At 37.7% G+C, this 57,671-nt stretch carries 53 protein-coding genes and 4 tRNA genes (1 of these 57 running past the window's edge); 45 read left to right on the plus strand and 12 right to left on the minus strand.

The annotated features are described in order from the left end of the window. Positions 1-301: 301 nt before the first annotated feature. The 8 genes from ACFOU2_RS23245 to dnaA all read right to left on the minus strand — a co-directional run bounded on the left by ACFOU2_RS23245 (position 302) and on the right by dnaA (position 10,433). Positions 302-1,372: an HD-GYP domain-containing protein gene (locus tag ACFOU2_RS23245; protein ID WP_377918713.1), complete on the minus strand. Its 1,071-nt coding sequence runs from the start codon at positions 1,370-1,372 to the stop codon at positions 302-304. A gap of 134 nt (positions 1,373-1,506) precedes the next feature. Beyond that, a complete protein-coding gene (gyrA, locus tag ACFOU2_RS23250) occupies positions 1,507-3,993 on the minus strand; it encodes a DNA gyrase subunit A (RefSeq protein ID WP_377918714.1) in 2,487 nt (828 codons plus the stop codon). A 99-nt stretch (positions 3,994-4,092) separates the two neighbouring features. Next, positions 4,093-6,015 carry a DNA topoisomerase (ATP-hydrolyzing) subunit B gene (gene gyrB / locus ACFOU2_RS23255; protein ID WP_377918715.1) on the minus strand — a complete coding sequence of 641 codons (1,923 nt, stop codon included), beginning with the start codon at positions 6,013-6,015 and terminating at the stop codon, positions 4,093-4,095. A gap of 51 nt (positions 6,016-6,066) precedes the next feature. Further along, complete coding sequence (gene remB, locus ACFOU2_RS23260; RefSeq protein WP_377918716.1) at positions 6,067-6,294, minus strand: extracellular matrix regulator RemB; 228 nt, start codon at positions 6,292-6,294, stop codon at positions 6,067-6,069. A gap of 9 nt (positions 6,295-6,303) precedes the next feature. Continuing rightward, complete coding sequence (gene recF, locus ACFOU2_RS23265; protein WP_377918717.1) at positions 6,304-7,422, minus strand: DNA replication/repair protein RecF; 1,119 nt, start codon at positions 7,420-7,422, stop codon at positions 6,304-6,306. A 13-nt stretch (positions 7,423-7,435) separates the two neighbouring features. Then, complete coding sequence (yaaA, locus tag ACFOU2_RS23270; protein ID WP_377918718.1) at positions 7,436-7,651, minus strand: S4 domain-containing protein YaaA; 216 nt, start codon at positions 7,649-7,651, stop codon at positions 7,436-7,438. A 107-nt stretch (positions 7,652-7,758) separates the two neighbouring features. Beyond that, positions 7,759-8,895: a DNA polymerase III subunit beta gene (gene dnaN, locus ACFOU2_RS23275; RefSeq protein ID WP_377918719.1), complete on the minus strand. Its 1,137-nt coding sequence runs from the start codon at positions 8,893-8,895 to the stop codon at positions 7,759-7,761. A gap of 197 nt (positions 8,896-9,092) precedes the next feature. Continuing rightward, a complete protein-coding gene (gene dnaA / locus ACFOU2_RS23280; protein WP_377918720.1) occupies positions 9,093-10,433 on the minus strand; it encodes a chromosomal replication initiator protein DnaA in 1,341 nt (446 codons plus the stop codon). Positions 10,434-11,108: 675 nt separating this feature from the next. Between dnaA and rpmH the strand changes: the two genes are divergently transcribed. The 10 genes from rpmH to ACFOU2_RS23330 all read left to right on the plus strand — a co-directional run bounded on the left by rpmH (position 11,109) and on the right by ACFOU2_RS23330 (position 20,388). After that, complete coding sequence (gene rpmH, locus ACFOU2_RS23285) at positions 11,109-11,243, plus strand: 50S ribosomal protein L34 (RefSeq protein WP_028395838.1); 135 nt, start codon at positions 11,109-11,111, stop codon at positions 11,241-11,243. Positions 11,244-11,352: 109 nt separating this feature from the next. After that, positions 11,353-11,703 (plus strand): ribonuclease P protein component, encoded by a 351-nt coding sequence (gene rnpA, locus ACFOU2_RS23290; RefSeq protein WP_377918721.1) that lies wholly within the window; start codon positions 11,353-11,355, stop codon positions 11,701-11,703. Positions 11,704-11,809: 106 nt separating this feature from the next. Beyond that, complete coding sequence (gene spoIIIJ, locus ACFOU2_RS23295) at positions 11,810-12,583, plus strand: YidC family membrane integrase SpoIIIJ (protein ID WP_377918722.1); 774 nt, start codon at positions 11,810-11,812, stop codon at positions 12,581-12,583. Then, complete coding sequence (gene jag / locus ACFOU2_RS23300) at positions 12,580-13,203, plus strand: RNA-binding cell elongation regulator Jag/EloR (RefSeq protein ID WP_377918723.1); 624 nt, start codon at positions 12,580-12,582, stop codon at positions 13,201-13,203. Before spoIIIJ ends, jag begins: the two co-directional genes overlap by 4 nt. A gap of 349 nt (positions 13,204-13,552) precedes the next feature. After that, positions 13,553-14,941 (plus strand): tRNA uridine-5-carboxymethylaminomethyl(34) synthesis GTPase MnmE, encoded by a 1,389-nt coding sequence (gene mnmE, locus ACFOU2_RS23305; RefSeq protein ID WP_377918724.1) that lies wholly within the window; start codon positions 13,553-13,555, stop codon positions 14,939-14,941. A 14-nt stretch (positions 14,942-14,955) separates the two neighbouring features. Further along, positions 14,956-16,848: a tRNA uridine-5-carboxymethylaminomethyl(34) synthesis enzyme MnmG gene (gene mnmG / locus ACFOU2_RS23310; protein WP_377918725.1), complete on the plus strand. Its 1,893-nt coding sequence runs from the start codon at positions 14,956-14,958 to the stop codon at positions 16,846-16,848. A 38-nt stretch (positions 16,849-16,886) separates the two neighbouring features. Continuing rightward, positions 16,887-17,603 (plus strand): 16S rRNA (guanine(527)-N(7))-methyltransferase RsmG, encoded by a 717-nt coding sequence (gene rsmG, locus ACFOU2_RS23315; protein ID WP_377918726.1) that lies wholly within the window; start codon positions 16,887-16,889, stop codon positions 17,601-17,603. A 175-nt stretch (positions 17,604-17,778) separates the two neighbouring features. After that, entirely contained in the window at positions 17,779-18,654 is an 876-nt protein-coding gene (gene noc / locus ACFOU2_RS23320) for a nucleoid occlusion protein (RefSeq protein ID WP_377918727.1), read from the plus strand. Between the two features lie 122 nt (positions 18,655-18,776). Further along, positions 18,777-19,559: a ParA family protein gene (locus ACFOU2_RS23325; protein WP_377918728.1), complete on the plus strand. Its 783-nt coding sequence runs from the start codon at positions 18,777-18,779 to the stop codon at positions 19,557-19,559. Then, a complete protein-coding gene (locus ACFOU2_RS23330) occupies positions 19,531-20,388 on the plus strand; it encodes a ParB/RepB/Spo0J family partition protein (protein WP_377918729.1) in 858 nt (285 codons plus the stop codon). The genes ACFOU2_RS23325 and ACFOU2_RS23330 overlap by 29 nt, the downstream gene beginning before the upstream one ends. A 38-nt stretch (positions 20,389-20,426) precedes the next feature. On the opposite strand, the gene yyaC is transcribed toward ACFOU2_RS23330, so the two are convergent. Next, positions 20,427-21,047 carry a spore protease YyaC gene (yyaC, locus tag ACFOU2_RS23335; RefSeq protein ID WP_377918730.1) on the minus strand — a complete coding sequence of 207 codons (621 nt, stop codon included), beginning with the start codon at positions 21,045-21,047 and terminating at the stop codon, positions 20,427-20,429. A gap of 169 nt (positions 21,048-21,216) precedes the next feature. Between yyaC and ACFOU2_RS23340 the strand changes: the two genes are divergently transcribed. The 25 genes from ACFOU2_RS23340 to rlmH all read left to right on the plus strand — a co-directional run bounded on the left by ACFOU2_RS23340 (position 21,217) and on the right by rlmH (position 43,236). Continuing rightward, positions 21,217-22,233, plus strand: a complete 1,017-nt coding sequence (locus tag ACFOU2_RS23340; protein ID WP_377918731.1) for a YkvI family membrane protein — start codon at positions 21,217-21,219, stop codon at positions 22,231-22,233. Between the two features lie 66 nt (positions 22,234-22,299). Continuing rightward, positions 22,300-23,199 (plus strand): mechanosensitive ion channel family protein, encoded by a 900-nt coding sequence (locus ACFOU2_RS23345; protein WP_377918732.1) that lies wholly within the window; start codon positions 22,300-22,302, stop codon positions 23,197-23,199. 160 nt (positions 23,200-23,359) lie between these two features. Next, positions 23,360-23,557 carry a DUF951 domain-containing protein gene (locus ACFOU2_RS23350; protein WP_377918733.1) on the plus strand — a complete coding sequence of 66 codons (198 nt, stop codon included), beginning with the start codon at positions 23,360-23,362 and terminating at the stop codon, positions 23,555-23,557. Between the two features lie 78 nt (positions 23,558-23,635). Then, complete coding sequence (locus ACFOU2_RS23355) at positions 23,636-25,648, plus strand: molybdopterin-dependent oxidoreductase (protein WP_377918734.1); 2,013 nt, start codon at positions 23,636-23,638, stop codon at positions 25,646-25,648. A 101-nt stretch (positions 25,649-25,749) separates the two neighbouring features. Further along, positions 25,750-26,850, plus strand: a complete 1,101-nt coding sequence (ychF, locus tag ACFOU2_RS23360) for a redox-regulated ATPase YchF (RefSeq protein ID WP_377918735.1) — start codon at positions 25,750-25,752, stop codon at positions 26,848-26,850. A gap of 238 nt (positions 26,851-27,088) precedes the next feature. Continuing rightward, the gene (rpsF, locus tag ACFOU2_RS23365) at positions 27,089-27,376 is read left to right on the plus strand and encodes a 30S ribosomal protein S6 (RefSeq protein ID WP_377918736.1); all 288 of its coding nucleotides are present in this window, start codon (positions 27,089-27,091) and stop codon (positions 27,374-27,376) included. 46 nt (positions 27,377-27,422) lie between these two features. Beyond that, entirely contained in the window at positions 27,423-27,923 is a 501-nt protein-coding gene (ssb, locus tag ACFOU2_RS23370; protein ID WP_377918737.1) for a single-stranded DNA-binding protein, read from the plus strand. Positions 27,924-27,985: 62 nt separating this feature from the next. Continuing rightward, positions 27,986-28,228 (plus strand): 30S ribosomal protein S18, encoded by a 243-nt coding sequence (gene rpsR, locus ACFOU2_RS23375; RefSeq protein ID WP_377918738.1) that lies wholly within the window; start codon positions 27,986-27,988, stop codon positions 28,226-28,228. A 136-nt stretch (positions 28,229-28,364) separates the two neighbouring features. Next, the gene (locus tag ACFOU2_RS23380; RefSeq protein ID WP_377918739.1) at positions 28,365-29,300 is read left to right on the plus strand and encodes a YybS family protein; all 936 of its coding nucleotides are present in this window, start codon (positions 28,365-28,367) and stop codon (positions 29,298-29,300) included. Between the two features lie 36 nt (positions 29,301-29,336). After that, positions 29,337-31,310: a DHH family phosphoesterase gene (locus ACFOU2_RS23385; protein ID WP_377918740.1), complete on the plus strand. Its 1,974-nt coding sequence runs from the start codon at positions 29,337-29,339 to the stop codon at positions 31,308-31,310. Continuing rightward, the gene (gene rplI / locus ACFOU2_RS23390; protein WP_377918741.1) at positions 31,307-31,753 is read left to right on the plus strand and encodes a 50S ribosomal protein L9; all 447 of its coding nucleotides are present in this window, start codon (positions 31,307-31,309) and stop codon (positions 31,751-31,753) included. The genes ACFOU2_RS23385 and rplI overlap by 4 nt, the downstream gene beginning before the upstream one ends. A 30-nt stretch (positions 31,754-31,783) precedes the next feature. Continuing rightward, a complete protein-coding gene (gene dnaB, locus ACFOU2_RS23395) occupies positions 31,784-33,151 on the plus strand; it encodes a replicative DNA helicase (RefSeq protein ID WP_377918742.1) in 1,368 nt (455 codons plus the stop codon). Between the two features lie 196 nt (positions 33,152-33,347). Then, a complete protein-coding gene (locus tag ACFOU2_RS23400; protein ID WP_377918743.1) occupies positions 33,348-34,637 on the plus strand; it encodes an adenylosuccinate synthase in 1,290 nt (429 codons plus the stop codon). Between the two features lie 237 nt (positions 34,638-34,874). Continuing rightward, positions 34,875-34,947, plus strand: a tRNA-Lys gene (locus ACFOU2_RS23405). A gap of 23 nt (positions 34,948-34,970) precedes the next feature. Beyond that, positions 34,971-35,042: transfer RNA gene (locus ACFOU2_RS23410), tRNA-Glu, on the plus strand. 34 nt (positions 35,043-35,076) lie between these two features. Further along, positions 35,077-35,152 (plus strand) — tRNA-Asp (locus ACFOU2_RS23415). Positions 35,153-35,257: 105 nt separating this feature from the next. Further along, positions 35,258-35,330, plus strand: a tRNA-Phe gene (locus ACFOU2_RS23420). 321 nt (positions 35,331-35,651) lie between these two features. Then, positions 35,652-36,359: a response regulator YycF gene (yycF, locus tag ACFOU2_RS23425; protein WP_377918744.1), complete on the plus strand. Its 708-nt coding sequence runs from the start codon at positions 35,652-35,654 to the stop codon at positions 36,357-36,359. A 5-nt stretch (positions 36,360-36,364) separates the two neighbouring features. Next, on the plus strand, positions 36,365-38,185 hold the full coding sequence (walK, locus tag ACFOU2_RS23430) for a cell wall metabolism sensor histidine kinase WalK (protein WP_377918745.1): 1,821 nt from the start codon (positions 36,365-36,367) through the stop codon (positions 38,183-38,185). Then, positions 38,182-39,516: a YycH family regulatory protein gene (locus ACFOU2_RS23435; RefSeq protein ID WP_377918746.1), complete on the plus strand. Its 1,335-nt coding sequence runs from the start codon at positions 38,182-38,184 to the stop codon at positions 39,514-39,516. Before walK ends, ACFOU2_RS23435 begins: the two co-directional genes overlap by 4 nt. Continuing rightward, positions 39,503-40,282 (plus strand): two-component system regulatory protein YycI, encoded by a 780-nt coding sequence (locus ACFOU2_RS23440; protein WP_377918747.1) that lies wholly within the window; start codon positions 39,503-39,505, stop codon positions 40,280-40,282. The genes ACFOU2_RS23435 and ACFOU2_RS23440 overlap by 14 nt, the downstream gene beginning before the upstream one ends. A gap of 21 nt (positions 40,283-40,303) precedes the next feature. Then, a complete protein-coding gene (locus tag ACFOU2_RS23445; protein ID WP_377918748.1) occupies positions 40,304-41,098 on the plus strand; it encodes an MBL fold metallo-hydrolase in 795 nt (264 codons plus the stop codon). Positions 41,099-41,218: 120 nt separating this feature from the next. Continuing rightward, positions 41,219-42,427 (plus strand): S1C family serine protease, encoded by a 1,209-nt coding sequence (locus ACFOU2_RS23450; RefSeq protein ID WP_377918750.1) that lies wholly within the window; start codon positions 41,219-41,221, stop codon positions 42,425-42,427. Positions 42,428-42,503: 76 nt separating this feature from the next. Continuing rightward, the gene (locus ACFOU2_RS23455; protein WP_377918751.1) at positions 42,504-42,662 is read left to right on the plus strand and encodes a CxxH/CxxC protein; all 159 of its coding nucleotides are present in this window, start codon (positions 42,504-42,506) and stop codon (positions 42,660-42,662) included. Between the two features lie 94 nt (positions 42,663-42,756). Continuing rightward, positions 42,757-43,236, plus strand: coding sequence for a 23S rRNA (pseudouridine(1915)-N(3))-methyltransferase RlmH (gene rlmH / locus ACFOU2_RS23460; RefSeq protein ID WP_377918752.1), 480 nt, complete (start codon positions 42,757-42,759; stop codon positions 43,234-43,236). 238 nt (positions 43,237-43,474) lie between these two features. On the opposite strand, the gene ACFOU2_RS23465 is transcribed toward rlmH, so the two are convergent. From ACFOU2_RS23465 to ACFOU2_RS23475, 3 genes are all read right to left on the minus strand, one after another. Further along, a complete protein-coding gene (locus ACFOU2_RS23465; protein WP_377918753.1) occupies positions 43,475-43,846 on the minus strand; it encodes a hypothetical protein in 372 nt (123 codons plus the stop codon). 15 nt (positions 43,847-43,861) lie between these two features. Then, positions 43,862-44,371: an acyl-CoA thioesterase gene (locus ACFOU2_RS23470; protein WP_377918754.1), complete on the minus strand. Its 510-nt coding sequence runs from the start codon at positions 44,369-44,371 to the stop codon at positions 43,862-43,864. A 553-nt stretch (positions 44,372-44,924) separates the two neighbouring features. Next, the gene (locus ACFOU2_RS23475) at positions 44,925-45,560 is read right to left on the minus strand and encodes a hypothetical protein (protein ID WP_377918755.1); all 636 of its coding nucleotides are present in this window, start codon (positions 45,558-45,560) and stop codon (positions 44,925-44,927) included. A gap of 533 nt (positions 45,561-46,093) precedes the next feature. On the opposite strand from ACFOU2_RS23475, the gene ACFOU2_RS23480 reads away from it, so the two are divergent. The 10 genes from ACFOU2_RS23480 to ACFOU2_RS23525 form a co-directional block, all read left to right on the plus strand. Next, positions 46,094-46,867 carry a transporter substrate-binding domain-containing protein gene (locus ACFOU2_RS23480; RefSeq protein WP_377918756.1) on the plus strand — a complete coding sequence of 258 codons (774 nt, stop codon included), beginning with the start codon at positions 46,094-46,096 and terminating at the stop codon, positions 46,865-46,867. Between the two features lie 63 nt (positions 46,868-46,930). Then, on the plus strand, positions 46,931-47,575 hold the full coding sequence (locus tag ACFOU2_RS23485) for an amino acid ABC transporter permease (RefSeq protein ID WP_377918757.1): 645 nt from the start codon (positions 46,931-46,933) through the stop codon (positions 47,573-47,575). Beyond that, complete coding sequence (locus tag ACFOU2_RS23490; RefSeq protein WP_377918758.1) at positions 47,572-48,300, plus strand: amino acid ABC transporter ATP-binding protein; 729 nt, start codon at positions 47,572-47,574, stop codon at positions 48,298-48,300. Before ACFOU2_RS23485 ends, ACFOU2_RS23490 begins: the two co-directional genes overlap by 4 nt. A gap of 287 nt (positions 48,301-48,587) precedes the next feature. Beyond that, positions 48,588-48,923 (plus strand): Mpo1-like protein, encoded by a 336-nt coding sequence (locus tag ACFOU2_RS23495; protein WP_377918759.1) that lies wholly within the window; start codon positions 48,588-48,590, stop codon positions 48,921-48,923. A 545-nt stretch (positions 48,924-49,468) separates the two neighbouring features. Then, positions 49,469-50,650, plus strand: a complete 1,182-nt coding sequence (locus ACFOU2_RS23500) for an Alp7A family actin-like protein (RefSeq protein ID WP_377918761.1) — start codon at positions 49,469-49,471, stop codon at positions 50,648-50,650. A 9-nt stretch (positions 50,651-50,659) separates the two neighbouring features. Then, positions 50,660-51,241, plus strand: coding sequence for a hypothetical protein (locus tag ACFOU2_RS23505; RefSeq protein ID WP_377918762.1), 582 nt, complete (start codon positions 50,660-50,662; stop codon positions 51,239-51,241). A 674-nt stretch (positions 51,242-51,915) separates the two neighbouring features. Further along, positions 51,916-53,007 carry a fatty acid desaturase family protein gene (locus ACFOU2_RS23510; RefSeq protein WP_377918763.1) on the plus strand — a complete coding sequence of 364 codons (1,092 nt, stop codon included), beginning with the start codon at positions 51,916-51,918 and terminating at the stop codon, positions 53,005-53,007. Positions 53,008-53,306: 299 nt separating this feature from the next. Continuing rightward, the gene (locus tag ACFOU2_RS23515) at positions 53,307-54,821 is read left to right on the plus strand and encodes an ATP-binding protein (protein WP_377918764.1); all 1,515 of its coding nucleotides are present in this window, start codon (positions 53,307-53,309) and stop codon (positions 54,819-54,821) included. A 415-nt stretch (positions 54,822-55,236) separates the two neighbouring features. Beyond that, positions 55,237-55,713: a Cys-tRNA(Pro) deacylase gene (gene ybaK / locus ACFOU2_RS23520; RefSeq protein ID WP_377918765.1), complete on the plus strand. Its 477-nt coding sequence runs from the start codon at positions 55,237-55,239 to the stop codon at positions 55,711-55,713. A 132-nt stretch (positions 55,714-55,845) separates the two neighbouring features. Continuing rightward, on the plus strand, positions 55,846-57,671 hold the 5' portion of the coding sequence (locus ACFOU2_RS23525; RefSeq protein ID WP_377918767.1) for a DNA topoisomerase III. It continues 361 nt past the right edge of the window; 1,826 of the gene's 2,187 nt are visible here — the first part of the coding sequence; the start codon lies at positions 55,846-55,848; its stop codon lies off the right edge, out of view.

Raw genomic sequence — 57,671 nt, forward strand, 5'->3', positions numbered from 1 at the left:
GACATCGACGTTGTCACAGGACGTGACGTTCTTAGTCGATGTTCCTTACTCTAATAAAAAGAATTAACGTTGACGTTTGTTTGTTCAGTTTTCAAAGAACTTCATTGTCTCAAAGCGACTTCTTTATATTATCACTTATGTCTCCATGTGTCAACATCTTTTTTACCTTGTTTATAACTACCGGTTTATCTGTTGCTGACTTTTAATATGATACTAGATTTTGATAAAAAGTCAATATTTTTTAAAAATAATTTTATATTAAGTGAAATAAACATATAAAAACCATGTACAGACATGGTTTTTATATGACTTCATCAATATACAAATCCACATGTTGCAGTAGATTAACAAAGTTATTATTATTTTCCATCTTAATTAAAGGTCTAATGGGATTTTGAGGATTAATAAATACAATTTCACCTATCTCATTGTTAGTCAGCCTCACTTTTGTCCCTACTGAAAAATTGCTAATTGCTTTTATAAGAGCCTGTACGTATTGTATATCAAATTTGCCAAAACTATCTTGAGTCATTTCCTCTAATACTTTAAATGGAGACTGTTTCTTTCTGTATACTCTTTCTGACGTCATAGCATGGTATACATCAGCTACTGCAAGGATTTGACTGAAAGTATGGATTTTAGCTTGTCCGATCTTTAATGGATAGCCACTTCCATCCATACGTTCGTGATGTTGCAAAATAGCTAGTTTACTTTCATGATTTAATGTTGAGATGTTTTTGACCATTTGATAACTGTAAATGGGGTGTTTTTTAATTTCCTCATATTCATCTTTGGATAATGTGCCCTTCTTTAGTGTAATGCTTGGATTGATTTTACACATTCCGCAATCAATCAAGAAGCCGGCTATCGCCAGTTGAATGCATTCTCCTTTTGATAACCCTATGTTCCTGCCTATTAAATTAGCAATTAAACTTACCGCTACTGGATGTTGATATATATACGCTTCTTTCGTGCTGTAATGATGAAGCGAAAAGATTTGGTATAGATAGTGGTTGGCTCCTTCAAGTAAAGGTAACAGAATTTCCCTGATTTGGCCGATTTGAATAATAGCTCCTCTTCCCCAATCTAAGTACATCTCTTTATAGTGTTCACTTACTTGTAAATACTGGGATATAAAGGACCCATCCATCTCCCTTCTCAAGGACACCTCTTGTTTTTCCGAAGATGCTTCTTGTTCTGAAACCAACTTAGCTACCTGAACCTCTATTTCCTTTACTAAATAAGCCTTGAGAACTTGAATTAATTCATTTGTAATAACAGTATTTTTACGGATAATGACCTGGTTACGATTTACAACGACATCTTCTAATAAAATATATCCTTCTTTTATTTGATTTACTCGCGCTTTCAAGGGGACGCCCTCCACAAACAAATTCATCCAGTTTCTATTCTTTATTTTACCAAATGGCTATATGGAACGCTAATTCATTTTTAATTCATAAAATGCTACAAGAAAAAGGAGCGCAAATTGCACTCCTTTTCGTCTTATTCTTTCACTACTGTATCTGGTTCATCCTTCTCATCGTGTTCGCCTTCTTCAATCTCTTCCGGCTGTACCTTTGCTACAGTAGACACATATTCATTTTCATCTAAACGAATCAGTTTAACTCCTTGTGTGTTACGTCCCATTTGAGAGACTTCTTTTGCCGATACTCTAATCAATACTCCATTTACTGTAATCACCATGATGTCATCATCAGAAGTGACAGATTTTAAAGCCACAATCACTCCATTTTTTTCTGTTATGTTACATGTTATTAATCCTTTTCCACCACGTGACTGCAGACGATATTCAGAAATTGGAGTTCGTTTTCCGTATCCATTTCTTGTCACAATCAAAATGTCTTCCCCTTCTTCCGAAATCTCCATCCCTATTACTTCGTCATCTTCGCCCAATGTAATTCCCTTTACTCCTGTTGCTGTACGGCCCATTGCACGGACGTCTGTTTCAGGGAACCGGATAAGCATACCCTGTTTTGTACCGATGAGAATATCTTTCGTTCCATCCGTCATTCTTACAGATATTAACTCATCATCTTCTTTTAAACCTAGAGCAATTAACCCGCTTGTACGAATATTTTCAAAAGAGGATAAGGAAGTTCTCTTTGAAATTCCCTTCTTGGTTGTAAAGAAAAGGTAAGAATCTTCATCGAATACCTCGACCGGGATAATAGCATTTATCCATTCGTCTTTTTCTACTTCCAGCAAGTTAATGATTGGAAGTCCTTTAGCAGTTCGGCTGTACTCTGGAATATCATATCCTTTTGTACGGTATACTTTACCTTTATTCGTAAAGAATAAAATTGTATCATGGGTGGATGTTGTTAGCAGTTGTTCAACAAAATCATCTTCATGTGTATTCATCCCCTGTATACCTCGGCCGCCACGTTTCTGACTGCGGTAAGTAGATACAGGCAATCTTTTAATATAACCATTATGGGTTAGAGTGATGACAATATTTTGACGAGGAATTAAGTCCTCATCTTCAATTGTTTCTACTCCTCCCATTACAATTTCTGTTCTTCTTTCATCATTGAATTTTTCTTTAATCTCTTCAAGTTCCTGACGAATAATTTCAAGAACTTTTTCCTCATCAGCTAAAATAGCTTTCAATTCAGCAATTAATTTCACTAACGATTGATATTCATCTTCAATCTTTTCGCGTTCTAATCCCGTTAGACGTTGAAGACGCATGTCGAGAATAGCCTGCGCTTGCTTTTCAGACAGTGAAAATTGCGTCATCAATCCCTCTTTTGCCATTTCTGTTGTTTGAGAGTTGCGGATAAGGGTAATGACTTCATCTAAGTGATCTAAGGCAATACGCAAACCTTCTAAAATATGGGCTCGAGCTTCTGCTTTACGGAGTTCGAATTCTGTACGACGACGGATAACAACTACTTGATGATCTAAATAGTATTTCAAACATTCCTTAAGGTTCAATACTTTTGGCTGTCCTTCTACAAGGGCTAACGTGTTAATACCGAAGCTTGTTTGAAGGGCCGTTTGTTTATAAAGATTATTTAGTAAAACATTCGCATTTGCATCACGTCGAACTTCAATAACGATTCTCATCCCGTTTCGGTCTGATTCGTCACGCAAATCTGTGATCCCTTCAATTTTCTTATCACGTACAAGTTCAGCAATCTTTTCAATCAATTTGGCTTTATTCACCTGGTACGGAAGCTCTGTCACAATGATGGACTGTTTTCCATTGTTTCTTTCCTCAATCTCTACTTTTGCACGTAAAGTAATAGAACCTCTTCCTGTTTCATATGCCTTACGGATACCGCTTCTCCCAAGGATCTGACCTGCTGTTGGAAAGTCTGGACCTGGAATGTATTCCATTAATTCTGCGATTGTGATCTCAGGGTTTCGGCTAACCGCCAACACCCCATCAATAACTTCCCCTAATTGGTGAGGAGGAATATTGGTTGCCATCCCTACGGCAATTCCTGAAGAACCGTTTACAAGCAGGTTCGGAAATCTAGAAGGCAGGACGACTGGTTCTTTTTCTGATCCATCATAGTTATCTTGATAATCAATCGTGTCTTTATTGATATCTCTTAATAGTTCCATAGAGATTTTAGACATTCTCGCTTCCGTATAACGCATAGCAGCTGCTGCATCCCCATCGACAGATCCAAAGTTTCCGTGACCGTCCACCAGCATATATCGATAACTGAAGTCTTGAGCCATACGTACCATTGTGTCATAGACAGCTGAATCACCGTGCGGATGGTATTTACCAATAACCTCTCCAACGATACGCGCTGATTTTTTATATGGTTTGTCAGCTGTCATTCCCAGATCATTCATGGCATATAAAATACGTCTGTGTACAGGTTTTAAACCATCTCGCACGTCGGGTAAAGCACGAGAAACAATAACACTCATCGCATAATCTAAAAACGACGATTTCATTTCTTGGCTAATATTTATTTCTTTAATTTGAGGATTTTTATTTTCTTCCATATCAGGGAACCTCCTTTACGAAGTTCATTTTAGAATTAAGTTAAAATAAACTCACATATGTAAAGACAGGATAGAATGTTTCTATCCTGCATTTATCTGTTAAATATCTAGATTTTTTACATATTTAGCATTTTCCTCGATGAAATTTCTTCTTGGCTCTACTTTATCGCCCATTAAAATTTCAAACGTTTCATCCGCTTCAATCGCATCCTGCAAATTAACTTGAAGCAAAGTGCGTGTCTCAGGGTCCATCGTTGTTTCCCAAAGCTGCTCCGGATTCATTTCTCCTAAACCTTTGTAGCGTTGGATACCCGGCTTTTGGTTTTCTGAGAAGGTGCTCAAGATTTCCTCGAGCTGCCGGTCATTATAGGCATATTCCACTCGTTTACCTTGTGAAATCTTATAGAGAGGAGGCTGGGCAATGTAAATATAGCCATGCTCGAGAATCTCCCTCATATAACGGTAGAAGAATGTTAATAATAGAGTACGGATATGAGCACCGTCTACATCGGCGTCTGTCATAATAACGACTTTATGATAGCGGGCTTTTGTAATATCAAAATCTTCGCCAATTCCCGTGCCCAGTGCCGTAATAATAGTCCGAATCTCATTATTTGATAAGATTTTATCTAAACGGGCTTTCTCTACATTGATGATTTTTCCACGAAGAGGAAGAATGGCTTGGAAATGACGATCACGGCCTTGCTTTGCTGATCCTCCTGCAGAGTCACCCTCTACTACATAAAGCTCACTAATGGAAGGATCTTTGGATGAACAATCGGCTAGTTTACCAGGTAAGCTCGAGATCTCTAATGCGCTTTTTCTGCGAGTTAACTCTCTTGCTTTTTTAGCTGCCAAACGCGCTCTTGCGGCCATGACACCTTTATCAATAATCTTTTTGGCTACATTAGGGTTTTCAAGTAAAAACTTCTCAAATCGCTCAGCAAAAACAGAATCTGTAATTGTACGTGCCTCACTGTTCCCCAGCTTTGTTTTCGTTTGTCCTTCAAACTGCGGATCAGGATGTTTAATGGAAATGATAGCTGTTAAGCCCTCACGTACATCTTCCCCTGTCAGATTGGCGTCACTTTCTTTAAACACATTATGTTTGCGGGCATAATCATTGATTACACGCGTCAATGCGGTCTTAAATCCTGCTTCATGCGTTCCACCTTCGTACGTATGAATGTTATTAGCAAATGAGTAGATATTGCTCGTATAGCTGTCGTTATACTGAAGCGCAATCTCAACAGAGATACCGTCTCTTGCCCCCTCCATATAAATTGGCTCTTCATGAACAACTTCCTTAGAGCGATTTAAATGTTCGACATAAGATTTAATACCACCCTCATAGTGATACTCATTTTGTTTATTTTCGACACGCTTATCCTTAATGGTGATCTTGATTCCCTTGTTCAAGAAAGCCAGTTCCCGCAAGCGATTGGCCAGAATATCATATTCATATTCTAACGTTTCGGTAAAAATCTCTCCATCCGGCTTAAAATGAACAGTTGTTCCTGTTTGTTCTGTTTCCCCAATTATTTTTAAATCCTCACAAGGAACACCCCGTTCAAATTTTTGATAATGGATATGACCGTCACGGTGAACATATACTTCTAAGAAAGTAGACAATGCGTTAACGACGGAAGCACCAACACCGTGCAGCCCCCCCGATACTTTGTATCCGCCGCCGCCAAATTTACCGCCGGCGTGAAGAACCGTCATGATTACTTCTACCGCAGGTCTGCCCATTTTTTCTTGTATACCTACAGGGATACCACGACCATTATCCTTTACTGTAATACTGTTATCTTCTTCGATACTCACATTGATCTCATCGCAATAGCCTGCCAATGCTTCGTCAATACTGTTATCAACAATTTCCCATACGAGGTGATGCAATCCTTTTGAACTGGTTGACCCAATATACATACCTGGGCGCTTACGAACCGCTTCCAATCCTTCTAAAACTTGAATTTGCTCTGCCTCATATGATGGATTTTGTATTTCCTTTTGATCCATTGCCAACTGTATCACCTACACTTTTTATTAAAAACTACTTACAGTGGTTTCTTATCTCATGAATGTATATAATCTCTTCTTAAGCGTCTGTGAAGCAAAAGGAGAATAGTAAATATCATGGGTTGTTACAACGATTGATTTCACGTTCTTTAAATCGATATTCGTTGATAAGGAGAGAGAAGTGAGATTTTCTGCTGAAGTCACAAACACATCTTTATCCAGAATGGCCACAATATCTCTTTGCTGAACGATGAGATCATCTCCAATATAAATAAGCAATGTTACACCTCATTTAATCTTTTTAATCTCTCCTGCCACCACTTGATAAGTTGCTGCTTGTTTTAACGTATCATGATCGATGCCATCAATATTAGTCGTCGTCACAAATGTTTGGACTTTCCCCTGAATCGTATTCAACAAATGAGATTGACGGTAATCATCCAACTCTGATAGAACGTCATCTAGTAAGAGAATGGGGTATTCCCCGATTTCTGAGTGAATAAGTTCAATTTCCGCTAACTTTAGTGACAAAGCTGTCGTCCGCTGCTGTCCTTGTGAACCAAATGTTTGGACATCTTTCTCATTCACGTAAAAAGCCAAATCATCTCGGTGAGGACCAATCAGGGTGACTCCTCTATCAATTTCTCTATTTTTAATTTTATCAAATTTTTCGTAGTATGCTTCTATCATTTTCGACAACTCTTCATTTTCTGATACATCTATTGAGTTTTTATACTCAATTTTTAACGTTTCCAGTCCCCTGCTGATCCCATTGTGGATGGGTTCAGCCCATTGTTGAAGAAGCTGTAAGAATTCAAACCTCTTTTTTAAGATTTTCGCTGCCGTCTCACTTAATTGTATTGTAAGAATGTCTAAAAAAGATTGATCAGTTTGTTTTCTTAATTGAAGCTGCTTTAAATATTGATTGCGTTGGTGCAAAATCTTTTGATAGCGTGTTAAGTCATGCATATAAATGGGTGAGACTTGTCCGATTTCCATATCGATAAAACGTCTTCTTACTTGAGGACTGCCTTTTACTAAATTCAAATCTTCTGGAGCAAACATAACTGTATTCATGGCTCCAATATACTGACTTAATCTTTGCTGTTCAATATAATTATGTTTTGCTTTCTTCCCTTTTTTAGAAACAACCAACTCTAATGTGAAAGGCCCGCTTTTCCGCTCCAACTCTCCTGTAATCTTAGCATATTCCTCATCCCAATTAATGAGTTCTTTATCGTTGGATGTCCGATGGGACTTGGCCATAGACAGCACAAAGATCGATTCCATGATGTTTGTTTTTCCTTGGGCGTTCTCACCCAGGATGACATTTACTTTATTTTCAAAAGTAATGTCTGCTTTTTTATAATTACGATAGTTAACTAATGCAAGATTTTTTATATACAAACAATCACCAACTTTAACCTACCACAATAAATGAACCTACATTCGGAATAGACACTTCATCGTTAGGTTTTAATTTGCGGCCGCGTCGGTTTTCCGGTTCACCATTTACGTATACCTCATGTTCACTTAAAAACCACTTCGCCATGCCGCCGCTTTGAATAACATCTGCTAGCTTTAAAAACTGTCCTAACGTAATCGTTTCGGTAGAAATGTGGATTTGTTCTGGCATATTCTTCTCTCACTTTCTAATCGTGTATCTTATATATTTTACTAAATAAAACGATTAAAGAAAAGAAAGCTACTAGAACCCTTGCTAGTAGCTTTCCGGCATATTCATCAGTAAGTCCGTACAGGTAAAATGAGCTGAAGCATGGAGTCATCTTCAACTGTACGAATCACAAACGGTCTCATAGCCCCAGTAAAGTAAACAGTGATTTCAGATCCTTCTAAGGCTTTTAACGCATCTAACATATATTTTGCACTAAATGAGATTTTTAATTCTTCTCCCTCTATGGATATACTCTGTACTTCTTCAATAACCTTCCCAATTTCAGGAGAGTTAGAAGAAACTTCGATAACGCCTTCTGGTAAAGTTGAGAGCTTTACTACATTGTTACGGCCTTCACGTGCTAATAATGAGGCACGGTCAATAGCCTGTAAAAACTCTTTAACGTTCAACGTTACAGCTGTTTTGCTCTCATTTGGAATCAAGCGTGAAGTATCCGGGTAATTCCCATCAAGTAAACGAGAGAAAAATAAAAGATGTTTTGTTTTAAAGAGAACTTGATTTTCTGTAATAACGATATCTACTAAATCATTTGAATCATCTAAGATTTTACTGAACTCGCTTAAGCTCTTCCCTGGAATGACTACATTGTACTGCGCATCATTTTCCAATTCAACTGTTGCCTTTCTTAGGGCAAGTCGGTGGCTGTCCGTGGCAATACAGGTTAATTGCTTTCCTTCAACCCTCCAGTTTACACCTGTCAAGATGGGGCGTGTTTCTGAGGTGGACACAGCAAATACCGTTTGTCGAATCATGTTCTTGAAAAGATCAGCAGGAATTTTAAAAATATTTTCTTCCTCAATTTGTGGTAAATGTGGATATTCTTCTGCATCTAATCCGTTAAGATTGAATTCAGCTTTACCAGATCGGATCACCGTTAAAAAGTGATTTTGCACCTCTATCTGTACCGTTTCCTTTGGAAGTTTTTTAACGATTTCGCTAAAGAAACGAGCTGGAAGTACTACACTTCCTCTTCTTTCCAACTCTACAATCCCTTTTCCTTCATCTTCTGCTGGAATAAAAGATTCAATGGAAATATCAGAATCGCTCCCTGTTAATGTAACTCCCTCTTCAGAAGCTACCATTTTAATCCCGGTCAAAATAGGAATAGTAGTTCTTGAAGAGACGGCTTTCATAACATCTTGAACGCTTTGAACTAAATAATCTTTTTGAATCGTGAATTTCATGAAAGTTCCTCCCTGATTTAACCTTCTAAATGAGAGATACTATATTATTTTATAATAAAAAAATAGTATTAGTAGTAATAAGGCTTGTGGAAATGTGGATAAGTTAACTAGAACCCTGAAAACACAGTCTATCCACATGTGGATAGACTGTGTATAAAATCAATTTATTTATTCACATTATCCCAAAAACTTTATAATCACTGAAGAGAATCACTGATTTCTTTGATTTGTCTTTGTAATTGGCTATCTGTTTGAATAAGTTTTGAGATTTTCTCGTGAGCATGAATGACGGTTGTATGATCCCTTCCCCCGAACTCTTCACCAATTTTGGGAAGAGAGCAATCAGTTAGCTCTCGTGATAAATACATCGCAATCTGACGAGGGAAAGCAACGGACTTTGTACGTTTTTTAGCTTTGAAGTCCTCCAACTTAATATTAAAGTGCTGGCCTACTGTTCGCTGAATGTCATGGATGGTAATCACTCTTGGCTTGGAACTTGGGATGATATCTTTTAAAGCTTCTGCAGCAAGATCGGCATTAATATCTTTATTAATAAGTGAGGAATATGCCACTACGCGAATTAGAGCTCCCTCTAACTCACGAATATTGGAATCAATTTGATTGGCAATATAAAGCATCACTTCATTTGGAATAACCAAACCGTCAGCCTTGGCCTTTTTCCTCAAAATGGCGATACGAGTTTCCAGATCAGGAGGAGTAATATCCGTAATTAACCCCCATTCAAAGCGGGAGCGAAGACGATCTTCCAATGTTGGGATTTCTTTTGGCGGTCGGTCACTTGATATGACAATCTGTTTGCTTTCTTCGTGAAGTGTATTGAAAGTATGAAAAAATTCCTCTTGGGTTTGTTCTTTTCCGGCTAAAAATTGAATATCATCAATTAAAAGAACATCGACATTTCGGTATTTATTTCTAAATTCAACTGCTTTGTTGTCGCGGATAGAATTAATAAACTCATTCGTGAATTTTTCAGATGACAAGTAGACGACCTTAGCTGAAGGGTTATGGTCAAGCACGTAGTGACCAATGGCATGCATTAAGTGCGTTTTCCCTAACCCGACTCCACCATAGATAAATAAAGGATTGTATGCTTTTGCCGGAGCTTCCGCTACAGCTAGTGATGCTGCATGAGCGAAGCGATTTCCTGATCCAATCACAAACGTGTCGAATGTATATTTTGGGTTTAGCATATTTTGAGGGAGCTCATTTGCTTCTTCTTTTTTTACCTTTTTTCTCGGTGTGTGCATTTCAAACTCTTCTTCAGCCTGATTTTGAGGAATAATAAATTTCACTGCTAACTCTTCACCTGTTAAGTCATATAAGGTTTCAGATATTAAATTAGAATATCTGGATTCTAGCCAATCTCTGGCAAAATCATTTGGAGCAGTGATAATAAGCATATCCCCTTGAAGAGAATGAGCCTTTGTTGATTTTAACCATGTTTCAAAACTGGGTTTACTCAACTTTTTTTCAATTTCACCTAAGGCTTTATTCCACAAATCCGAAATATTCTCCAATGCGATCCCTCCTTACATAGCTATATTTATCGTTGCTTGTACAACTTTTGTACAACGCCGAATTATCGATGAATAATATCCCATGAATAAAATATTGTATAAATGTGAATAAATATATATTATAGAAGAAATGCGACTATTCGACAGTATCCACAATTTATAGAATCGTATTTATAAACAAAGTGAATATGATGTCCACATTTTATCCACAAATTGTGGATAAAGATGCTTTGTGGAAAAGTTGTTAAGAGTGAAAACAAAAATATAATATCAAAGAAAATCAATAGTTGCAATGAAATTTAAAAACTTATCCACAAGAACTACAAATTGTGTAGAAAAGTTTTCCACAACACAAGATAATGTGTATGATTTGTCGATAAAAGTTGTGGATTTTGAAAAAAGTCGAAAAAACTTATCCACAACCGCTTGTTTTGACGATTTTATATTGAAAAAGATGAACAACATTTAGTTTGTAGAAGAGATGCTTAGAGGAAAAAAAGGAAAGAAAAACTTCCAAAAAGGGTTTGAAAAAAGACGAGAATTCTGATATTGTGTAACATGGGTTCAATAGTTATTTGGCCTTTTTTTGTTATTTAGATTGACATAACCACGGATTTTTCATTATAATTTTTAAGACTGTCTTTTTCAGATATTCCTCGGGGAGGTGTTTTATAGATGAAACGCACTTATCAACCTAATAAACGTAAGCGCAGTAAAGTACACGGTTTTCGTAGCCGTATGAGCACTGCAAACGGACGTAAAGTTTTAGCACGTCGTCGTCGTAAAGGAAGAAAAGTATTATCAGCGTAGGCCACTGAAACGTCAGTGGTCTTTTTTTCAACTATATAATCTGTCTTGTTCGCCTCCTTATTACATAGCTTTTCTATCTACGTGCTGAAAAAGAACAGGAGATGTTGGGATGAAGAAAGAATATCGTATAAAGAAAAATCAAGAGTTCCAAGCTGTCTTTAAAAAGGGTAAATCTTTTGCCAATCGGCAATTTGTTGTTTACGCATTGGACAAACCAGATCAGTTACATTTTCGGATTGGTTTATCTGTTGGCAAGAAAATTGGCAATGCTGTGACAAGAAATCGGGTCAAACGTCTGATTCGACAAGTAATTTTCGAGTTTTCTAACGATCTTGATCAGAAAAAAGATTATATTGTCATTGCAAGAATGCCGGCAGCTGATATGTCATATGAAGAAGTGAAAAAAAGCTTAGCGCATGCTTTGCGTAAAGCGAAAGTTCTGAAAAAAGCAGCTCATTGAATAAGGAAAAGGAGTTTCTTTCCTACTTCTATTGTTTTTTATTTAATCCTTATAAATGGGTTTTGTATAAAATTGTCTTCAATTTGGAAGAAAGAGAGGAGTTCATATGAGGAGAAAATTCTTATTTGGGATGTTACTCGTGTTACTCATCGCATTCATGGCGGGATGTACACAAGTAAATGAACCGATTACTCCTGAAAGTAAAGGGGTCTGGAATGAATATGTCGTCTATCCGCTTTCCATGTTAATTGTTTATGTTGCTGAGTTGTTTGGGAATAGTTATGGATTGTCTATTATTATTGTTACCATCTTAGTTCGTTTGCTTATCTTACCGCTAATGATTAAACAAACGAAAAGTTCAAAGTCCATGCAAGCGCTTCAACCTGAACTTCAAAGACTAAGGGAAAAATACGGTTCAAAAGACGCGAAAACACAGCAGAAATTACAGCAAGAAACGATGGAACTCTTCCAAAAACATGGGGTAAATCCGTTGGCAGGCTGCTTACCGTTAGTGGTTCAGATGCCCATTCTAATAGGATTTTTCCATGCCATCACTCGTACAAAAGAGATTGCGACCCAGAACTTTCTTTGGTTTGATTTAGGAGAAGCGGATCCTTACTTCATTCTTCCGCTTGCTGCGGGAGCTACCACTTTTATTCAGCAAAAAATGATGATGGCTGGTACAGAAAACCAAAATCCGCAAATGGCTATGATGTTGTGGTTAATGCCGATTATGATTATTATCTTTGCTATCAACTTCCCAGCGGCTCTTTCCTTGTACTGGGTAGTAGGGAACATCTTCATGATTGCTCAAACTTACTTTATTAAAAGTCCTGAATTAAAAACGGCAGCTCATGAAGTAGGTGGAGTGAAAAAGTGAACAAAGTAACAGCTACAGGTCATGATATAGAGGAAGCTATCAAAAAAGGATTAAATATGTTAAACATTTCGCGGGAGAAAGCCGATATTAACGTGATTGATGAAGGGAAGAGAGGATTTCTCGGCTTATGGAAATCGCGTCCCGCTGTTGTGGAAATCGAGAAAGTGATCAATCCTGCTGAAGAAGCTGCTAATTTCTTTAAGGCTGTTGCTGATGAAATGGGTGTTCAAGTGAAGGTAGAAATCTCGAAAAGGGGAAAGTATTGTGATCTTTATTTGAGCGGAGATGACATCGGGATCTTAATAGGGAAAAGAGGCCAAACCATCAATGCTTTACAGCTCTTAACACAGCTTGTAGCAAATCGTTATTCTAATCAGTATTTAAATATTACGTTAAATCCGGAAGGGTATCGCGATCGACGCAAAGAAACATTAGAAAACTTGGCGAAAAAGCTGGCTGTTCAAGTTTCAAAAACGTCTAAAAGCGTTACTCTTGAACCGATGCCTGCACATGAACGAAAAATTATTCACCATACCTTAAAAAAACATCCTTTAGTTCGGACAGCATCTATTGAAGAAGGACCTAAACGAAGAATTGTGATTGAACCTATTTCCCGCTAAAAAGCTCCAGGCATTCCCTGGAGCTTTTTTCTATTCTTTTTTCCTTAAGAGAGTAGAATAGAATATAATTGTTATTCACATGTTGATAAGTTACAATAATGATTGCTGTTTTAAGATGGAACTGTGAATAACTTTTGTCATTTCGGTAAAGAAGTGAGCAGAATGGCAGGGTGATCTGTTTCTTCTGTTTACTTAAAAAATATGGTATGCTAAGAAGTTAGGAATATCTAACAATTTTTTGTTTTCATTTATGGAAAAGTGTAAACGATAATGAATAAGGAAAAAACATAAAAAGAACGTTGTCGTTTTAATAAATTTGCACATGTTTTTGAAAAGAGGTGAAAGAAATATGTTAGATTTTGATACAATTGCTGCGATTTCTACTCCGATGGGAGAGGGAGCGATTGCAATCGTTCGTCTCAGTGGTGATAGAGCCATTTCAATCGCTGATCATATTTTTAAAAGTCCGTCAGGGAAGAGCCTTTTAGAAGTCCCTTCACATACGATTCATTACGGGCATCTTATTGACCCAAAATCCAATCAGACAATTGAAGAGGTTATGGTTTCCCTTATGAAAGGACCTAAAACTTTTACACGAGAAGACGTCGTAGAGATTAACTGTCATGGCGGAATGGCCTCGGTCAATCGAGTGTTACAGTTAGTATTGGCCAATGGGGCACGGTTAGCGGAACCTGGTGAATTTACAAAACGGGCCTTTTTAAATGGAAGAATTGACTTATCACAGGCAGAGGCAGTAATGGACTTGATCCGAGCTAAAACGGATAAAGCCATGAACATTGCCCTCAATCAGATGGAAGGCCGTTTGTCTAACCTTGTCCGGAAGTTAAGACAGGAAATTTTAGAGACGTTAGCACACGTAGAAGTAAATATTGATTACCCGGAATATGATGATGTGGAAGAAATGACACATAGTATGCTGATTGAAAAGGCGACAAAAGTAAGGGACGAAATCGAAAAGCTTTTGCGAACCTCTCATCAAGGGAAAATTTTACGTGAAGGACTGGCAACTGTTATTGTAGGTAGACCTAATGTTGGTAAATCATCTTTGTTAAATAGTCTCGTACAAGATACAAAAGCCATTGTCACAGACATACCGGGAACGACTCGGGATGTAATTGAAGAATATGTGAATGTAAGGGGCGTACCATTACGATTAATTGATACAGCAGGAATAAGGGAAACGGAAGACATCGTTGAGCGTATTGGGGTGGAACGTTCCCGCCAATACTTAAAGCAAGCGGATTTAATTTTACTTGTTTTAAATTATCATGATGACTTAACGAGGGAAGACGAACAGTTATTCGAAGCTGTCAAAGGAATGGATTTCATTGTGATTGTCAATAAAACCGATCTTCCGCAAACAATTGATATGGAGAGAGTAAAAGAACTCGCAGGAGAACATCCGATTGTCACTACTTCTCTGTTGGAAGAGAGAGGAATCGATGAATTAGAAGAAGCGATTGCTTTGTTATTCTTTGAAGGATCGGTAGAAGCGCAAGACTTAACATACGTATCCAATACCCGTCATATCGCTCTCTTAACTCAAGCCAAACAAGCGATTGAAGAGGCGTTATCAGGAATTGAAAATGGCGTCCCCATTGATATTGTGCAAATTGACTTGACAAGAACATGGGAGTTGCTTGGCGAAATTATCGGAGAAGCAGTACATGAAAGTCTAATCGATCAGCTGTTTTCGCAATTTTGTTTAGGAAAATAAAAGGAGGTAGACTCATGGCTTATCAATATGATGCCGGTAGTTATGATGTCATTGTCATCGGTGCTGGGCATGCGGGCTGTGAAGCGGCTCTAGCTTCTGCAAGAATGGGAGCTAAAACGCTAGTTTTAACCATTAATTTAGATATGGTGGCATTTATGCCTTGTAACCCTTCAGTAGGGGGTCCCGCCAAAGGAATTGTAGTACGTGAAATCGACGCTTTAGGTGGGGAAATGGGCAAAAATATCGACAAAACCTATATCCAAATGAGAATGTTAAACACTGGAAAGGGGCCGGCAGTTCGTGCTTTACGCGCCCAAGCTGATAAACTTTTATATCAACATGAAATGAAAAAAACACTCGAAAATGAGGCAAATCTAACTCTTATGCAAGGAATGGTCGAACGCCTTGTAGTAGAAGATGGTGTATGTAAGGGGGTTATCACCCAAACGGGAGCCAAATATGAAGCAAAAACAGTTGTCATCACAACGGGAACGTTTTTGCGTGGTGAGATTATTTTAGGACAATTAAAATATTCCAGCGGTCCAAATAATCAACAGCCGTCCATTAAGTTATCCGAACATTTGCAAGAACTTGGTTTTGATTTAGTACGCTTTAAAACAGGAACGCCTCCTCGTGTAAATAGTCATACTATTGATTACAGCAAAACAGAAATCCAACCCGGAGATGACGTTCCTCGAGCATTTTCTTATGAAACAACCAAGTATATTACAGATCAACTTCCATGTTGGTTAACATATACAAGCGAGAAAACACACCAAATCATTGATGAGAATTTGCACCTTTCTCCAATGTATTCGGGCATGATCAAAGGAACGGGTCCGCGTTATTGTCCGTCTATTGAAGACAAAATTGTCCGTTTTAATGATAAACCTCGCCATCAAATTTTCTTGGAGCCGGAAGGCCGTAATACAGAAGAAGTATACGTGCAAGGACTGTCCACAAGTCTGCCGGAGGATGTTCAACGTAAAATCTTGTCTACTATTCCTGGTCTTGAAAATGTACAAATGATGCGTGCCGGTTATGCGATTGAATACGATGCCATTGTGCCTACTCAGTTATGGCCGACGTTAGAAACGAAGGTTGTCAAAAATCTTTATACAGCAGGACAAATTAACGGTACATCCGGGTATGAGGAAGCCGCAGGACAAGGATTGATGGCAGGTATCAATGCAGCATGTAATGCCATTGGAAAAGAGGAAGTGATCTTAGGCCGTTCTGATGCTTATATAGGAGTACTCATTGATGATCTGGTAACGAAAGGTACAAATGAGCCTTATCGTCTATTAACTTCTAGAGCGGAATACCGATTATTACTACGTCACGATAATGCTGATTTACGCTTGACTGATATTGGTTATAAACTAGGTCTAATCTCGGAGGAACGCTATGCTCGGTTCCAAGCGAAAAAAGAGCAAATCGAGGAGGAAAAGCAGCGACTACATTCTGTGATTATAAAACCTACTGCTGAAGTACAACAACTAATTCGCGAAGCGGGCGGAACAGAATTGAAAGACGGTATTCGTGCATTTGATTTGTTGAAACGTCCTGAAATGACCTATGAACATGTGTACCAATTAGCTCCGGCTGAAGTCGAAGTTGATAAGGAAGTAGCAGAGCAAGTAGAGATCCAAATTAAATATGAAGGCTATATTCAAAAGTCACTTCAGCAAGTAGATCGCTTGAAGAAACTTGAAGATAAGAAAATTCCGGAAAACATTGATTATGATGCAATCAATGGGTTAGCGACAGAAGCAAAACAAAAATTAAAGCAAGTTCGCCCGCTTACAGTAGCTCAGGCTTCACGTATTTCGGGTGTCAATCCAGCGGATGTTTCCATATTACTTGTATATATTGAACAAGGGCGTATCGCTAAAATTTCAGGTTAATCAATTGGGAATAACTGAGACAACGAAAGGGATTGCAAATGAATAAAGAACAATTTATGAAGCTTCTTAAAGCGAAAGGAATCGAGCTTTCTGATAAGCAGATGGAACAGTTTGATGTGTATTATGGGACATTGGTGGAATGGAACGAGAAGATGAACCTAACAGCCATCACAGATTATGAAGAAGTATTGGAGAAGCACTTTTTTGATTCCGTTTCTCCTTCATTCTTTTTTGACTTTTCAAAAGTTCAACATATATGTGATGTGGGAGCGGGAGCCGGTTTTCCGAGTATTCCTTTAAAAATTTGCTTTCCTCATTTACATGTGAGCATCGTAGATTCGCTTCAAAAACGGATCACGTTCTTATCTCATTTGGTAGATAAATTGAAGTTAGACAATGTTCATTTATATCATGACCGGGCGGAAACATTCGGCAAAAATCCATCTTATCGTGAAAGTTTTGATGTTGTAACGGCAAGAGCTGTGGCGAGAATTTCGGTTCTAAACGAGTTTTGCCTGCCGCTCGTGAAAGAAAAAGGAATGTTCATCGCCATGAAGGGGGCTTCTGCATTAGAAGAGTTAGAAGCTGGCAAAAAATCAATGAAGTTATTGGGCGGCGAACTTCAATGGGTAGAACAATTTTACCTACCACTTGAAAAAAGTGAACGTCATATTATGGGGATTAAGAAGGTACAAAAAACGCCTAAAAAATATCCCCGTAAACCGGGAACACCTTTAAAAATGCCGATTGAATAAAATGAAATTTCAATCGATGAGAGAGGTTAATGCTTTTTAGAAAGGAAGATGATACACCAATGTTTCAGGTGGAACATTGGTGTCTCCTTTTCATTTTCTTAAGATGAAAAAGCAGGAAATAAAGCAAAAACATCGAAATAATATGGTGGGATTTTCCTGAAGGTGGTGTAGGACTATGAAATCTGCTTTCTCACGCTTTTTTAATTTAAAGGAAAAAAACGAGGTAGAACCAGAGGTAGAACCAGAGGTAGAAGTATTAGAAGAGAAAGTCATCAAAGAAGAAGTGAAGCAAATACCCGTTTTGAGTATTATACCGAATCGCTATCAGCCGCGTACTGTATTTAATGAACATAAGATTCAAGAACTGGCTCTTACTATTCGAACTCACGGGATTATTCAACCAATTGTTGTAAGAGAAATAGAAGATGGTCTGTATGAGTTAATTGCCGGGGAAAGAAGATGGCGTGCGGTTCAAACACTGGAATGGAAGACTATACCGGCTATCGTCAAACAACTAGATGATACGGAAACAGCTTCAGTTGCCCTAATTGAAAATCTTCAAAGAGAAGAATTAACCGCAATTGAAGAAGCAATCGCTTATGCCAAATTAATTGAACTACATAATTTAACCCAAGAAGCACTCGCGCAACGATTAGGTAAAGGGCAATCTACCGTTGCCAATAAGCTCCGTTTGTTGAAATTACCTGAGCCGATTCAAGAGTCAATTAAACAAAAACAAATTACAGAACGACATGCTCGTGCCCTGATTCCTTTAAAGAGTGAAGAAAAGCAGCTAGTGATTTTACAGGAGATTCTTGAAAAACAACTTAATGTAAAGCAAACAGAGGAAAGGGTAGCAAGGCTGTTAGAAGAGCAGGTCGTAAAACCTAGACCAAAGAGAAAGTCACTTAGTAAAGATGCAAGGATTGCCCTTAACACTATCCGTCAATCGTTATCAATGGTAACGGACAGCGGTATTTCAGTGGATTCTTTAGAAGAAGAATTCGAAGATTACTACCAAATTACAATTAAAGTTCCTAAAAAATCATAGTATACAGTTTTGTCCTCATCTGAAAATATGGTGAGGTTTTTTATAATAAGACAAAAAATTCTAAAAATTCATGATAAAATAGAGAGAAGTAGATTTCATGTAAAATGAGGGTGGGTGACACCGTGGGTAAAATCATCGCTATTGCCAATCAAAAAGGTGGAGTTGGAAAAACTACCACGGCGGTTAACTTAGGGGCATGTTTAGCTTATCAAGGAAAAAAGGTATTATTAGTGGATGCTGATCCTCAAGGGAACGCTACAAGCGGTGTAGGGATTTCTAAATCGGATGTGGATTTTTGTATTTATAATGTCATTGTAGAAGATATCGATACAAAAGAGGTGATATACCCGACTTCTGTAGAAGGATTAGGAATTATTCCTGCCACCATTCAGTTGGCAGGAGCGGAAATTGAATTGGTATCAACCATGTCTCGAGAAGTGCGTTTAAAACGAGCATTAGAGATTGTAAAGGATCAATTCGATTATATTGTTATAGATTGTCCTCCATCTCTAGGGTTATTGACTATTAATGCTTTAACGGCTTCGGACTCTGTACTTATTCCTGTACAGTGTGAATATTACGCTTTAGAGGGATTAAGCCAGCTGCTTAATACGATTCGTCTTGTTCAAAAACATTTGAATTCCAACTTGCGCATTGAAGGTGTATTATTAACTATGTTAGATGCGAGAACCAATTTGGGTCTGCAAGTCATCCAGGAAGTGAAGAAGTATTTTCAAGATCGGGTGTATCAAACGATTATTCCGAGAAATGTTCGTTTGAGTGAAGCACCTAGCCATGGAGAACCTGTTATTTTATATGATCCAAAATCTCGTGGAGCTGAAGTTTATACGGAGCTTGCAAAGGAAGTGATGTATAGTGGCGAAAGGATTAGGGAAGGGAATTAATGCTTTATTTGCAGGATTAGAATTACAAACAGAAGAACCTGTTCGAGAGATAGATATTCGAGAGTTAAGACCTAATCCATATCAACCTCGTAAAATTTTCAACCAAGAAGCAATCGAAGAATTAAAACAATCCATTCTCCAACATGGTATTTTACAGCCAATCGTTGTAAGAAAAAGTATTAAAGGCTATGAAATTGTAGTAGGAGAAAGAAGATTTCGCGCAGCAAAAGAAGCGAAATTAAAAACCGTTCCAATTATCGTCAGGGATCTATCAGAGAAGCAAATGATGGAGCTTGCTTTATTGGAGAATTTACAAAGAGAAGACTTAACACCTATTGAGGAAGCTCTTGCTTATCAAATGCTGATTAAACAGTTAAATATTACACAAGAGCAGCTTGCTGCCCGTCTGGGAAAAAGTCGGCCTCATATTGCCAATCATTTGCGCTTGTTGAATCTTCCTGAATCCATTCAACAATTAATCTCCAAGAGTCAATTATCTATGGGGCATGGACGTGCTCTACTCAGCCTAAAGGACAAAGAGGGTCTCACATCAGTGGCCCAAAAAGCATTAAAAGAAGGATGGAATGTTCGTCAACTAGAGCAGCATATTGCCCAGTTGAATCATCATGTTCCACGTGAAACAAAGAACAAGCAAGAAAAAGATATATTCATTAAGGAAACGGAATCTGTTTTACGTGAAAGTTTTGGAACATCCGTGACGATTAAACAAAGCAAAACAAAAGGGAAAATTGAAATTGAATTTTTCTCTAAAGAAGATTTAGAACGATTGTTGGATTTATTTCAAGCAATCCCTTCCAAACATGAATAATCTCTAAAATCTCTTTACAATTTAGTGAAGAGATTTTTTTATGCTTTGTACTTTCCTAAACGATAAAACAAAGGAGGGGTCTTCTCCTCTTTTGGGAAAAGTTGTCCGGCTTGTATGATACTTTCAGCAATTAAGTCGGCCATCTTCATGACTAAATAAAGACGAGTATTTTGAAGAACAAAAAACTCCATAAACCCGCTTACATTGACAATTCCCGTCATATGAATGTCTCCTACAGGGGGCAAATCTTTATTCACACCAGCTCCAGGCTTAACCGGCCCCATTCCGATGGAAACTGTTCCAATGTTTTTCATTTTCCCTAAACAGGCATCAATACCAATCACAAAAGGGTTTTGATGAAAACGGTAAATCTGCTTTAAAGTATCTTTTAAATTCACTGCATGAATAGGTTCTTCTAATGTCCCATATACATGAAAAGGGGAAATGTTTCGTTCTGAAAGTTTTGTACCTACTAAGGGTCCCAGAGAATCACCGGTTGAACGGTCTGTACCGATGCAAACGATGACGATTGGTCTATGAACAGAAGATGGTAGTAATGATATCAAGTGTCGGCTTAATAGCTGGGAAGCTTGTTCGCTATCAAGGGATACCCTTATGTTTTGTTTTTGGTTGTCTAAAAGAGAAGATTTTAGATTCATAGAGTTCACCTCTTTTACATAGTAGTAACAGTATACGAAGAAGAGACATTTTCTATACACACTTATTGGAAAAACTTTACCCCAACTAAATCTTTCGGGTAATGCCTTTGTTTTTTCTAAGCAATTAAGAAAGGTTTTTCTATTAGTTAAAAAAATTGGAGGGGCTAAGATGTGGCGGTCGGGTTTAAAGTGGATGTTTTTAATCATGGGGACGATGATTGGAGCCGGATATGCTTCAGGGAGAGAGTTATGGCAATTTTTTGGGGAAGAGAGCGGACTAGCCATTTTATTATTTACTATCATCTTTTCCGTAGCTTGCTATGTCATTATGATGATCAGCTATGAGCAAAAAACACAACATTTTCAGCCTGTCTTACGGGTCCTTATAGGGGAAAAATGGTCTTTTCTTTACGATATCCTCATTCTTTTCTATTTGTTTACTACCACAGTCGTGATGATTGCAGGGGGAGGAGCTACGTTGCAAACTTTTCATATTCCTTATAGTTTCGGGATCACTGTTTTTTCAGCTTTAGTAGCATTAATCTTTGTAAAAGGAATAAAAGGAATGATACAAGTAAATTCCATTGTGATTCCCTTTTTAATTATGGGACTTATTTCGATTTTAATCATTTTCATGTTTCAAAATGGAAAGCCCTGGGCTTTGCAATGGACTTCGCAGGCAAACTGGCCGGCAGCTTTTACTTTCACAGCTTTGAACATTCTGCCGCTTGTAGCAGTAATTGCTGCAATTGGAAGAGAAATTAAAAGCAAAAGAGAAATCAAAATTGCCAGCATTGGAAGTGGAGTCTTGCTTGGACTAATTTCGTTTATTTATAACGAATCATTGATGCAAGTAGCCCGTGAGCTGCCTTTATATGAAATTCCTCTTTTTGCCATCTTGAAATATTTTCCTTACACAATGTTGATTATGATGACTTGTTTATTGCTAATTGCGATTTACACTACAGCTATTTCGGGAGTGTTGGGGATTGTTACAAGAATCAATTATCTGCAGTATCGACTCCCTCTCTGGCTGATGGCTTGCCTCCTTCTACTGCTGATGATTCCATTCACATATATTGGTTTTTCCAAGCTGATTGCCATATTATATCCTATTTATGGATTATTAAATCTATATTTGCTGACAGCCATCCTTCTTTATCCTTTTGTGAATCGCTACAAATGACAATCAAAACTTGTTAAAATGAAAAAGCAAGTTTGATTATGGGTGAAAAAAGGATGGTAAAGAATAGTGTGGTCATTATCGAAAGTATGGGACTCAATGGTGAATTATCTATCAAATGAGCAATTTTGGACACAAGTGGGCGAAAGCATTGTGAAAATCATTTTGATCTTAGTGTTGGCGACTTTTTTTATCAAGCTTGGAAAAGTTGCACTTCATAAGGTTTTTGAAGTAAGGAAAAAAAGTCCGATTCGGATTTCAGAACGTCGGGAAGCAACGCTCATGAAATTACTGCAAAATGTTTTAACATATGTAGTTTATTTCGTAGCATTTATGATGATTCTTGAGGCGATGACGATAGATGTTAAGGCCTTGCTTGCAGGGGCGGGAATTGTGGGACTTGCTGTTGGATTTGGAGCCCAAAATCTAGTGCGCGACATTATTACAGGGTTCTTTATTATTTTTGAGGACCAGTTTTCAGTCGGTGACTATGTACGGGTTGGCGCTTTTGAGGGAACAGTTGAAGAAATCGGTCTTCGCACCACCAAGATAAAAAGTTGGACAGGTGAATTGAATATCCTGCCAAACGGGAGTATTGTAGAGGTGACGAACTTTTCCATTCATAATAGTATAGCTTTCGTTGATGTAAGCATCGCTTATGAAGAGGATATTACAAAAGCAGAACAAATCATTGATGAATTACTGCAGGAATTACCAGATAGATATGAAGACATGGTGAAACCTCCGGAATTATTAGGAGTGCAAAATGTAGTAGGGACCGAAGTCGTCATGCGCATTGTCAGTGAAGTGAAACCGATGAAACAGTGGAATATTGCGAGGATGATTCGAAAAGAAGTAAAGGCAAGGCTGGATCAACATGGAATTGAAATTCCTTTCCCTCGTATGGTGATGTATAACGGCACAAGGGAAAAATCCTCGAAAAAGGAGAATATACAACGTTCCGAGTGAGGAATAAAATGAAACTTCACTTGATAGGAATCATCCCCTAACGAGTGTTAGTTGAGTTAATGGGGCTCTTACGGGCAGTTTTATCCTCAATTAGCTTTGCTTGAAGCAAAAGGCTTATTGCTCATTAGAGCGGGATAAATAACAGGAAAGGAGTTAAATTATGGCGAATAAAGAATTTGGACTATTTGATGTGGTAGAAATGAAAAAACCGCATCCGTGTGGAGTAAATCGCTGGAAAATCATTCGGATGGGCATGGATGTACGAATTAAATGTGAAGGTTGTACACATAGCGTCATGTTGCCAAGGAGAGAGTTTGAGCGAAAAATGAAAAAGGTGTTAGTGAAGCATGAGGAATAAACTCATGCTTTTTTTCTTATCATGTTTTATACTAAAAAACAAAATAAAGAAAGTTAAGAAAAATAGAGGTGGAGAAGATTGGCTGAGCAGTTTACATCAGCTTGCCCTTTAAATTGTTGGGATAGCTGCGGTTTTTATGTAACAGTTGAAGATGGAAAAGTGAAGAAAGTAGAGGGGGATTCTAATCACCCTATTACACAAGGGAAAATATGCAGCAGGGGCCGAATGTTAGAAACGAAGACAAATTCGAAGGAACGCCTTCTTTATCCTTTAAAGAGAATAAATGGGAAATTTATTGAAATCTCATGGAATCAGGCATTAGATGAAATTTCTCAAAAATTAAAAGAGATTAAGGACCAATATGGAACGACAGCTGTGTTGCATAGTCATGATTATGCAAATAATGGATTGCTGAAAAACTTAGATAAGCGTTTTTTTAACTGTTACGGGGGTGTAACAGAACTGGTAGGAAGCATCTGTTGGGGAGCTGGAATTGAAGCTCAAACATGGGATTTTGGACAATCATACAGCCACACTCCTGAGGATATTTACTATAGCAAACACATTGTGATTTGGGGGAGAAACGTAGCCCGAACAAACATGCACTTATTCCAGCATTTGCAGGAAGCTAAAAAAAGAGGGGCCACCATTACAGTAATTGATCCTATTTTTAATGCAACAGCTAAAATTGCTCATCAATATATATCGGTTAAACCTGGTATGGATGGACTATTTGCGTTAGGGATTGCAAAGGAGATCGTGGCACTTGGATTAGAAGATAAAAAATTTATTCAGCTTTATACGCATGGATATGAAGATTTTCTTCAACTGCTCAACCAAACGAGCTGGGAAGAAATTATAGAGATCACGGAAGTAAAAAGAGAAACGTTTACGAAGCTGGCTCATATTTATACAAGTGGTCCAACGACCACATATCTTGGATTAGGAATGCAGCGTTATGAAAACGGAGGGAATACGATTCGCTTAATTGACGCGTTGATTGCCATTAGCGGGAACGTAGGCGTTCAGGGCGGGGGAGCGAATTTTGGTAATGTCCAGGTGGGTCAAAGTTTTGATATTTCGGCCTTAGCTTTACCTGAACAGAAAACAGCTCATCGCACATTCTCTATGATGAAACAAGCAGAGGGGATTTTAACAGCTAAAGATCCAGAAATTAAAATGATCATGGTCACCTGTGGAAATCCGCTTAGCCAGGTTCCTGACACCAACATGGTCCGTAAAGCTTTTCAATCAACGGAAACGGTGGTAGTAATCGATCACTTTATGACAGATACGGCGCAAGAGGCCGATTATGTCCTTCCTACTACGACTGTCTTTGAGGAAACAGATATTTATTATTCTTCTATGTACCATGCTTATATGAACTATGGTCAAGCTATTGTGTCTCCTCCTGGAGAAGCTAAATCCGATCTTTGGATTTGGACGGAGCTGGCAAAGCGTTTAGGATTTGGTCATTATTTTGATCATTCTGTAGATGAATTCTTAAAAATGGGCTTAGGAAAGCTAGAGGCAAAAGGATATACACTAGAGCGTTTAAAAGAGCAAAAACATCTTTTATTACCCGTTCAAGAGGTCCCCTGGAAAGAGAAACGTTTTAAGACTCCAACTGGTAAATATGAATTTACTTCTTTGGCAGCTGAGAAAAAAGGATTGGATGGGAAACTAAAAAAATTATTTCCCAAGGAATCATATGCAAACAATCCCGCCTTAGCAAAAAAATACCCATACAATCTGCTCTCCATTCATCCGATGAGATCCAACCACTCTCAACACTATCCGTTAATCGATAACCTGCAATCGATTAAGATAGAAGTATCGGAGGATATAGCAAGAGAAAAAGGGTTGAAGGAGAATGAACAAGTACGTGTTTTTAATGAACGCGGGGAAATTGAGGGAATTCTAAAAATCCTAAAAAAGGCACATGGAAAAACCATTAATATTGATGAAGGACAATGGAGGAAATTCGGGGGAAGCGTCAATATGCTGACATCGAATGAGGAATCCGATAATAAGCTTGGCAGTATTTTATATGATTGTTTGGTGGATATTGAAAAAGTATTTAAGGAATGAATTTTCTGTAACGGGATTGTAGCTTGTTTTTTTAAGCATGACTCACTATAATTGTGAAAGACTATTTTGTTTTCGGTTGAAAAAAGAGGAGTGGAATAAAGATGGCGTTAACAGCAGGTATCGTTGGTCTTCCAAATGTAGGGAAATCAACGTTGTTTAATGCAATTACACAAGCAGGAGCAGAATCGGCAAACTATCCATTCTGTACCATTGACCCAAATGTAGGGATTGTTGAGGTACCAGATCATCGTTTACAAAAACTAACGGAGTTGGTTAAACCTAAAAAGACGGTGCCAACAACTTTTGAATTTACGGATATCGCGGGTATTGTAAAAGGAGCAAGCAAAGGTGAAGGGTTGGGAAATAAATTCTTGTCTCACATTCGCCAGGTAGATGCCATCTGTCATGTGGTTCGTTGCTTTGCCGATGAAAATATTACCCATGTAGCTGGGAAGGTAGATCCGATTTCGGATATTGAAACAATCAATTTAGAGCTTATTTTAGCCGATATGGAAAGCGTTGATAAACGATTAGATCGCGTGGCGAAATTGGCGAAGCAAAAAGACAAAGATGCCATGTATGAACATGAAGTATTAGTGAAGTTAAAAGAAGCATTTGAACAAGAAAAACCGGCTCGTGCCGTTGAATTTACAGAAGAACAAATGAAAATTGTAAAAGGTCTTCATTTGTTAACAATCAAACCGGTTCTTTATGTGGCAAACGTAGGGGAAGATGAAGTGGCAGATCCTTCTGAAAACCCTTATGTTCAACAGGTAAGAGAATTTGCTGCTGGAGAAAATGCGGAAGTGATTGTAGTTTGTGCAAAAATTGAATCAGAAATTGCAGAGCTTGAAGGAGAAGAAAAAGAAATGTTTCTTCAAGAACTAGGAATTGAAGAGTCCGGATTAGATCAATTAATTCGCGCAGCCTACAGCTTACTAGGATTAGCTACGTACTTTACAGCTGGTGAGCAAGAAGTGCGCGCCTGGACATTCCGTAAAGGGATGAAGGCACCACAATGTGCAGGTATTATCCATACTGACTTCGAACGTGGATTCATTCGTGCGGAAACTGTAGCCTATGAGGACCTATTGGCAGCCGGCACAATGACAGCAGCGAGAGAAGCAGGAAAAGTACGTCTTGAAGGTAAAGATTACATCGTTCAAGATGGAGATGTTATGCATTTTAGATTCAACGTTTAATTTGATGGAAAGGGTCCGCTTCCCGTCAAATTAACGAAAGCATCGTTTATGCTTATTTGGCGAAAAAACAGTGAATGAGTGAAACGATGCTTTCTTTTTTATGAATAAAAAGTATATAAGTCAACAGTTGATATTGATTACGATAAATATTTGTGCTATAATCTACTATCGTGAGTAATAATTATATTGCTCCTTGCCCTAATGACAGGGCCGTTTAGACCAAAAGGAGGTGACAGTGATGAGAAAGTACGAAATTATGTATATCATCCGTCCAAACATTGAAGATGAGAGTAAAAAAGCATTAGTTGAGCGTTTCAACGGCATTTTAACTGACAATGGCGCGGAAATCGTAAACGTAAAAGAGTGGGGCAAACGCCGCTTAGCTTATGAAATCAACGACTTCCGTGACGGTTACTACATGCTTCTTAATGTTGCAGCTGAAGCGGCAGCGGTTCAAGAGTTTGATCGTCTTGCAAAAATCAGTGAAGACATTATCCGTCATATCGTAGTAAAAGATGAAAAATAATAATCATTTAAGATAAATTTTTGTAAATCCTTAAGGAGTGGTTCTGATGATGAATCGCGTAATTCTCGTGGGACGTCTAACGAAAGATCCAGAATTACGTTACACCCCAAATGGAGTAGCGGTAGCAACTTTCACGTTAGCAGTGAATCGCGCATTTACAAATCAGCAAGGTGAACGTGAAGCAGATTTTATCAACTGTGTGGTATGGCGTCGTCCTGCTGAAAATGTCGCTAACTTTTTGAAAAAAGGAAGTCTGGCTGGAGTGGATGGTCGTCTTCAGACTAGAAACTATGAAGGTCAAGACGGCAGACGTGTATATGTAACAGAAGTGCTGGCTGAAAGTGTTCAGTTCTTAGAGCCGAAAAGCAGCGGCGGCGGTAACTTCGGAGGCCAAAGCGGCTTTGCTGGAGGTTCTGGACAAGGGTCCCCATTTGGTCAAGATCAGAACCGTAATTCTCAAAAATCGGGATACACACGAGTTGATGATGATCCATTCGCAAATGATAGTGAAACGATCGACATCTCGGATGATGATCTTCCATTCTAAAATAGAATGAATCAACTTTCGTACATGTTCGGATATCCAAAAAAAGAAGGGAGGAAATTTCAATGGCAGGAGGAGGACGTAAAGGCGGACGTAACAGACGTCGTAAAGTTTGTTACTTCACAGCTAACGGCATCACTCACATCGACTACAAAGATGTAGATATGCTTAAAAAATTCGTTTCAGAACGCGGTAAAATTTTACCTCGTCGTGTGACTGGCACAAGCGCAAAATACCAACGTAAATTAACGATTGCTATCAAACGCGCTCGTCAAATGGCATTACTTCCATATGTTTCAGGTGAATAATAAATAAGGTAAAAAGAGACAGTAAGAATGTTCTTACTGTCTCTTTTTCATAATCGAACTAGATTTCTAATGTTTGCGTATGATGTGCCAAACCGATAAAATAGAAAATAGTTCGATTGTAGTATGAGGTGAAAGTGTGAAAAATACTCGTTATTTAACAGAAGGAGCAGTATTGCTGGCCCTATTTGCTGTCATGTTATTTGTATCCTTATATATACCGTTAATAGGGGCCATCTTTTCCCTCTTATTGGCGGTTCCTTTTTTAATCTTTACAGCACGTCATGGTTGGAAAAAAGCTTTCCTGTTTCTTATAGGCTCCCTTTTCTTAACCGGTTTGTTTGGAACTATCATGCTGCTTCCTATAACATTTGCTTTTGGATCAAGTGGAATTGTCATGGGGCAGCTGTATACCCAGCAAAAAAATCGCTATATCGTTCTGCTGGGGGGAACGGTTGTTTTTAGTGTAAATTTAGTTTTACTATTTGTCATCACGAGTGTTTTTGCTAATATAAATATGCTAAATGAGCTTCAAATTGCTTTTGAAAAATCACTGAAAACATCGCAGGAGATGCTTGATTCTTTAGGACAATCACCAAACGAACAAGCATTAAAACAGTTTGAGGCAGCATTGAAGACTATTCCTTACCTATTACCCTCTGTTCTTGCCATGTCTGGTTTTGTTCTAGCTTTCATCACAAAATGGATAGCTACTCCAATATTAAGGAAACTAGGTTATAGGATCGAAAAGTTTCCGCCGTTGCGAGAATTTAAACTGCCTAAAAGTATCCTTTGGTATTATTTGTTAGTGATGATTGTCTCCTTTGTTAGGATGGAGCAAGGGTCTTTTCTATATATTGCGGTACTAAATTTAGCAACCATCCTGCAATTGCTGATTGTTGCTCAGGGCTATTCGCTTGTTTTTTATTATTTCCATAACAAGTCATTTGGGAAATGGCTCTCTATTTTGGTTGTAATTATCACTTTATCTCAACCATTTCTTCTTCAATTTATCCGCATCTTAGGTATAATTGATTTAGGGTTTGATTTAAGAAACCAAAGAAAAAGTAAATAACGTTATGTTGAACTTAAAGATTGGGAGCTGAAATGGATGCCTGTCTTTGATAAAAAGAACATCATTCGCCTTCCCTTTTACTTGCTATATAGCCTTGCCCTTATCTTTTTGGGGATGATTACTTATCATCAATGGCTGATAGGGGCGATTGGATTTGTTTTCTTGCTGGTGGTACTCGTAATTTTCATTAAAGTAGAGCGAATGATGTTTGATGAATTTGAGTCATATATTTCCATGCTTTCTCATCGGCTAAAGAAAGTCGGTAAAGAGGCTTTAATGGAAATGCCCATTGGAATCATGTTGTTTAATGATGAATATCAAATTGAATGGACAAATCCGTTTCTTGCTTCATGTTTTAATGAAGATACCCTTGTGGGGAGGTCTTTATACGATGTGGCAGAGAGTATCATTCCATTAATCAAACAAGAAGTAGAAACAGAAGTACTCACTTTAAACGAACGAAAGTTTAAAGTGGTGATCAAACGTGAGGAACGGTTGCTATACTTTTTTGATGTAACTGAACAAACGGAAATTGAAAAGTTATATGAAGAGGAAAAGACGGTATTAGGTATTATCTTTTTAGATAATTATGATGAAGTCACTCAAACATTGGATGATCAAGTTAAAAGTAATTTAAACAATCAAGTGACATCCATGATCAATCAATGGGCAAATGAAAGTGGCATTTTCATTAAGAGAACCTCTTCTGAGCGTTTTTTAGTCGTATTGAATGAGCAAATTTTAGTTAATCTTGAAAAAAGCAAATTTTCCATTTTAGATGAGGTAAGGGAAAAGACGGCGAAACAAAATATTCCACTTACGTTAAGTATTGGTATCGGATTAGGGGCTCCTACTCTACCAGAATTGGGTGTACTTGCTCAATCAAGCCTGGACTTAGCGCTGGGCCGAGGCGGCGACCAGGTGGCCATTAAGCAGCCGAACGGAAAGGTGAAGTTTTACGGCGGGAAAACCAATCCTATGGAAAAAAGAACGCGGGTACGCGCCCGTGTCATCTCCCATGCGTTGAAAGAATTGATAAACGAAAGCGGAAAGGTCATTATTATGGGTCATAAATATCCTGATATGGACGCAGTCGGCTCAGCTATTGGCATTTTAAAAGTAGCACAGGTGAATCAAAAAGAGGGCTTCATCGTTCTGGATCAAGGCCAAACGGATTCAGGTGTTCAAAGACTTTTAGAAGAAATTAAAAAACATCCGGATCTTTGGTCCCGCTTCATTACACCTGAAGAAGCACTCAACATTGCGACAGAGGATACATTGTTAGTCGTAGTGGACACCCATAAACCATCTCTTGTCATTGAAGAAAAACTCTTAAACAAAATAGAGAATGTTGTAGTCATCGATCATCACCGTCGGGGTGAAGATTTTATCGATGATCCTCTTCTTGTCTATATGGAACCATATGCTTCTTCTACAGCAGAGCTGGTAACAGAATTACTTGAATATCAGCCAAAACGTTTTAAAATTGAAATGTTAGAATCTACAGCATTACTTGCCGGAATTATCGTTGATACGAAAAGCTTTACTTTAAGGACAGGCTCGCGTACCTTCGATGCAGCTTCCTTTTTAAGATCACATGGGGCAGATACCGTCCTTGTACAAAAGTTTTTAAAGGAAGATATGGGCCAATATGTAAAACGCGCTCAACTGATTAAAAACGCCGAGATTTACAAAGCGGGCATTGCGATATCGAAAGGAACAGAGGAAGAGACATTCGATCAAGTGCTAATTGCCCAGGCTGCAGATACATTGCTCTCGATTAATGGAGTGATTGCTTCATTTGTCATTTCAAAACGGAAAGATCAACTCGTGGGGATAAGTGCCCGATCACTTGGTGACATCAATGTTCAAGTAATTATGGAAGGGTTACAGGGTGGGGGACATTTAACGAATGCAGCCACTCAGCTGCAAAACATCACACTTGATGAAGCGGAACAAAGGTTAAAACAAGTGATCGACGAGTATCTAGAGGGAGGAAAAAAAGAATGAAAGTTATCTTCTTACAGGATGTAAAAGGAAGAGGAAAAAAAGGTGAAGTAAAAAATGTAGCCGATGGTTACGCGCAAAATTTTTTGATTAAGCAAGGATTAGCGATTGAAGCTAATAATGCTAACTTAAAAGCATTAGAAGCTCAAAAGAATAAAGAGAAGAAAAACGCAGCTGAAGATTTGGCGAAATCAAAAGGGTTAAAAGAAGCTCTAGAAAAATTAACAGTTGAATTAAAAGCAAAGGCTGGAGAAGGCGGCCGTTTATTTGGCTCGATTACAAGCAAGCAAATTGCGGAAGCTTTACAAAAAAACCATAACATCAAAATAGATAAACGTAAAATTGAAATGGAAGATGCGATTCGTGCTCTCGGTTATACGAATGTTCCGATAAAATTGCATCCAGAAGTGACGGCTACTTTAAAAGTACATGTTTCAGAACAATAATCTCAATGAATAGAAAAGGGGCGATTGAATATGAGTGATCTTTTTGCTGACCGCCTTCCGCCCCAAAACATTGAGGCCGAACAAGCCGTTTTAGGGGCTATCTTTTTAGAGCCATCTTCTCTAACATTGGCTTCAGAGCTGTTAATTCCGGAAGATTTCTATCGTGCAGCCCATCAAAAGATTTTTAACTGCATGTTGAATCTTTCTGATCGAGGGGAACCAATCGATTTAGTAACGGTAACAGCCGATTTAGCTGATCAAAAGATATTGGAAGAAGTGGGCGGTGTTTCGTATTTAAGTGATTTAGCCAATTCAGTTCCAACTGCGGCTAACGTAGAGTATTATGCGAAAATCGTGGAAGAAAAATCAATTTTACGTCGATTGATTCGTACAGCTACCCATATCGCTTCTGAAGGGTATGCACGTGAAGAAGACGTTAACGGGTTATTAAATGAAGCGGAAAAGAGTATTTTGGAAGTTGCCCAGCGAAAAAATACGGGTGCTTTTCAAAATATTAAAGATGTCTTAGTTCAAACGTATGATAATATCGAATTGCTTCATAACCGAAAAGGTGATATCACCGGTATTCCTACAGGATTTGCAGAGCTGGATCGAATGACAGCCGGGTTCCAACGGAATGATTTAATTATCGTAGCAGCCCGTCCTTCAGTTGGGAAAACAGCTTTTGCATTAAATATTGCCCAAAACGTAGCGACCAAAACAGATGAGAATGTAGCTATCTTCAGTTTGGAGATGGGGGCAGACCAACTTGTCATGAGGATGCTTTGTGCAGAAGGGAATATTAATGCTCAAAACTTGAGAACTGGTACGTTAACTCCTGAGGATTGGGGAAAGCTTACGATGGCGATGGGCTCACTCTCTAATGCGGGTATTTTTATTGATGATACACCGGGTATACGCGTTAGTGAAATTCGCGCTAAATGCCGCCGTCTTAAGCAAGAAAGTGGGCTAGGCATGATCTTAATCGATTACTTGCAGCTCATCCAGGGAAGCGGCCGTGGAGGCGGAGAAAACCGTCAACAAGAAGTTTCGGAAATTTCCCGTTCCTTAAAAGCATTAGCCCGTGAGCTGAAAGTTCCCGTTATTGCACTTTCCCAGCTTTCACGTGGGGTAGAACAGCGGCAAGATAAACGACCAATGATGTCTGACATTCGTGAATCAGGAAGTATTGAGCAGGATGCAGATATTGTTGCATTCTTGTATCGTGATGACTATTATGATAGAGAAACAGAAAACAAGAACATTATTGAAATTATTATAGCCAAGCAGCGTAACGGTCCTGTAGGTACTGTTCAATTGGCTTTTGTAAAAGAATATAATAAATTCGTGAATCTAGAGCGGCGTTTTGATGAATCAAGCATTCCTCCAGGCGCGTAAACAAAAAACATCTCTTTTTTAAGAGGTGTTTTTTTATGGGTGTGACGGTTAAAATATGTCCATATAACGAACGTATTGATAGATATATAGATTAATTGTTCGGATTTAATTGACTTTACTACACCAAATTGATACACTTATTTACGTCAAATGAAGTTATAGAAAAGTTGTGCTTATTAAGCGGAGGTGCTCGAATATGTCATCTGTTGTTGTTGTAGGGACACAATGGGGAGATGAAGGAAAAGGAAAAATTACCGACTTCCTTTCTGAAAATGCAGAAGTGATTGCGCGTTATCAAGGTGGTAACAATGCAGGTCACACCATTAAATTTAATGGTGAAACATATAAACTACACTTAATTCCATCTGGTATTTTTTATAAAGATAAAATTTGTATTATCGGGAATGGCATGGTTGTAGATCCAAAAGCGCTTGTCCAAGAAATAAAGGGCTTACATGAACGTGGAGTAACAACTGATAATTTACGCATCAGTAATCGCGCACATGTCATTTTGCCATACCATTTAAAATTAGACGAAGCGGAAGAGGCAAGTAAAGGCGATAACAAAATCGGTACGACGAAAAAAGGAATCGGACCTGCTTACGTAGACAAAGCAGGTCGCGTTGGAATCCGCATAGCTGATTTGTTAGATCGTGAAGTGTTTGAAGAAAAACTTAAACTTAACTTAGAACAAAAGAATCGTCTATTTGAAAAAATATATGAAGTTGAAGGGTTTAAAGTAGAAGATATTTTAGACGAGTATTATGAATATGGGCAGCAAATTGCTCAATACGTATGTGATACTTCAGTTGTTTTAAACGACGCATTAGACGAAAACAAACGCGTTTTATTCGAAGGTGCTCAAGGCGTCATGCTTGATATTGATCAAGGAACATATCCGTTTGTAACATCTTCTAACCCGGTGGCCGGTGGTGTTACGATTGGCACGGGTGTGGGGCCAACCAAAATCAAACACGTTGTGGGTGTATCGAAAGCTTACACATCCCGCGTGGGTGATGGTCCGTTCCCGACAGAATTACACGATGAAATTGGTCATCAAATTCGTGAAGTGGGTCGTGAATATGGTACAACTACAGGACGTCCACGCCGTGTTGGCTGGTTCGACAGTGTAGTTGTTCGTCATGCTCGCCGTGTAAGCGGGTTGACAGACTTATGCCTAAACTCTATAGATGTCTTAACTGGTATTGAAACATTAAAGATCTGTGTAGCGTATCGTTACAAAGGTGAAACCATTGATGAATATCCGGCAAGCTTAAAAGTATTATCAGAATGTGAGCCGGTGTATGAAGAGCTTCCAGGCTGGACAGAAGACATTACAGGAGTGAAGACGTTAGATGAACTGCCTGCCAATGCTCGTCGTTATGTGGAGCGTGTGTCCGAATTAACAGGTATTCCGCTTTGTACATTCTCTGTTGGTCCAGACCGTACTCAAACGAACATTATTCGCAGCTTATACAACCAATAAAAAGTGTGGTATTTACCAAATGTCTGAAGTGAATTCTTTATTTTCCTAGTTGGCTCAATAAAGGAGATGACTTAAGTCGTCTCCTTTTATCTTGGAATTATAGTGGAAGGTGCATTCTCTAATTTTGGAGGTAATTCATATAATCATCAGTAATAGAAAAAAATATAATTTCTTTTAAAAAACTATTGTATCTTTTTTGATTAGGTGTTATTATTAGTAACGTCGCTGATGAAATACGAGCCATTAGCTCAGTCGGTAGAGCATCTGACTTTTAATCAGAGGGTCGAAGGTTCGAGTCCTTCATGGCTCACTTGTATAGATTATGCCAATTATGGCCCGTTGGTCAAGTGGTTAAGACACCGCCCTTTCACGGCGGTAACACGGGTTCGAATCCCGTACGGGTCATATCCATTAATTTAATAAGGAATCAGAAAGATTTGGTCCCGTGGTGTAGCGGTTAACATGCCTGCCTGTCACGCAGGAGATCGCGGGTTCGATTCCCGTCGGGACCGCCATTATTAAGAAAAGTGTAGCAAGTTCGTTCATGTTCATAGTGAAATTACCGTAGAACATAGCTTGCAGAACTAGACAATGAAGAAAAGCGGAGAAAGCCACAATACGGCTCGGTAGCTCAGTCGGTAGAGCAAAGGACTGAAAATCCTTGTGTCGGCGGTTCGATTCCGTCCCGAGCCATCATAAAAAAGCATGATACTTGTATCATGCTTTTTTATTTTACTTAAACAAGAGAGAAGAAGAGTTTTCTCCTCTTTTCGTTAGACTTTTTTAAAAAGGAACATTATAGTTAAGATACACCTCTAGCAAAGCTAGAGGTTTTCATCTAATAGGTAGAATTTCATATTTAAAATGAAGGAATAGTGAAGTATGACGTTTAAGAGCGGATTAAGTATAATAAGAAAGTACATTTGAAAAAATGATGGATAGTTATAAAATAAATAAGAAATCCATCGATTAAAAATAAGGACTTTCAACTGATAAAGAAGGAGAAAGATGGTTATGGATAAACGTATTTTAGTTGTAGATGATGAAAAGCCAATTGCTGATATCCTAAAGTTTAATCTACAAAAAGAAGGATATGAAGTTTTTTGTGCCTATGATGGCGTGGAAGCTCTAGAAAAAGTAGAAGAAGTGCAACCTGAACTCATTCTACTAGATATTATGCTTCCCCAAAAAGACGGAATGGAAGTATGTCGGGAAGTTCGTAAAAAATATGATATGCCTATCATTATGCTAACAGCTAAGGATTCTGAAATCGATAAGGTTTTGGGGTTAGAGTTGGGAGCAGATGATTATGTAACAAAGCCATTTAGTACAAGAGAAATACTAGCGCGTGTAAAAGCCAATCTAAGACGTCACCAGCAAACACCGGCTGCACCGGAAGAAAATGAAACCAATGAGATTCAAATTAGCTCACTGGTTATCCATCCAGATGCTTATATTGTTTCCAAACGCGGGGAAACCATTGAGTTGACTCATCGTGAATTTGAATTGCTTCATTATTTAGCTAAGCATATCGGTCAAGTGATGACTCGCGAGCATTTACTTCAAACGGTATGGGGATATGATTATTTCGGAGATGTACGTACAGTGGATGTAACAGTTAGAAGACTTCGTGAAAAAATCGAGGATAACCCGAGTCACCCTACATGGATTGTAACAAGAAGAGGGGTAGGCTATTATTTGCGTAATCCTGAGCAGGAGTAGGAATGATGAAGAAAGTACGCTTTTATCAATCCATCCAACTTAAATTTGTCCTCATCTATGTATTATTGATTTTGATTGCCATGCAAATCATTGGAGTCTATTTCGTCGATAGGCTAGAAAGCCAGCTTGTGAACAATTTTTCCAATTCAATTCATGAACGAGTCAACATGCTTGCTTACAACCTACAGCAAGAGATGAAAAAAAAGCGTGATGAAGGAACAACATTAGAAAAGGATATTCAAGCCTTGTTGCAAGATTTTGTATCAAAAGACATTATAGAGGCCCGTTTTATTGATCGAAATAGACGTATCTTAGGAACATCTGATCCATATCCAGAACAAGTTGTCGGCAAGAAAACATCGGACTTTGCCGTAAAGCGTGCTCTCCTAGTAGGGGCAACGTCAGAAAAAGTCGTGATTGATCCTAAAAATGGGCATCGGATTCGAGTATTGGCAGTCCCTATTCGTTCTTCTCAAAACGAAATTATCGGAGCTGTCTATATTATGGCGACGATGGAACAGGTCTATAATCAAATGAAGGGAATCAACAGTATTTTTATTACAGGTACAATGATTGCCTTAGTGATTACAGCGGTATTAGGGGTTCTTCTGGCTCAAACTATCACGCGGCCGATGTCGGATATGAGACGTCAAGCACTTGAGATGGCAAAAGGAAATTTTTCTAGAAAAGCAAAGATATATGGTTACGATGAAATCGGTCAACTCGCTTTGACCTTCAATAATTTAACGAGGAAATTACAAGAAGCCCAGGCAACAACAGAAGGAGAAAGACGAAAGTTGAGTTCTGTGCTTGCTCATATGACGGACGGCGTTATTGCGACAGACCGAAAAGGCAAAATTATTCTGATTAATGATCCGGCAGCGAATATGTTGAATGTTTCACGTGAAACGGTTTTATCTGAGCCTATCGTCAATCTATTAGGACTAGAGGAAACATATACATTTGAAGATTTACTAGAAAAAGATTCTTTAATTTTAGATTTTAGTATTAATACAAAGCCATTTATTTTAAGAGCTACTATTTCTACCATTCAAAAGGAGACTGGATTTGTAAATGGTATTATTACGGTTTTACACGACATTACAGAACAAGAGAAGATCGATCAGGAAAGGCGAGAATTCGTAGCGAACGTTTCCCATGAATTAAGGACTCCTTTAACAACGATGAGAAGTTATTTAGAAGCCTTAGCAGATGGGGCATGGCAAGATGAAGAAATTGCACCTAAGTTTTTAAATGTGACGCAAACAGAAACAGAGCGAATGATTCGTCTTGTGAATGATTTACTGCAGCTGTCCAAGTTGGATAGTAAAGATTATCGCTTTTCACGGGATGTTATTAACTTTGTAGAATTCTATCATCATATCATTGATCGTTTCGAAATGGCCAAGAAACAAAGTATCATCTTTGTTAGAAAGCTCCCGAAACAGTCCATTTTTGTATTTATTGATCCAGATAAAATTACCCAAGTATTAGATAATATCATTTCCAATGCTATTAAATATTCTCCTGAAGGGGGGACTATTACTTTTTCATTGGAACAGCGGGAAAATGAAATCATTGTTAGCGTGAAAGATGAAGGGGTAGGTATCCCAAAAGAGAATGTCAACAAAATCTTTGATCGTTTTTATAGAGTAGATAAAGCTCGATCTCGTAATTTAGGAGGTACTGGCCTAGGGCTTGCGATTGCTAAGGAAATGGTCACTGCCCATGGAGGAAGGATATGGGCGAAAAGTAAAGAAGGATTCGGTACGACTATCTACTTTACTCTTCCAATTGAAAGAGAAAATGAGGACGAATGGTCATGAAAAAGTATGAACTCTTTAAATCGATTTTATTATTCTTACTTGTGACGATTAGCGGGATATTAACATGGAATTTATGGACATACCAGCCTGCTTATAATGAAATTGAAAACACTGAATACATTCAGCAGGATATTACAATTAGCCCAAAGCGGGAATTGGAAGATCACATTCGTCCCGTTAAGGTTTTATATCATGAAGAGGGGCAGGATTATGGCTCTACAAGCGAAGAACATATTACAAAATGGATGACGGAAATGAAAAAATGGAGCTTTTATAATTTCCGTAATGTTTCAAGTTCCATTCCCAAACAAGAATTTTTATCATTTGTACATGGAAAAGATTCTGTTGAAATTGTATATCCGGATGAAATCCCTATTCAAACATTTGAACTGATGTTTCAAGTGAATGAAAAGTCATTGCCGTCTATTTACTTTGATCATGTTGTTTTGAAACCAAATAAAGGTCAAGGGGTTGATGCTTATTTCATTGACTATGATCATCGAAAAATATATGAATCATCTATTAAAAATTTGACGAGGGAGGACTTGGAGAGAATTAATCAGGGAGTGAAGAAGGAGTATGATTCTTATTTTCCTTATAAGATTAAGGGGATCAGAACTCTTTTCTTGCCAGAAGGAGAAATTGAAATAAATCGTATTCAGTATTATACACGTAAGATTGAAACAGAAAAATTCCGCGATGCGTTATTTAGTGATCCAAGCTATGTCAAAAAGAAGTCTTCTCTATCATACAGTGGAGATTTTTATACGGATGGCTCTCGGATACTAGGGGTAGACTCAAGCATCAATGTGATGGACTATGTTAACCCTGCTATTAGCAATAACAGAACGATGGATAGTCACACGTTACTTAAACGTAGCTTTAGCTTTGTAAATGATCATGGTGGATGGACAGATGCTTATCGGTTTGCAAGCTGGAATCGGGAGGAACAAGAGGTTGTATATCGTTTATACGAAGATAACTACCCAGTCTTTAATTCACAAGGAATGACAGAAGTGTTCCAACGCTGGGGAAATAATGAAATTATTCAATATCGGCGACCAATCTATTTCTTCATCAAACTCCCGCTTGATAGTTACCCGGTAAAACTGCCTCCAGGAGATGAAATCATTGAAAGGATTGAGGAACAACAGCCTGAATTTAATCCCTCTTTATTAAAAGATGTTGTGGTGGGATATGAATTAGTTCAAGAGGACCAGGAATCAAAAGTAGTCTCTTTAGAGCCGGCCTGGTACTATCTTTACAATCAACAAAAGTGGACAAAGGTGGAGAAAAAGCCTATAGGAGGTAAATGGAATGGATTGGAGTAAAACAAAAACGATTTTCATTATTACCTTCCTAATTCTTGACCTGTTTTTAGCCCATCGGTTTCTTCAAAAGCGTGATGAAGGACAGCTAGATATGATTACTGAAACAAGCATTGAAGACCAATTGGCGGATGAAAAGATCACGTATACTACTCTTCCGGGAACCATAGAAAAAGGGACATATCTAAACGCAAAAAGTAAGGTTTTCTCAGATAAAGAGATAAAGAAATTGAAAAAGCAAGATGTGACGCTCCTTAATAAAAATGTTTTACAGGGAACATTTCATCAACCTGTACCAATACCGGCTTCCAATGCACCAGATCGTCTAGATCAGTTTCTGAAAGAGAATATCCTATATGGAGATTCCTATATATTATGGAATGTGGATAAAGAAAATAAAACGATTACTTTTTATCAACAATATAAGGGAAAAGTCATCTATGATAATGCCAGCGGCAGTGCAATGGTAGTAGTTCACTTAAATGAAAAGAATGAAATCATTTCATATGAGCAATCATTTCTTTCTAATATTGAGAAAATGGATGATAGTCAGGAAATCTTGCCGCCGATGAAGGCAATTGAAAACCTATTTCAAAAAAATGAATTGACATCAGGTAGCAAAATTACGAAAGTAGAGTTAGGTTATTATACATTTTCACCTTTATCGAATTCACAAGTTTTAACTCCTACATGGCATATTGTAGTAGATAAAAAAGCAGAGTATTTTGTGAATGCCTTTGAAGGGCAAATTATCAAAAAAGGTAACTAATGAATATTGGAGTGAGACAGTATGAGCATGCATTTTAGTGTACTGGCAAGCGGGAGTACGGGAAATGCGATTTTTGTTAGCGACGGGGAACAATCACTCCTTGTGGATGCAGGATTAAGTGGAAAACAAATGGAGGCCCTCTTTCAGCAGGTGGACCGTGATATAAAACAGCTCTCGGGGATTTTAGTTACCCATGAGCACAGTGATCATATTAAAGGACTTGGCGTCTTAGCTAGGAAATATCAACTTCCTATCTATGCAAATGAAAAAACGTGGAAAGCGATGGAAGGGTTAATTGGAGAAATTCATTCCGATCAACGTTTCATTTTTAATATAGGGGAAGCCAAGACATTTGGAAGCATGCAAGTAGAATCATTTGGTGTATCGCATGATGCTGCTGAACCGATGTTTTTTGTCTTTCATCAAGGAAATAAAAAGCTAACCCTTATTACAGACACGGGTTATGTAAGTGATCGAATGAAAGGAATTATTAAAGATAGTGATGCCTTTGTATTTGAAAGCAATCATGATGTAGACATGTTAAGGATGGGACGCTATCCTTGGAGCGTTAAACGCAGAATATTAAGCGATGTAGGTCATGTTTCCAATGAAGATGCTGCTTTGGCATTAGCTGATGTAATAGGAAATCAAACAAAACGCATTTATTTGGCGCATTTAAGTCAAGATAATAACATGAAAGAAATTGCGAGGATGTCTGTCGCCCAAGTTTTACAGTCAAAAGGATATGGAGTAGGAGAACAGTTCAGCTTGTACGATACAGATCCTAAAAAGCCGACTGATGTTGTCTATCTTTAGTTTGTTTAGTCGGGACAAAACTGGGAAAAGGGATTTTAAACGATGATCTGGTATAATAAGGAATAGGATAATAAGTCGAATCTCCATATATCACTTGCCGTGAAAGGAAAGGTGAACAGAGTGGGATATTATGATCAAGATTATGAGAAACGTGAACCAAGGTCCAGCCGGGGACGTGGAAGGTGGTTTTTTTCTGCGCTGATAGGGGCCATAATCGGTGCTTTAATTATGTTATTTTCCCTTCCTGCTTTGTCAAGGATGAACCTTCTTCCCTACAATGCCGGTGTCAATGAAGAGGACGAGGTGAACGAAAAGGGAGTAAATGTTCGGCAAACAGTCGCAGTAGATGTGACAACGGATGTAACGAAAGCGGTCGATAAAGCATCAGAAGCTGTTGTTGGAGTAGTCAACATCCAGCAGTCAAATTTCTGGAATGAAGAAAAATCAGATGCGGGAACAGGCTCAGGCGTCATTTATAAAAAAGCTGGCAATCGGGCATTTGTTGTGACTAATCATCACGTCATTGAAGGAGCGAACCAGATTGAGGTAAGTTTAAGTGATGGTTCCCGTGTGCCAGCTCGTCTCCTTGGAAGTGATGCACTAACAGACTTGGCTGTATTGGAAATGTCTAGTGAGCATGTATCCAAGATAGCTGAATTCGGAGATTCCGATGCTGTTAAACCAGGTGAACCGGTCATTGCAATTGGGAATCCTCTTGGCTTACAGTTTTCAGGATCTGTCACACAGGGAATTATTTCAGGAACCAACCGTGTCATTCCACAGGATTTAAATGGAGATGGAATAGCAGACTGGCAATCTGAAGTTATTCAAACAGATGCAGCCATTAACCCTGGAAACAGTGGAGGAGCCCTTATTAACATTGCAGGTAAACTCATTGGAATCAACTCCATGAAAATTGCAGAGCAAGCAGTAGAAGGAATAGGTTTAGCCATTCCTGTTAATCTTGCCAGACCTATCATTGAGGATTTAGAAAAGTATGGTGAGGTAAGAAGACCTTACATGGGTGTGAGTTTACAATCAATCAGTGAAATTTCAGGCTATCATCTAAGAGAAACATTAAAATTGCCAAAGAGTATTATAAGCGGGGTAGCGGTATTAGGAGTTGAACCATTGTCCCCGGCAGCACAAGCTGGTATGAGAGAATTTGACGTTATTGTGGCGTTAGATGGACAAGAAATTCGAGATGTCATTGATTTGCGTAAACATCTTTACACAAAGAAAGAAATCGGAGATGAAATGGAAGTAACATTCTACCGTGAAGGAAAGAAAAAGACAGTTACCATGAAATTAGCAAAAGAGACATTTTAAACTTATTCACAGGGGAGAAAAGAATCTCCCCTCTTTTTTGTTGTGTATAAGTTGTGGATAAATAATGGAGGTATATATGAAAATTTATTGCTGTAAAGAACATGTAGAGCTAGCGCTGGATATTATTGTAGATGAAACTGAAATGGTACCGGTATTAGAAGAAGTACCAGAAAAAGATATCCACATTACTTGTGGATATTGCTCTAAAGAGGCTACATATGTAGTAGGGAACTAATATTCCTACACAATATGCGGATAGTATTTGTGGATATGTGGATAATTACTGTGGAAAACATGTTTGTAAATTGTTTGTAAAGTGAGGGTAATATGTGAATATCTCGATCATAACGATTGGAAAATTAAAAGAAAAGTATTTAAAACAAGGAATAGAGGAGTATTTAAAACGGTTATCGATCTACGCGAAAGTGGAAATTATTGAATTACCAGACGAGAAAGCACCAGAGAATTTAAGTGATCTGGAAATGGATCAAGTGAAGCAAAAAGAAGGAGAGCGGATTTTATCTAAAATTTCAGATGATACTCATGTCATTGCTCTAGCGATTGAAGGAAAAATGAAATCATCTGAAGAACTAGCCCGAGATCTTGATCAGTTAGCTACATACGGCAAAAGTAAAATTGCCTTTATTATTGGGGGATCATTAGGACTAAGCCAGGATGTCATGAAGCGGGCGAATGCTTCCTTATCTTTTTCTAAAATGACTTTTCCACATCAGTTAATGCGACTGATTTTATTGGAGCAAGTGTATCGTGCCTTTCGGATTAATCGAAATGAACCGTACCATAAGTAAATGAGGTTTTTTAAAAAATTAAGTTAACAGAAAATTATTAGAAGTTCTCACTAACTCTGGATGGTAGATGAAATAGGTGATGTGAGTATACTTTTAGCAATTATATTTTAGTTGTCCTTATGGGTTCACAGGAAAAAACTTTGAGCAATTATGCGGGAGTAATGGATTATCTTTATTCTGTTTCTATAAACAAAACGAGGCTGGAAAGGAAGAAATTTTTCCACCCACCTCGTTTTGTTTAATGAATCACAGTTGGACCGGCTAACTCTTTTGGAGGTTCTCCCAATGCCAACTTGCTGATATTAGCATAACTCACTTGTTTATACTCTTTTAGCAACTTTTTTAGTTCAGGGAATTTTTCGTCCTTTTTTAATTTTTCGATTTCCTGATGATAGACGGACAATACATAATCATCTGGTCCTATCGGTTTAAATTCGCTTGGGTCTTCATCCATGAGTAACGCTCCCATATATTGATAACCATAATTAAGTTGACGGGTTAGTTCAATGATATTTAAGAAAATATGATAAATAGATGGTTTTGTTTCACTTAAGTTTTCAATGGCAATCTTTGCATCTTTCAAGTCGTCATAATTTGCTGATACCAACATGTCATCAACCCCTAATCATGCTTTGTCCGGTGAAAGTCTGGATACGAGTTCTTTATTTTGCTCCCTTTTGAGTCTGCGGATTTTTTCGCGTTCTTTTCCGGTTTCGTAGAGATATTTTTCTTCCTGTGTTTCTGGAATGACTTCAGGCACTTCCAACGGTTTTTTATTTTCATCTAGAGGGACAAAAGTAAAGAATGCAGTAGCGGCAATTCTTCGCTCCCCCGTTTCAAGATCTTCAGCAACCACTTTGCAGAAAATCTCCATCGACCTTCTACCTGTATAGCAGACAAACGATTCGATACCGACCGAATCCCTTTGCCGAATGGGATGGAGGAAATTAACCGAATCTGTCGATGCCGTAACACATTGTTTTACCCGTGAATGCCTGCGAGCCGAAAGTGTCGCGCATGCATCCATCTTCTTCATTAGAACTCCGCCAAATAATGTATGATAATTATTCAAATCATTAAGCAATACCTGATCGGTATGAATAACACGCGTTTCGTTAATTTTTTTCGCTTCCATTTCATCACCCTATATTTAAGCCATTCCTTCATTCTTACCCTCCGTTTTTCTTATTGTAAGGAGATGTTGTTTCAATTAAACCAGTTACATATTTCCTGAAATAATGAACAAATGAAAATCTGGTATTTTTTTACTTTTTCTCGTTTTTCTTATGAATTCTAGCGCTATGCACCTAGAATTTATTAGGATTACGATGTGAAAAACATGGAAAATGAAGATTCGTCACCGGGATGCCTCAACAAAGGGGTTAGGCCCCCATTCCAAATTAGTGGAATGGTTTTGATGTAACATAACTCTCGATCAGAAATGTATTCCCTCATTTTGCTCTATCGAATTGAAGTCAAGATCAATCTCGTTGTCCAACCTATTCAAAGCTTGTCGGAGCGGATAAAAGAGTAATGAGGGTAGCTCCTATAGAGCTAAAAAAGTATCAAAGAACAATTCAGTGTCCTTGATACTTTGTCTCTGTATTGTATGTTGGAGGATGGGTATTTATTTTGTTAATAATAGTATGAAGAAAATATTTTTATTTTCAGGTGATACTTATTTAGGCTTAATATACTAACTCCAAAATTGTATGAATATCAGCCTTTGCCGATTTAGATTTAGGATTACGAATTAATCTGAGCCATATTTTTGCTATCGTTCTATTCCTTTCTTTTTTACTATCCACAATGAATGTAATCGGTTTATTTTTTAATGCAGTGTTCTTTATAAGGAGATTTGCTTTCTCTATCAAATAGGGAATATTTACTTGATTATCATAATTGTAAAGTTTAACAACATCTAAATGATCATTAAAGGATAGATCACCATTATCTTTTATACGCATATCTACTACTGTACAGTTTTTGATTTGAAATTCTTTGTTAAAATAATTTTCATCTATTATATAGATGGGTAAACTCTTTTTTACTACCTTAAGCGATAATATACCACCTGTTTTTTTGATAGTTAAGCTTAGATTTTTAGTATGATTAAATGCATATCTTGTCCACTCTATGAATAATGTTAGTAACAAACCCGTAACTGGAATAATCATAAAGGGTTTCAAAATAAAATCAATTGGGTTAAAATTTAAATGAACATTCGGAAAATTAAAAATAGAAAACGGCACTATAAGGTTTGCGATTATATAAGGAATTACTGAGTATTTTCTCCACTTATTTTTACCTGAACTATTAACCAAATTAAACATCTCCTTTTCCGAGTAAGTCCAATTATTATTTCACTCAATTGTAACATAAAGGAAATTGTTTTTTATAAAAACTATTATTCAAATTCTTTCATATATAGATAGAAATCTGCATTCAATTTACTTAAAAGGGTTAATTTTGTCTAAGTATGAGTACTAGTAGCGAATGAAGACAGCGGATATTCAATCACCTAAAACTCCGTGTAAGAGGGAACTGAACCGGAACTGCACAATGTTCTTAGGTCCCGGTTCTTTTTTTGTTTGTAAAAAATTTGTTCAGATTAAAAGTCCGCAAAGCGATGAATGAACCCAAAAATATAGTAGAGATGAATTTTATTCCTTAAAATTAACCATGTTTCATTAAGCTTTCTACCTCTTTAAATGACTGAATATATTTTTTCTAACGGATAAAATTTAGAATATTATTCAATTTTTAAAATTTCATTATTTATAATGTATTAATAATGTATTATCAGATAATTTTTAAATATAAATTAAAAATAAACATTATAAATAGGGGGAATATTATGAAGAAAATTTTTTTAGCAAGTTTATTTTTGATTTTTACTCTTCTATTAGCTGCTTGTGGTGCTGAAGATAGTGCAGGCGGCAAAGAAGGGGATGGCAATAAGGTATATAAAGTTGGCGTGGATACAACTTATCCTCCATTTGAGTTCGAAGAGGGTGGAAAATATAAAGGGATTGATATTGATTTAATCAATGCGATCGCTGATAATCAAGGTTTTAAAATTGAATTAGCTCCTATGGATTTTGGTGGAATCATTCCTGCAATGCAAGCCGGGGAATTGGATGTTGCGATTGCTGGTATGAGCATTACGGATGAAAGAAAAAAAGTTGTTAATTTTTCGGAGCCGTACTTTGATGCCGGAATCACATTGGTTGTTAAAAAGGGCAATACAGACATCAAATCAGTTGACGATTTAAAAGGAAAAACAGTAGCTGTTAAAAAGGGAACGACTGGTGCAAATTATGCACAAGAAAATGCTGGTAAACAAGGATTTAAAGTAGTTCAGTTCAATGACAGCCCTGCTATGTTCCAAGAAGTAGCGAATGGAAATGCTGATGCTCTTATAGAAGACTATCCTGTCATTGCATACGCTATCGCACAAAAAGATCTTGGATTAGAAATCGCTGGTGACCGCCTAAATGGAGACCAATATGGAATTGCTGTCCTAAAAGGAAAAAACCAAGAACTATTAGAGAAAATCAATAAGGGTTTATCAGAACTTAAAGAAAGTGGAAAATACGACGAGATAGTCAAAACATACCTTGGCGAATAAATCATTATAACAAAAGTAAGGCGCGCGGCTAGCGTGCTTTCTTTTTGAAAGGAGATGAATGTTATGGATACAATTGCCACGGCCTTCCCTTATCTTATGATGGGTCTTCAAGTAACCCTGTATATTTTTGTAATAGCCATCATTTTAGGTTTTATTATCGGGTTAGTAATGGCTTTGTTCCGATTAGCTCCCATAAAAATCTTAAATTGGATTGCTAAAGTATTTATCGATGCTATTCGTGGAACCCCCTTCCTTGTTCAGTTGTTTTTTATTTATTTCGGTCTTAATTCATTGGAATGGATCTCATTTGACAGTACAACAGCGGGGATTATTACGGTTGCGATTAATGCAGGAGCCTATTTTGCCGAAATCATTCGAGCCGGTATCCAATCTATTGATAAAGGACAAACGGAGGCGGCGAGATCCCTTGGTTTAACAAGCATTCAAAATATGCGCTATGTTATTCTTCCACAAGCGTTTCGAAGAATGCTTCCTACAATTACAAACCAGTCAATCATCAGCTTAAAGGATACTTCCCTTCTGTCTATTATCGGGATTGCTGATTTAACGCAGCAGGGGGAAATTCAAGCTTCTGCTACATTTGAAGCATTTAAAATTTGGCTGACGGTCGGTATTATGTATTTCATAATCATTTATTTACTAACTATACTTGCTAATTTCCTTGAAAGGAGATTTGAGTTACGATGAGTGTCATCCAAGTAAAAAATTTAAAAAAGTCATTTGGAAATCTAGAGGTTCTAAAAGATATAAATGCAGAAATTAAGGAAAAAGAGGTTGTTTGTGTAATAGGTCCTTCTGGTTCGGGAAAAAGCACATTTCTTCGTTGCTTGAATCGGCTTGAGGAAATTACAGATGGTCATGTAATTGTTAATGGCCAGGATATTACGGATCCGAAGATTAACATTAACAAAGTGAGACAAGACGTTGGAATGGTATTTCAGCAATTCAACCTTTTCCCGCATAAAACAGTATTAGAAAATGTTACACTTGCGCCTATTAAGGTACGTTCAACATCAAAAGAAGCGGCGAAGGAAAGAGCACTTGAGCTTCTTGATAAAGTCGGGTTAAGAGAAAAGGCGGGGAGCTATCCCGGAGAATTATCAGGTGGACAAAAGCAACGTGTTGCTATTGCGAGAGCTTTGGCAATGAACCCGAAAATCATGCTCTTTGACGAACCAACATCAGCGCTCGACCCTGAGATGGTCGGGGATGTATTAGAGGTTATGAAACAATTGGCTAAAGAGGGCATGACAATGGTTGTTGTTACCCATGAGATGGGATTTGCGCGTGAAGTAGGCGATCGTGTCATCTTTATGGACGGCGGTTATATTGTGGAAGAAAACGAACCGAATGAACTATTTGGCAATCCACAGCACGAACGAACAAAAGCTTTTTTAAGCAAAGTACTATAAAAGAAGGTTTTTTACAATAATTTTTACAAAAGATATTTTCAAAGAATGGTTGTATTTAAAATAGACTGCTGGATACTTATAGATTAGATCTTGCTCCGTTTGGGATGATTTAAGCAGTTAGCTGAGAAAAATTTCAAATATCATCTTTACAATGAAAGGAAAAATCCCTTTCATATCTATACAAATGTTGGACCTAAAATTGAACATGAAATAAAAGAGGAGTTAAACTCGTATTGTGGAAATAAATCAATAAGGGTGCTCAATATTGGGGTTGGGAGGGAATGAGAATGACTTTTAAAGATTATGAAGAGTTTTGGCCTTTTTATTTGTCTCAACATAGTAAGTCTTCTACAAGAGCGTGGCATTTTATTGGTACGAGTTTTGTGTTTGTATGTATATTATTGACTATTTTCACATTCAACTTCTGGTGGATCTTATTAGCACCTATAATCGCGTATGGTTTTGCATGGTTCAGCCATTTTTTCATCGAAGAAAATAAGCCTGCCACCTTTGGCCATCCGCTCTGGTCTCTTCGCGCCGATTTTCGTATGTACCGTTTAATCCTTTTTGGTCAATTGCAAAAGGAACTGGATAAAATGCCCGAGACAAAAATTCAAGTGTAATAGCGGGTTCAACACGGCTGATAAACAGGAGAGTATTAAGAAAGAAGATTTGAAATCCTGTGCCGGGGCTTTATTTTTATTAAAGTTCAAAATGGAATCGTCGCAAGACCGAGATAGACGTATGGTCAATAAGATTATATTTGGTGAAGAATGTGATCTATTTAATTAAAGTTTCTTTTTCTTTTAAAAATTTTTGAAGAAAAAGAGGCTTTTTATTTTGGTTTCTTTGTAAGAAGAGGGGAGAGAAAAAAGGTAGAAACCGACATGTTTACGTGAAAGTATACATGTTTACAAATTGAGTACAAATGTATTCTAAATCGTAAACATGTATACAATTTAGTAAACACTCTTTATCCAAAACATGTTTACCGATTTGTACACAAGTTTACCGATTTGCACACAAGATTACAAAAAAGTTTAATAGATTACATTTTTGTAATAGATAGAAAAGTAGGATTGACCAGCCTGCCAAACTTCGGTAATCTTTTATCAGAACTAAATAAATTATCAACAAAATAACATTATCAATAAAGGGGATGCTTTCTTTGGCAAATGCTCGTATTGCGGCAATTGATGTAGGGAACGATTCACTTAAAGGTATTTTTGGGAAAATGGAAGCGGAAATAAATATTCCGAATGTAATCGCTAAGGATATTGAAGATCGTCCAATCATCGGAATAGAAGAATTAGATAACCAGGATCCTATCGACGGCATTCATATTCGATTACACTCTCCTACTTTAAAAGACAATAATTCAATTTATCGTGTTGGCCATTTAGCAACAAAAAGCAATAACTCCTCAGAACTGGACCCGGGCAGCAGTAAATCTGAAGAAGATCAAACTCTTGTCATGTTATTTGCTGCTTTAGCATTAGATGCAGCGCGTGAAGAGAATAAACAGCTATTTAAACGCTCCAATAACGTAATTGACGCTACATACATATTGGGAACGGGACTTCCTCTTAGAGAAGTAAAGGAAGGAAAAGATGTTGGATATCGTTCCCGATTACTCAGTTCTGTTCACCAAGTCGAGTTCTTAGTCACACCTAAATATCAAGGTCTGAAAGTAAATATCAAATTCGAAGAAGTGAAAGTCTATCCGGAAGGCTTTGCTGCGTTTATTAATCTTGTTATGGATAATAATTTAAACATCATCAACAAGGATCTTATTGACAAAAGAATCCTCATCCAAGATATTGGCGGTTTATCAACAGATATAGCGGTTATTAAAAATCGCAAGGTTGATGACGACAAAGCACAGGGATTTAATTTAGGGGTTTCAGAGTCTCTTGAAGCCATTCGAGAAGAAATTCGTTCAAGGCATGGTGTAGAGCTGGACAGCCGTCGAGACGTAGTAGAAATCATCACGAAGAAAAATGACCGAAATCATATTATGGTAAAAGGAAGTCGGACAAGCGTACATGATATTGTAGACCGAATTCTCTTGGAATTAGCGAAAAAGCAATATCGCCACTTGCGCAATATTTGGCAAAGGAACTCCCAAACTGAAATTTGCTACTTCATCGGAGGAGGGTCCATCATCCTAAAAGATTATCTTAAAACATTGAACAATAATTTAGATGGATATAATATTGATTTCTTCGAAGATGAAAGGGAAAGCATTTGGATGATGGCGAACGCTTACTATAAATTAATTGCTGATTTCTCAAGAAAAAATCAAAAAGAGAAGCAAAATGAAGAACAAAAAATGGTGAAAACTAAATAGGGTGATTCCATGAAGGAAAAGGGAATACAGAGGGGACAGCCTATTACCTTTCGCATCCCTTCTGATACACCTGATCATATATTGAAGCATTTACAGAGGTTAAAGGAAACTGAAAGAAGAAACTTTTCTAGTAAAATTTCTGAGTTCGTTATGAACGGGGTGAGTGATTCTCTCTCAAAACAAAGAGAAACCATTACCATCCCTCTTCCAAAAGGTTTAAACAAAGCACAACGAGATTGGTTAAAACATGAACATTCTGAGGCCTTATTAGGCAGCATTGTCTACCAATTACTATCTGATCCTATCCGTACCGCTTCGCTGTTTACGTCATTAAACAGCAGTGCATTAGAAATAGAAGATGCTTTATACCTCCAAGAAGAGATAGCCTCTGGTAAAGATACGGAAATCAATTGGGTTTCAATGCATCCCCAATCACAAATACAGGAGAAGCAAGAAAACGATCAAGACGATGATTTAGATAACTTTGATTGGGAAAATGCAAAACAAACTCACACTTCCCCTATTGAAGAAGAGAAAGAAGAAGACATGGACGATCTTCTGGGGGATTTTCTTGCTCAGATGAATAAATAATCCCCCTCCTACCTGTTCTAAAAAACACCTATACATTTTTAGAACCGGGCGAAACAATGATCAACGGTTTGTTTCATATTTGTGAAAAAAGGATAAAGAAGAAAAGAGAGGATCTGTTCACTAGAACAGATCCTCTCTTTTCTAATGTTTGATCAATCCCTCCCCCTCTCCTTCAACTTGGTTTTTCGTATCACACTTTTTAATAATTATACTAAAGTAGTAATTGAATTTTGAACATTAGAATAAAATGGTTTATTTATTTTGTGGAAATAATATTTTAGAGGGTTATCAAACCATGATTTATAGCATTTATTAACAAATTGGTTATTATGACCAGTAAATATAATTAGCAATTAGTACCAAGTGATAAAAAATTGATTGACAAGTGTGAAAATAAGCTGATAGGATGGAGATTGTAGGTGTATTTCAAAATTCAACGGAAAAGCATCCGTTTCCAATTAGATAGAAAATTTAGAAGGAAGCAATCATCTATCCGGGGGGTTGTCTCCTACTAGTGCATAAAATTACAAACTGTTAGCCCTTGTCATGATAGCGAGTGATCATTTCCTTTATGTTTCCAAAAGTTAAATGCTATCTTTATTTTGGGAGGACATAAAAAGAGATATAACTCCTTGCTGCATCAGGTGAAGGGCCAAAACGAAAGGAGTCTAACGATGAAGGAGCTTCATTCATTTGCATGGTATGCAGCTCGCATATCGCCGCATTTACCAAAAGAGGCATTTAAACCGGTTCCTGCTCGCCTCTTTGGTGGTCTTGCCTATTTGATTGTCGTCATTTCAGGTTTTCTCACCATTGGTTTATTAGATTTAAACCCATGGATCAGTCTGATAATCGCTCTAATATTGGGAGCCAGTTTTGCAGGAATGGGCCTCCTGGGCCATGAAATCTTGCACGGTACGGTCGTAAGAAAACCGTGGCTCCGAGACTTGCTTGGCGCGATTGCTTTCTTTCCTTTAACCACAGGGCCGAAACTCTGGAGAAAATGGCATAATGCAACGCACCATGTTCACACTCAAAATGATGAGAAAGACCCTGATTCATGGCCAACCTTGGAAAAGCTTGCTAAAAGCCCTTTCTTGAGCTGGGCTTACCGACTTCCTCGGTTTGTCCGGTCATTTATCAGTTTTACTTTTTTAACGATTGAGTTCAGCTTACATTCTACCCGAATGTTTATTCACTTTATTAAACAATTCAATCCAAAGACGCAACCAAAGGTTTGGTTACAGTTAATAGTTCCTTGGGCAACTTGGATCGGATTACTATTTTTGATGGGGCCTGGAAAATGGTTTTTCGCATTTTTGCTTCCCTTGTTAATCGGCAACTTTATTGTAATGGCCTATATTTCAACAAACCATCGTCTAAACCCCCTTGTACCAGTTAATGATCCATTGGCCAACAGCCTTTCTGTAACAGTACCGAAGTGGGTGGATGTTCTTCACTTTAACTTCTCATATCATACGGAGCATCATCTCTTCCCTGGTATGAGTTCCAAATACTATCCATTGGTCAAACAACATATTAAAAGGATGTGGCCTGAACGCTATCATGAAATGCCAATGACCCAAGCGTTAAGAGCCCTTTGGAAAACGCCTAGAATCTATTATAAGAACAATGAATTAATCGATCCTAGAGAAAATAATGTTTATGGTTCATTAGGAAATGGCTTAGATCCAGCTAATATTCGTTATCGCAAAATGAATCTTGAAGAAGAAAAAGCTGTTCCTAAAAAGTTAGCCTCTAAATAAAGCGTTTATTAGAACTGTTATATTTTTTCATGAAAGTCTTCAATATCATATCAATAAAGATAGAAAACCACTTCCAGGAAGCGAAGTGGTTTTTTATATATCCTTATCTTTATATAATGGTTTGTTTCAACTTTTTCAAAATTAATTTCCTCAGATTCCAGTAATTTTCCATGATTAACAATAGGGCATTCTCTTGAGAAAGGAGGAGACGATTGATAAAAGATGATAGAATAAGAATAATAATGGTTGGATTTCAATAGAAAAACAGTGATTAATTTAACATAAGAGGGAGATTAGAAGTGAATAAAAATACAAAATATCCAGCTGACCATTCATCAGCCTCACAGGATAATGTGATTTTAGAGCATTATGGATTGAATGAATTGAACTTTGAGTCCATTAAAAATTACCGCCAGCGATTTTTATCCGTTAAGCCTGATCACCCCTGGAATGGACTGGAGACGAAAGACTTTTTGTACAAAATTGGTGCCTGGGGAAAACTGCGAAATACGAGCATGGAGGGGCTCACCCTTGCTGGATTATTAATGTTTAGCGAAGAAAGAATTATCACAGAAGTTTTACCTCAATATTTTCTGGAATACAGAGAAAATTTGACTAGTATAATAAATGGGAATTGGTCAAAGCGTTTTACTTCCCAGGATGGAACATGGTCAGGCAATGTTTACGACTTCTACTTTAAGGTCATTGAACAGTTGACTTCTGACTTTCATGAGGATATGAATCCTGACCATGTTCACCATCGCGAGGAGACGCTCATTCGTTCCTCTTTACATGAGGCTTTGATCAATACATTGGTCCATGCTGATTACTATGGTGAAGGCGGTATCATTATTGAAAGAGAAAAGAACTTTTTTCAATTTTCTAATCCCGGAACATTCCTAATTTCTGTAGAGCAGGCCATGCAAGGTGGAACGAGTCATCTTCTCAATCCTACCTTGTTTAAAATGTTCATTTTGATCGGACTTTGCAAACGGGCAGGATCAGGATTGAAAAGCATTGATTTAACATGGAGGACTTTAGGGGGAGACCCACCGGAGTTGATACAAAATACCCAATCGGAAAGAATCATCTTAACACTGAGCGCGATGCCTCGATTGGCGGAGAAAAAAGAAAGGATAAAGGTCCAAAAAGAAGATGAAAAGCAAGCATCAATTCCGGGAAATAATTTATTATTGACGAAAAATGCGGAAAATGAGAACTCCGTAAATAAAGAAACAGACTCCATAAATAAAGATGAGAACTCCTTAAATAAGAGTTTAAACTCCTGTAATAGTGATGAAAACTCCATAAATAAAGATATTTACTCCGTTAATAAGAGTTTAAACTCCGTAAATAACGATGATTACTCCTGTAATAACGGTGCGAACTCCTATAATAACGAAGGTAACTCCTACAATAACGAGTGGGGCTCTTTAGATGATGTAGACCAGTGGAGTAGAGAAGAAGAAGACATCTTAAAGGAAAATGATGTAGAAGCAGAAATGATTGAATTAATGGATAATGAAAGCGAAAGTACAGAGGTTGAGAGCCAATTATGGGAAATCTCAGAGATTGCTAGACGGAAAAAGCGACTTAGTCCTCATAGGATGGAAGAAATCATTGTAAAGCTTGTCGAAAAAAAGCCGCTAATGCTAAAAGAACTGGCTTCCTTATTAGAAAGGACGCCTGATGGACTGCGAAACAATTATTTAACTAAATTATCAAGTCAAGGAAAGATCAGATTAAAATATCCTGACCAGCCTAACCATCCTAGGCAGGCTTATATGATTGCAAAAAAGGGCAGGGAGAGATAAGTATTACGGTGCAGACGTAGAAATTTTCATGATCAAGGAAGAAATAACGGGAATTTTTTTAACGTGATTTAAAAAACTCTCATCGCTTCATAAAAAACAAGGTGAGAGTTTTTCGTTTAATCACTATTTATAGTAAAAAAGATAGATATCGATTTTGGGGTTTTGTGCACGTGGTGCGGACAGTTTTTCTTCATAAGAAGTGCTCCTTTCTGGAAATAGTACTTGGACGCCGGAAATATACGTTCTTTTAAAAGAACAATTAAAAATTGTTCTTTATTAAGAAAGAATCATGATGGCCCTTATATCGTGCTTTGAGAGAAAAGAAGAGATAGAATAGGGGGAAGGAAGTTCCTGATTGAAGGAGTTAGCTTTTATTTTTAGGTGGAATCAGTATATATATAAAGAGGTAAATGATATGGCACAAACGAAAACGAACGCAATGCGTCTTCTAGACGGGAAAAAGATTCAATATAATGTAATAACATATGATAATAAAGATGGTAAAATTGATGGTATTTCGGTAGCGTCTAAAATTGGAAAAGATGTATCGCTTGTCTATAAAACATTGGTAACGCAAGGCAGTAGTCGAAATCTATATGTGTTTGTCATTCCAGTTGAAGCTGAGTTGGACTTGAAGAAGGCAGCAAAAGCAGCAGGGGAAAAGAAAATTGAAATGATCCCGGTAAAAGACATTCAAAAATGGACGGGATATATCCGAGGTGGATGCTCTCCAATCGGAATGAAAAAAGCTTATCCGACTTTTATCGACAAAACCGCTTCTGAACTAGAAACCATTGTAGTGAGCGGAGGAAAAATCGGCATTCAAATTGAATTGCCGGTCGAAGAACTTCAAAAAGTGACAGAAGCTGAGCTGCAAGATGTTATTAAATGAAACATCACCCGATGGAGGGAGTTACTGCCTGTTGGAGCAGGATAAAATAAAGATGACATGTTATACAATACAAGGAGCATGTAAGCATACTGACTTTTCACATCAGTTTAGCAGCATGGAAAGGATGTTTTGATGAGTAAAATATTAGTATTAGCTGAAAAGCCTTCTGTAGGCCGAGATTTAGCAAGGGTGTTGAATTGCCCTAAAAAAGGAAACGGTTATTTAGAAGGAAATCAATATATCGTGACGTGGGCTTTAGGACATTTAGTGACATTGGCAGATCCGGAAGCTTATGATGATAAATATAAATCATGGAATCTAGAAGATTTGCCGATGCTTCCTTCACATTTAAAACTTGTGGTCATTAAAAAAACAGGCAAGCAATTTCAAACTGTAAAAGCCCAAATGAACCGAAAAGACGTCAAAGAGATTGTCATTGCTACAGATGCAGGACGCGAAGGGGAACTTGTGGCAAGATGGATTATCGAAAAAGTCCATATCCAAAAACCGATTAAGAGGCTATGGATTTCATCTGTCACGGATAAAGCTATCAAAGAAGGGTTTCGCCGTTTAAAAGATGGCAAAGAATATGAAAACTTATACGCTTCAGCTGTTGCACGTGCAGAAGCGGACTGGGTTGTAGGAATTAATGCGACCCGTGCTTTAACGGCCAAGTATAATGCCCAGCTTTCTTGCGGGCGGGTACAAACACCAACGCTTGCCATGATTGCAAAAAGAGAGGAAGAAATTAAGGAATTTAAACCGAAAACGTTTTATGGAATCACAGCGGTGACAAATCAGTTAAAGCTGACATGGCAAGATTCCAAAACAAAGGATATAAAAACTTTTTCTAAGGAAAAATGTGATCAAATCCTTTCTTCTCTTCGAAACCAAAAAGCAGAAATTGTCGAAGTAGAAAAGGCGTATAAGAAAAGTTATTCTCCGCAGCTTTATGATTTAACGGAACTTCAGCGTGACGCCCATAAAAAATTTAATTATTCTGCTAAAGAAACACTTTCTATTCTACAAAAACTTTATGAACATCATAAGGTGGTCACTTACCCGCGGACCGATTCTAGATACTTATCTACGGATATGGTCGAAACGTTAAAAGAAAGAATAGAAGCCTGCAGCATGAAACCTTACAACCAGCTTACTGCCAAGCTGTTAAGACTGCCTATTAAGGCCAAGAAATCATTCGTAGATGACAGCAAAGTGTCAGATCACCATGCAATCATTCCAACAGAGCAATCTGTTTTACTCAGCTCGTTAAGCGATAAAGAACGAAAAATTTATGATTTGATCGTGAAACGCTTTTTGGCGGTCTTGTATCCGCCATTTGAATACGAACAAACCACAGTTAAAGCAAAAATAGGCAATGAATTGTTTACGGCAAACGGAAAAATCGTACAAGCTCAAGGGTGGAAAGAAGTATACGAAAACAAGTATGAAGATGAACAAGGAAAAGATGAAGTAGCGGACCAAACCTTGCCGGCTATTCAAAAAGGCGACATCTTGCCAGTAACCTCTTTCATTCAAACAAAAGGGGAAACAAAACCGCCTGAGCGTTTTAACGAAGGAACTTTACTGTCAGCCATGGAAAATCCGGTAAAATATATGGCTCATGAAAACAAAGATTTAATCAAAACGATTGGGGAAACAGGCGGATTAGGTACGGTTGCTACAAGAGCCGATATCATCGAGAAGCTATTCAACAGTTTCTTAATCGAAAAGAAAGGAAAAGAGATTTTTATCACCTCTAAAGGAAAGCAACTACTGGACTTAGCACCGGAAGAGCTCAAATCGCCGGCTCTTACAGCTCGGTGGGAGCAAAAGCTCGGAGCCATCGCAGCGGGCAAAATGAAAAAGCAGACATTCATTAAGGAAATGAAAGACTATGCCAAAACGGCTGTTCACCAAATTAAAAACAGCGAAAAGAAATTTAAACATGATAACCT

The organism is Bacillus songklensis, from assembly GCF_042649685.1.
Classification (GTDB): Bacteria; Bacillota; Bacilli; order Bacillales; family Bacillaceae_H; genus Bacillus_BA; species Bacillus_BA songklensis.

Excerpts from the sequence above, each read along its gene's own strand:
- ACFOU2_RS23510 (WP_377918763.1), top strand. The coding sequence starts at position 51,916 with ATGAAGGAGCTTCATTCATTTGCATGGTATGCAGCTCGCATATCGCCG.
- ACFOU2_RS23495 (WP_377918759.1), top strand. The coding sequence starts at position 48,588 with ATGACTTTTAAAGATTATGAAGAGTTTTGGCCTTTTTATTTGTCTCAA.
- ACFOU2_RS23485 (WP_377918757.1), top strand. The coding sequence starts at position 46,931 with ATGGATACAATTGCCACGGCCTTCCCTTATCTTATGATGGGTCTTCAA.
- yaaA (WP_377918718.1), bottom strand. The coding sequence starts at position 7,651 with ATGCCAGAACAAATCCACATTTCTACCGAAACGATTACGTTAGGACAG.
- yycF (WP_377918744.1), top strand. The coding sequence starts at position 35,652 with ATGGATAAACGTATTTTAGTTGTAGATGATGAAAAGCCAATTGCTGAT.
- rsmG (WP_377918726.1), top strand. The coding sequence starts at position 16,887 with ATGAATAAAGAACAATTTATGAAGCTTCTTAAAGCGAAAGGAATCGAG.
- mnmG (WP_377918725.1), top strand. The coding sequence starts at position 14,956 with ATGGCTTATCAATATGATGCCGGTAGTTATGATGTCATTGTCATCGGT.
- rplI (WP_377918741.1), top strand. The coding sequence starts at position 31,307 with ATGAAAGTTATCTTCTTACAGGATGTAAAAGGAAGAGGAAAAAAAGGT.
- ybaK (WP_377918765.1), top strand. The coding sequence starts at position 55,237 with ATGGCACAAACGAAAACGAACGCAATGCGTCTTCTAGACGGGAAAAAG.
- dnaB (WP_377918742.1), top strand. The coding sequence starts at position 31,784 with ATGAGTGATCTTTTTGCTGACCGCCTTCCGCCCCAAAACATTGAGGCC.
- gyrA (WP_377918714.1), bottom strand. The coding sequence starts at position 3,993 with ATGGAAGAAAATAAAAATCCTCAAATTAAAGAAATAAATATTAGCCAA.
- ACFOU2_RS23440 (WP_377918747.1), top strand. The coding sequence starts at position 39,503 with ATGGATTGGAGTAAAACAAAAACGATTTTCATTATTACCTTCCTAATT.
- noc (WP_377918727.1), top strand. The coding sequence starts at position 17,779 with ATGAAATCTGCTTTCTCACGCTTTTTTAATTTAAAGGAAAAAAACGAG.
- rpsR (WP_377918738.1), top strand. The coding sequence starts at position 27,986 with ATGGCAGGAGGAGGACGTAAAGGCGGACGTAACAGACGTCGTAAAGTT.
- ACFOU2_RS23435 (WP_377918746.1), top strand. The coding sequence starts at position 38,182 with ATGAAAAAGTATGAACTCTTTAAATCGATTTTATTATTCTTACTTGTG.
- ssb (WP_377918737.1), top strand. The coding sequence starts at position 27,423 with ATGATGAATCGCGTAATTCTCGTGGGACGTCTAACGAAAGATCCAGAA.
- ACFOU2_RS23400 (WP_377918743.1), top strand. The coding sequence starts at position 33,348 with ATGTCATCTGTTGTTGTTGTAGGGACACAATGGGGAGATGAAGGAAAA.
- ychF (WP_377918735.1), top strand. The coding sequence starts at position 25,750 with ATGGCGTTAACAGCAGGTATCGTTGGTCTTCCAAATGTAGGGAAATCA.
- ACFOU2_RS23445 (WP_377918748.1), top strand. The coding sequence starts at position 40,304 with ATGAGCATGCATTTTAGTGTACTGGCAAGCGGGAGTACGGGAAATGCG.
- ACFOU2_RS23385 (WP_377918740.1), top strand. The coding sequence starts at position 29,337 with ATGCCTGTCTTTGATAAAAAGAACATCATTCGCCTTCCCTTTTACTTG.
- mnmE (WP_377918724.1), top strand. The coding sequence starts at position 13,553 with ATGTTAGATTTTGATACAATTGCTGCGATTTCTACTCCGATGGGAGAG.
- gyrB (WP_377918715.1), bottom strand. The coding sequence starts at position 6,015 with ATGGATCAAAAGGAAATACAAAATCCATCATATGAGGCAGAGCAAATT.
- rpsF (WP_377918736.1), top strand. The coding sequence starts at position 27,089 with ATGAGAAAGTACGAAATTATGTATATCATCCGTCCAAACATTGAAGAT.
- rnpA (WP_377918721.1), top strand. The coding sequence starts at position 11,353 with ATGAAGAAAGAATATCGTATAAAGAAAAATCAAGAGTTCCAAGCTGTC.
- ACFOU2_RS23490 (WP_377918758.1), top strand. The coding sequence starts at position 47,572 with ATGAGTGTCATCCAAGTAAAAAATTTAAAAAAGTCATTTGGAAATCTA.
- ACFOU2_RS23465 (WP_377918753.1), bottom strand. The coding sequence starts at position 43,846 with ATGTTGGTATCAGCAAATTATGACGACTTGAAAGATGCAAAGATTGCC.
- ACFOU2_RS23505 (WP_377918762.1), top strand. The coding sequence starts at position 50,660 with ATGAAGGAAAAGGGAATACAGAGGGGACAGCCTATTACCTTTCGCATC.
- ACFOU2_RS23455 (WP_377918751.1), top strand. The coding sequence starts at position 42,504 with ATGAAAATTTATTGCTGTAAAGAACATGTAGAGCTAGCGCTGGATATT.
- ACFOU2_RS23340 (WP_377918731.1), top strand. The coding sequence starts at position 21,217 with ATGTGGCGGTCGGGTTTAAAGTGGATGTTTTTAATCATGGGGACGATG.
- dnaN (WP_377918719.1), bottom strand. The coding sequence starts at position 8,895 with ATGAAATTCACGATTCAAAAAGATTATTTAGTTCAAAGCGTTCAAGAT.
- ACFOU2_RS23350 (WP_377918733.1), top strand. The coding sequence starts at position 23,360 with ATGGCGAATAAAGAATTTGGACTATTTGATGTGGTAGAAATGAAAAAA.
- ACFOU2_RS23480 (WP_377918756.1), top strand. The coding sequence starts at position 46,094 with ATGAAGAAAATTTTTTTAGCAAGTTTATTTTTGATTTTTACTCTTCTA.
- spoIIIJ (WP_377918722.1), top strand. The coding sequence starts at position 11,810 with ATGAGGAGAAAATTCTTATTTGGGATGTTACTCGTGTTACTCATCGCA.
- yyaC (WP_377918730.1), bottom strand. The coding sequence starts at position 21,047 with ATGAATCTAAAATCTTCTCTTTTAGACAACCAAAAACAAAACATAAGG.
- walK (WP_377918745.1), top strand. The coding sequence starts at position 36,365 with ATGAAGAAAGTACGCTTTTATCAATCCATCCAACTTAAATTTGTCCTC.
- rpmH (WP_028395838.1), top strand. The coding sequence starts at position 11,109 with ATGAAACGCACTTATCAACCTAATAAACGTAAGCGCAGTAAAGTACAC.
- ACFOU2_RS23470 (WP_377918754.1), bottom strand. The coding sequence starts at position 44,371 with ATGGAAGCGAAAAAAATTAACGAAACGCGTGTTATTCATACCGATCAG.